Here is a 57,671-nt window from a genome sequence, read left to right as displayed (position 1 = left end):
CACCTTCTTCAACTGGTGCCGGGCCATCGCCAGGTTGGCCCGGTTGCGGTCCAGGGCCAGGTAGAGGAACAGGCCCTTGCCGGAGCGCGAGGTCAGCGGGCGGATCAGGTGGTACTGGGAGGACAGGGTGATCAGGATGTCCTCGATCGCCTCGTCCAGGTTGAGCAGCTCCATCGCGCGGAGCTTGGCCCGGACCACGTCGGTGTTGCCGGCGGCGGCGACGTTCAGATCCAGGTCGGGGCCGCCGCCGATCAGGCCCAGGGCCATGCCGCTGTTGTAGTCGACCAGGGCGACACCGATGGTGCCCTCGACCGATCCCATGATCTCCTTGAGCGCGGTTTCCAGACCAGACATGGAGCAACTACCTCTTCTGTTGAGCGAATTGACGGCACGTCAGATCGACGGGCCGGGTGGTGCGGAGTCGAGAAGATCCGTCGGGGGAGTCAGAACTGGCCGCGGTCGAGGTCCGTGTCGGCGAGGGCGGCGATCCGCGCCCCGGCCCGGCGGGCCTCCAGGTGCAGGCGGCCGACGTTGGCCTGCGCCCCCGCCAGCAGGGTGAGCACCGTGTACGCGCCGGCGGCGTAGGTCGCCGTGTAGCCGCGCTCGCCACGCGTGATCAGCTCCAGGAAGGCGCCCTGCCCGGTGGCCTCCGTGAGCCGCGCGCCGACGCCGAGCGCGGCGGCGGTCAGCGCGGCCACGCTCTCCGCCTCCAGGGCGCTGGTGTCGTGCGCCACCACCAGGCCGTCGACGGTGGCGACCAGCGAACCCGTCAGGTGCGGGACACGGGAGCGCAGGCTGCGCAGTTCGGCCTGCACCTCGGCTTCGGGCAGCACGCTCGTCCTCCTCGCGGTCAGTTGACGAAAGGTCCGCTTCATGACTCGGACGGCGGGCAGGTGCGGGCGGGCAGGGCGGTCACAGGGCCTCCAGGGCGGCACGTAGTCGGAGCAGCAGGCCCACCTCCGGGTCCGAGGAGTCGTAGGAGCGCGGGCCTGGCGGCAACAGCCCGTCCGGCGGCGCGGGCAGCGGCCCGGCGGCCGGCGGCGGGTCGGGGAGGACGGCCGGCCTGCCCGTCCCGAGCAGGCCGGCGGCGGCCAGCTGCCGGACGTCCAGCAGAGTGCCGTAGGTGGTGCGGCCCAGCAGCCGGGCCAGCTCGGGCACGGTGCGGGTGCCGTCGGCGGCGGCCAGCAGCGCCTGTCGGCGGCGGCGCGGCACGGCGGTGCGGCGGGTCGGGGCGGCACCGGTGGCGACCGGCGCGGCGGCGTCGAGTTCGGCCGACGGCCAGCAGGCGTCCAGCAGCGCGCGCCGCCGGCCGACCGCGCCGCGCAGCTCCAACACCGAGAGCGGGCGGGCGAGTTCGAAGGCCGGGCGGGCGGCGGAGTCGAACCGCAGCTCGATGCCGTGCTGGGCGAGCGCGTCGTGGGCGCCGTCCAAGGTGGCGGCCAGCCGGGCGAGTTCGAGTTCGCCGGGGCCGACCAGGCCGGCCGCGAGGAGGTGGTCGGCGGGGTGCCCGGCGTCCCGGGCGAGGCTCTCCTCCCAGTCGCGGACGGTGATCCGGCCCGCGCCGGTGAGCAGGTGGCCTACGCCCGCCCCGCGGGCGGACTGCGCGTACACCACCGCTCCGCCCGCCAGGTGCACCGCGCCGTGGGGGCCGTGCAGCACGCCGGTGGCGCCCTGGGCGGCGAGTTCGGTGAGCGCCGCCTCGAAGGTGGTGGCGGGCGCGCAGGCGGTGCGTCGGCGGCGCGGCAGCGGGGCGTCTTTGCGCGGCAACCGGTGCGCGGGCGGCGGGAGTTGGGGCGGCACGGTCGGCATCGGCGGTATCCGGCGCGGCGCGCGGGCGGTCGGGGCCGGGCCGGGTGGGGGGTGGATGCCCGGCGGGGCGTCGGCGTGGATGCCCGGCGGGGCGTCGGCGTGGATGCCCGGCGGGGCGTCGGCGGTCGCGGTCAGGGTGTCGGCGGGCCGCATCAGGCGAGCACCAGCCGGTCGGCGATGGCGGCGAGGCGGAGCCGGGCCATCGCCAGGTTGGCGTGGTCGCGGTCCAGCCGGAGGTAGAGGAAGACGTTCGCGTCGAACGCGGCGGGGACGAACCGGATCAGGTGGTAGTTGCCGGCCGAGGTGACGATGACGTCCTCGGCGGGCGGGGCGCCGGAGTCCGGGTCGGCGAAGGACGGGGTCTGGGTGACGGCCCGGGCGAGTTCGGTGGCGTCGGCGGCCCCGACCTCGTGGTCGCCGTCGGGGCCCAGTCCGGCGGTGCCGATGGCCAGACCGTTGGTCCAGTCGACCAGGCTGACCCCCAGCGCGCCGGTGATCCCCATGGCTTCCGCAAGGCACTCTTCGATCCCGGGCACGAACGGCGTTCCCTCCCCACCGTGCGCGGCACGGTGCGTCGCTGCCACCGCTTTCACCTGCGGTAGTCTGACCGGAACGCAACGCTACCGGCGGGGCCCCCGGAGGGCGAGACTTTCAGCCATATCCATCGGGCATATGCCCGAATACGCTATGGTGCCCCGCCCTTCCGAGGCCGGGTCAGGCCGAATGTTCGACCGGTTCTCCCTGGTCAGCCCGCTCCTCGGAGTCCAACGCCCCGTCCTGGGCGGGCAGTTCGCGCAGGCGCGGGATCGGCGAGAAAACCACCCACAATCCGGACGCCACCGCTCCGATCGCGGCGATCCACAGCGCCGGGCGCAGGCCCAGGGTGGAGCCCAGCAGGCCGCCGAGCAGCGAACCCAGCGGCCGCACCCCGTAGTTGACGGCCTGGTAGGCGCCGAACACCCGGGAGCGCATGGCGTCCGGGATGCACGCGGCGAAGATCGTGCCGGCCGAGATGTCGAGGATCATCACGCCGACGCCGGACAGGAACTCGGCGGCGAACAGCAGCGCGGCGGCGGAGCCGGTCCCGCCGCCCGCCAGCGGAATCAGCAGCAGCGGCGCCGGGAACAGCACCAGGCCGAACAGGAACGCCGGCCCCACGCCGATCCGGGCGGCCAGCCGTCCGGTGACGGCCGCGCCGAGCAGCGTGCCGACCGCCGCGGCCGCCAGCACCGCGCCCAACAGGCCCGCGCTGAACCCGAGTTCACGCGTCGCGTAGAGCACGAACAGCGCGCCGATGACGAAGGTGAACAGGTTGACGGTCGCGGTGCCCAGCAGCGAGGCCCGGATCACGGGGGAGCGGCGGATCCAGCGCAGGCCCTCGCCGGCCGAGCCGCGCCCGGACTCGGCGGCCGGCGGCTCCGCGGGGTCGATCCGGTGCAGGAACAGCGCGGACAGCACGAAGGACAGCGCGTCCACCACCAACGCCAGGGGCGCGGCCAGCAGTTGGACCAGCAGACCGCCCAGGCCCGGCCCCGCCACATAGGTGGCCGCGCGGCTGCCGTTGACCAGCGCGTTGCCGCGCAGGTACTGGTCGGCGGGGACGAGCGCGACGAACAGCGGCGGATTGCAGACGTTGAAGAACACCGACAGCGTGCCGACGGCCAGCACCACCGCGTACAGCTGCACCAGCGTCAGCAGGCCCGCCGCCCAGGCCGCCGGCACCGTCAGCAGCACGGCGGCCCGCCCCAGATCGGTGGCGATCATCACCCGGCGCCGCCTGCCGTACCGGTCGGCCCAGCTGCCCGCGTGCAGCGACAGCAGCAGGTACGGCAGGTAGCCGGCGGCGGCCAGGTAGCCCATCTGCGCGGCGTCGGCGTGCAGCGCGGAGACCGCGATCAGCGGGATCACCAGCAGGGTGATCTGATCGCCCAGCGAGGAGATGGTCTGCCCGCTCCAGTAGCGGCGGAAGGCCGGCTCGCGCAGCAGCCCGGGTATCCGGGGACGCCCGATCACGGCCGCACGTCCGTCGGAACGGCCAGCTGGATCAGCTGGACGGTGCGCACGCCCTCGTGCCCCTCGACCGCGCGCTCCACGTACGGCCGGGTCAACTCCTCGATGCGGGCGTTGAGTTCGGCGAGCTCCTCGACCGTCACCCGGACCGCCGTGTCGCCGAACCCGGCCGTCTCGCGCCACTCGGGCGACTCCTCGGCGCGGTGCGCCAGCCAGGCCGTGGCGCGGGCGAAGTAGCCGTCCAGCACGGCCCGTTGCAGGAAGTCGACGGCGGCGGCCTGCTCCGGGTCGGCGGGGGAGGCGTCCCAGCTGGTGAACGCGGCGGTGGCCCGCCAGGGCTTCTCCCGGCCGCGCCCGCCGCCGGCCTCCTCCACCAGCCCGTACTTGGCGAGTTGGCGCAGGTGGAAGGAGCAGCTGGCGACGGACTCGGTGCCGAGCAGCTCCGCGGCACGGGTCGCGGTCAGCGGTCCGTGCACGCGGAGCAGGCCCACCAGGGCCATCCGGGTCGGATGGGCGTAGGCGCGCAGGGCGCGGGGGTCGGTCAGCCGGACCGACGGCGGCGGTTCGCTCATGCTTGTAAAGCTATCTTTGGAAAGGATTCTTTACAAGCGCGGACCGCCGCCGTGCGGCCTCAGGACGCCGGACCCACCCGCACGGTGGTCAGCCGGCCGCCCTGGGTCTCGCGGACCACCTCGATCCGGGTGTTGCTGTCCGGCACCCGCACGCCGAGCTGCGGGATCGCCGGGTCGCTGTACACCCCGCGGTGGTCGTCGAACGCCGGCACCGCCGGCTTCGAGGGCACCTCGGTCGCCACGCCCGCCTTGTGCAGCGTGAACGCGTCCGTCTTCTTCAGCGAGAACGTCGCGTCGTAGGGCTGCGAACGCCCGTTGGTGAGCGAGCCGTCCGCGAACCGCTGCGCCTGCGGGTGCGCGTCCACCGGCAGGATCAGCCCGCCGCCCGGGTGGTCGACGGTGTTGTTGTCGCCGTAGGAGGTGTCCCACAGCCACACCAGCACGCCCTCCTGGTACGGGTAGTTGTCGATCACGTCGGACTTGCCCGGCACGCCCGAGTAGCCGAAGTTGTACGGCCCGGTCTTCAGGAACGCCCCGTAGCCGGCGTAGCGGCGGTTCTCCACCAGGTACGCGCGCGGGTGCTGCTTGACGGCGTCCTTGCCGTGCAGGACGGAGAACCCGACGGCCGCCCAGTCGCCCGGGCCGCCCTCCGCGCCGTCGGACAGCACGACCTGGCCGTCCGCCGTCAGCTTCACCGCGTCCACCAGGGCGCCCCGGCCGTGGGTGTTGGTGTCGGAGGTGACGTGGAAGCGCACCTGCACCTGCTTGCCGAGGAAGCCGTCCAGCGGGATGTGCAGCTGCTTCCAGCCGCCCGAACTGCCGCTCAGGCCGGGGGTGTTCGCGGTGGTGTCGCCGATCGGCTGCCCGTCGACGGTGCCGTGCAGCGGCTTCCAGGTGCGGCCGCCGTCGGCGGAGGCCTCGACGGTGAAGAAGTCGTAGTCCTGCTCGGTGTCCCACCAGGCGGCGGCGTCCAGAGCGGCCCCGGACGTCGTCCCGGTCAGGTCCACGGTGCGCGCCAGCGAGGCGTCCATGTTGTCACCGGTGTCGCTCCACCACTGCGCGCCGCCCTCGAACGGCTCCGCCAGCGTGGTCGTGGTCGACCCCGGCGGCAGGTGCACCAGCACCGCCTGCGCCTGGTCGGTGTTGTACCCGGACACGCCCAGCGTGTGGCTGGACCGGGTGGCGGCCTGCGCCTCGTCGTAGCTCAGCCAGCCCATCTGGAGCTTGCTCCAGGCGTCCAGGTCGCCCGGGTACGCGCCGGTGGTGTTGCGTCCCTTGCCCAGGTACGAGCCCGAGGACATCAGCGACCAGAAGCTGACGGAGTTGTCGCCGCCGGCGGTCGAGTACAGGTCCGGCAGGCCCAGGTTGTGCCCGAACTCGTGCGAGAACAGGCCCACTCCGCTGTTCTCGCCTGCCTGAACGTAGTCGTACACGTACAGGCCGGTGTCGCCGACCGGCGCGCCGCCGATCCGGTTGCCCTCCGGTCCGTTCTGGCCCGACGGGTCGGGGAAGGTCCAACTCCGGTGCGCCCACAGCGCGTCGGCGCCCTGCGCGCCGCCGCCCCAGGTCTCGTCCACGCCGGCGTGCACCACGATCACGTTGTCGAGGTAGCCGTCCGGCTCGTCGAAGTCGCCGTCCTTGTCGAAGTCGTAGCGGTCCTGGACGTCGTAGCGCGCCAGCTCCGCCCTGACGTCCGCCGCCGTGCGGCCCTTGGCGAGCTCGCCGTCGTACCAGGCCTTGGTGGCGTCCCGGACGAACTCGCTCGCCTGGGTCCAGCCGCCGCTGCCCTGCGGGCCCTTGTTGGAGCCGTACCGGGCCTCGTTCCAGGGCAGGGTCACCCAGTCGGTGACGGTGCCCTCGATGTCGTACCGGCCCGAGGACTGGGTGCGGTAGAAGTTGCGCATCGAGTTGGCGCCCGGCGCGTCGTCGAAGAACATCTTCCGGTAGTAGTCGCGGCTGAAGTCGCGCTGCCAGTAGGTGTGGGTGTCGCTCGCGCCCGGCTGCGGGATCCTGTTGTGCTGCGGGCCGGGGGTGCCGCCGTAGCGCGGTTTGCCGTCGTACAGCGTGGTGTTGTCGACCTGGTCGCCGAACTGGGCGAGGATCACGAACACCTTGTCGGTGCGCTCGTGGGCGAGCTGGACGTAGTCGTTGCCGATCTTGATCTTGGCCGGGGTGGTGCCCTTGCCGCTCTTGGCGACCTGGCCCTGGTTGACCTGCGCCATGGCCTGCGCCTTGAGCGCCTGCCGGGCCCGCTCCTGCGGGGGCAGCGGCGAGGCCGGCGCCTCCCGGCCGTCGCCGGCCGCGAACTGCGGGGCGGGGGAGGACGGTTGGGCGTGCGCGGGGGCGACGGTCAGGGCTATCGCGCCGGTGGTCAGGGCAGCCAGGAGGGCTGTGGGGAGTCTGCGCAAGAGACCCGCTCCTTGCTGGGAGAGAGGTAAAGGAATGGCCGGTAATATTTCACATGTCATGCTTCAGGCGGAAGGGGTAGCCCCCAATTCCTGCCGCAGGAAGGCGAGTTCCACCGCCGCCACCCGCTCCAGCTCGCCGTCCGGCAGCATGTGGCTCACCCCCGGCAGCGGCAGCACGGCGTGCGGGCGGCCCGCCCGGGTCAGCGCCTGCGACAGCAGCAGCGTGTGCGAGGGGTGCACGTTGTCGTCCGCCAGTCCGTGGATCAGCAGCAGCGGACGGCTCAGCGACGGCGCGTCGGCCAGCAGGCAGTCCGCCCGGTAGCCCTCCGGGTTGTCCTGCGGCAGCCCCAAGTACCGCTCCGTGTACGCCGTGTCGTACAGCCGGAAGTCGGTCGGCGGCGCGCCCGCGCTCGCCGCGTGGAACACGTCCGGACGCCGCAGCACCGCCATCGCCGCGAAGTACCCGCCGTACGACCAGCCGCGCACACCCACCCGGGACAGGTCCAGGTCCGGGTGCGCCGCGCCCAGCGCGTGCAGCGCCGCGACCTGGTCGTCGATCGCCACCTGCGAGAAGCGGCGGAAGATCGCCCGGGTGAACTCCGGTGACACGTACGGCGTTCCGCGGTTGTCGACGGTCACCACCGCGAAGCCCTGGTCGGCCCACCACTGCTTCAGCTGCCAGCGGCGCGGCTCGTGGGCGACGGCCTGGTAGCCCGGGCCGCCGTAGACGTCCAGCAGCACCGGGAGCCGGCGGCCGGCCACGTGCCCGCGCGGGTACAGCACTGCCGCGGGCAGCCCGTGCTCGGTCACCCGGGACAGCAACGGCCGCGGCCGGTAGGGGAGTTCGGCCGACAGGTCGGGGAACTCGGTGCGGGCGCCGTCGCGCCGCAGCTCGCGCCGGACGCCGTCGAGCGAGGCGTGGGTGAGCAGCAGGACGTCCCCGCCGTACGCGGCCACCGTGTGCACGCCCGCGCCCCCGGTGAGGCGCTCCGGGGCGCCGCCGTCCAGGTCCAGCCGGAAGACGTGCTGGTCGGCCGGGTCGCCGTCGCCCGCCTCGACGAGCAGGCCGCCCTGCCACGGGCCGAGCACCCGGCGCACCTGGAGGCGCTCGTCGGTCAGCGGCTTGCCGTCCAGCGCCAGCCCGCGCGCGGCCGGGGTGTCCGCCGAGGTCAGCACCCGCCCGTCGGGCAGCCGCTGCGGGGTGCCCGGCAGCGGGTCCACCCAGAACTCGTCCTCGGTGCACGACAGTTCACGGGTGTCGCCGGTGGCCGGGTCGGCGCTCAGCAGCAGCACCCGCTGCTGGAGGCGGTCGGCGACGGTCAGCAGGATCTCGTCGCCGCCGTCCCACTCGGCCGCCAGCAGGTAGGGGAACTCGGCGTCGTCCCAGCGCAGTCGGGTGCGCGGGCCGTCCGGGCGCAGCACCCACAGCTGGACGTCCGCGTTCGGGCCGCCCGCCTGCGGGTAGGCGAACGACTCCGGCTCCCGCTCCGGGTGCGCCGGATCCGCGAAGTGCCGCAGCGGCAGCGCCGATTCGTCCACCCGGGCGGCCAGCAGCGCGGCTCCGTCGGGCGACCACCAGTGGCCCCGGGAGCGGCCCAGCTCCTCCGCCGCCGCGAACTCCGCCACGCCCCAGCGCGCGCCGTCGTCCGGGCTGATCCGGCCGCCCGGCACCAGATGCAGCGCGTCGTCCGCGACGTAGGCGACGACGGTGCCGTCCGGGTTCGGGCGCGGGTCGAACGCGGGACCGGCGACGGGGAGTTCGGCGCACTCGCCGGTCGCCGTGTCGCAGCGGAAGAGCCGTCCGTCGAGGGGGAAGACCGCCGTGGCGAGATCGGCCGTGGCGGCGAACGAGCCGATGCCGGGCGCCCAGATCCTGATCCGCTCGCGCAGACGGCGCTCCGGCGCGGGCAGGCTCCCGCCGCCGTCCGTGAGCTTCAACGGATCGGCCAGCAACCGTTCTTGACGGTCCGTCACGTCGTAGCTCCACAGGCGCTCGACCGGGTCGGTCGGGCCGGTGGAGCGCAGGAACAGGGCGCGGCTCGCGTCGGCGGCGAGGGTGACCGCGCGGGGTGAGCCGTAGCCGAAGCGGCCGGTGGCGGCGCTCAGCGCGAGGAAGGGGTCGGTGTGGGTCACCTGCCGATGGTGGCGGTGCGAGGGGCGGTTCGGCTAGAAGTGTGACCTGTGAAATGTCACACAGCATCGTAGTATCGGCCATCGGCGTCGACATCGGCAGGAGCGAGGGAGCCGATTGGAACCCGGGCCGGGCCGCCCGCAGCGGGGGCGGCCCGGCCCGTCGGGCGCGGTCAGTGGGAGGCGCGGAGCTCCTCCAGCAGCATCCCCTGGTCGGCGAGCAGCTCGGTGAGTATCCGGCGGGCGGTGCGCAGCAGTTCGGCGACGTCGGCGCCGGCCAGGGCGTAGACCACGGTGGAGCCCTCGCGGGTGGCGGTCACCAGGCCCGAGCGGCGCAGGATGGCCAACTGCTGGGAGAGGCTGGACGGTTCGACCTCCAGCGCGGGCAGCAGGTCGCGGACGGGCGTCGGCCCGGCCTGGAGCAGTTCGAGCACTCGGATCCGGACCGGATGGCCGAGCATCCGGAAGAACTCGGCCTTGGCCTGGTACAGCGGTACGGGCATGCTTCCTCCCCATTTCTCCGGCGTCGCCCGGGGGCGTCGCCGCCCGCGCTCAGACCTCCAGGGACGACTCGATCCGCTTCAACTGGTGCCGGGCCATCGCCAGGTTGGACCGGCTGCGGTTGAGCGCGAGGTAGAGGAACAGGCCGCGCCCGCCGGCCGTGGTCAGCGGACGGATCAGGTGGTACTGGCCGGTCAGGGTGACCAGGATGTCCTCGATGCCGTCGTCGTGGAGGTTGAGCAGCTCCATCGCCCGCATCTTGGCACGCACCAGGTCGGTGTTGGCGGCCGCGGCGACATTCAGGTCGATCTCCCCGCCGTCGCCCAGCGTCCCCAGGGCCATTCCGCTGCCGTAGTCCACCAGCGCCACCCCGATGGCGCCTTCGATGGTCATGGCTTCCTTGAGCGAGGTTTCGAGATTCGCCATCGCCTGTCCTCCTGCTGCTGTCGCGGCCTGGTCGGTCGGCACGACTGTAGGAACCGGATCGCACTTCGGCCGAGTGTTGATCGAAATCTTTCGAAGCCGATCGACATCCGATCGCGAGCTGCCGAACTCGTGACCACTTGAAGACATTTGCAACTCAGGATGTGAACACTTCACACAATCGGTCGCCCCGGAACGTGACGGGGCCCGGGAGCGGTATCCAGCTCCCGGGCCCCTGAGGTGCCACCCAATTGCTCTGCGCCGGCACGTTTAAGGCCGAGGGTCACTCTCACGACGTCGTGCTTTGCCATTGAAGCTACCGCGCCACGGAGAGGCGCAGGCGGGAGTCGAACCCGCATCCGACGTCACCGGCCCTCGGCCGGTCGATCCGGCGCTCGGCGGCGAATGCTGAGACTTGAGCGAGAGTCTGAGATTGACGGGGCTGCCTCTGCCGTGTTGGGCCACCCCGGCGCGTGGTGCCGGGGGGAGGACTCGAACCTCCACCTGTACCCCGAAGTCAGCTTCAACTTCAGTGTCAGCTTGCGCTCTTCGCGCCACCCCCGGTCTCACCCGGGGGGGCTCTTGGGGCTACCCGAACAGGTAGCCGAACACGGCGTCGCCGACCCGGCGGTCGGTGACCTCCGCGGCGTTCGCCTCCTCACGGGCGAACTGCACCGCCTGCTGGAGCTTCTCCACCCGCTCCAGCAACTCGTTCACCCGCCGCGCCGGCAGCGCGCCGGAGAACTTCACGGTCGTCCAGTACCCGATCGCGACGTCCTCGTAGTACACCTCGACCTGCGCCGGGTGCTTCTCCGTCGCCTCCGCCTTCACGTGGTTGCGCGGCACCTTCTTGGTGCGGATCGTGCGCACCGCCTCGGTCTTCCACGCGTCCGTGGACGGGTCGTGCGACCAGGACTCGGCGGCGTCCAGCACCGGAAGCTTGCGGACGAACGTCCGCAGATCGGTCAACTGCTTCTCCAGGAACAGCAGGTACGTCACCGGCGCACCGGCCACCAGCGTCCGCCCGTCCACCACCACGTCCGCCCGGGCCTCGGTGTTGGCCCAGTCCTTCGTCGCGGTGACGTCGAACAGCCGGGTGAGCGTGGCGGCCGTCGCCCGCAGCACGTCCTCCGCCTTGACCTGCACCCGCGTCGACTCGGGCGGCAACTGCTCGCCCTCCTCGTCCTTCGGCTGGTACGACCGGGAGATGCCGGCCAGCAGGGCGGGCTTCTGCAGATCCTGATGAGCCTGCGTCAGCTCCTGGAACGACTTCGACTTGACGCCCTTTTCCACGGCGATGATCTGGTTCAACTTGGCCACGGCGAGGACGCTAGCGGAACGCCTGTTCGACCTGCACCCGATTTATCCGCCGCCCCGCCGCGCCCCTCCTACCTGCCGTGTCGCACCCTCCCGACCTGCTACGTCGAGCCCTTTTGCCCCGCCCTCGGCGATCACCCCGAGCAGCTGTCCGATCACCCTTCGCACCGTCGCCCGCCCGCCGTTTCAGCTACCGGAAAAGTCGGCTGTTGATGTCACTCCAGGCGGGTAATCTCAGGCTGAGATGCTCGATCACCACACCCCAAGCACCCGCTGCGCCCCGTCGCCCGCCCCGGCCACGGCCCCGCAGCCGCAGGCGTCGCCGTCTGCGCCCCCGTCCAGCCACACCCACGGGAAGAAAAGGTGACGCCAGTGCACGGCAACCCCACGCCCGAAGAGCAGCTCAGCCCCGCCGAGCGCTACGCGGCCTCCCGCGAACGCGCCAAGGAGCAGGCCACGGCGTTCTACGGCTTCCAGCAGCTGTACGACTTCCCGCTCGACGACTTCCAGGTCCGCGCCTGCGAGACGCTGGAGAGCGGCAAGGGCGTCCTGGTCGCCGCCCCCACCGGCAGCGGCAAGACCATCGTCGGCGAGTTCGCCGTCCACCTGGCGCTGGCCGCCGGGCGCAAGTGCTTCTACACCACGCCGATCAAGGCGCTGTCCAACCAGAAGTACGGCGACCTGGTCAAGCGCTACGGCCAGGCCAAGGTCGGCCTGCTCACCGGCGACAACTCCGTCAACGGCGACGCCCCGGTGGTCGTGATGACCACCGAGGTGCTGCGGAACATGCTGTACGCGGGCTCCAGCGCCCTCGACGGCCTCGGCTACGTGGTGATGGACGAGGTCCACTACCTCGCCGACCGCTTCCGCGGCGCCGTCTGGGAGGAGGTCATCATCCACCTCCCCGAATCCGTCACGCTGGTGTCGCTGTCCGCGACCGTCTCCAACGCCGAGGAGTTCGGCGACTGGCTGGACACCGTGCGCGGCGGCACCGAGGTGATCGTCTCCGAGCACCGCCCCGTCCCGCTCTGGCAGCACGTGATGGCCGGCAACCGGATGTACGACCTGTTCGCCAGCCCCGACCGGGACGGCCGCCCCAAGGGCAGCCTGAAGAACCCCGCCAAGGCCGTCAACCCCGAACTGGTGCGCCTCGCCCGCTCCGAGAGCGACCGCGGCCGCGACCGCTTCGCCCGGGGCCGCGGCCGCTCCATGCCCGCCGGCCGCCCCGGCCGGATCTGGACGCCCGGCCGGGTCGACGTCATCGACCGGCTCGACGCCGAAGGCCTGCTCCCCGCGATCACCTTCATCTTCAGCCGGGCCGGCTGCGAGGCCGCCGTCCAGCAGTGCCTCAACTCCGGCCTGCGCCTGAACCGGGACGCCGACCGCCTCAAGGTCCGCCAGTTCGTCGAGGAGCGCTGCCGCGACATCCCCGACGAGGACCTCAACGTGCTCGGCTACTTCGAGTGGCTCGACGGCCTGGAGCGCGGCATCGCCGCCCACCACGCCGGCATGCTGCCCAGGTTCAAGGAAGTCGTCGAGGAACTCTTCGTCCAGGGCCTGGTCAAGGCGGTCTTCGCCACCGAGACGCTCGCCCTCGGCATCAACATGCCCGCCCGCTCGGTGGTCATGGAGAAGCTCGTCAAGTGGAACGGCGAGACCCACGCCGACATCACCCCCGGCGAATACACCCAGCTCACCGGCCGGGCCGGCCGCCGCGGCATCGACATCGAGGGCCACGCCGTGGTCCTGTGGCAGCGCGGCCTCGACCCGGAGGCGCTGGCCGGCCTGGCCGGCACTCGCACCTACCCGCTGAAGTCGTCCTTCCGGCCGTCCTACAACATGGCCGTCAACCTGGTCGGCCAGTTCGGGCGCCACCGCTCCCGCGAACTGCTGGAGACCTCCTTCGCGCAGTTCCAGGCCGACCGCTCGGTCGTCGGCATCGCCCGCCAGGTCCAGCGCAACGAAGAGGGTCTGGACGGCTACCGCGAGTCGATGACCTGCCACCTCGGCGACTTCGACGAGTACATGTCGCTGCGCCGGCAGCTCAAGGACCGCGAGAACGAACTCGCCCGCGAAGGCAGCACCCAGCGCCGCGCCGCCGCCGTCGAGTCGATCGAGCAGCTCAAGCCCGGCGACATCATCCACGTCCCCACCGGCAAGTTCGCCGGCCTCGCCCTCGTCCTCGACCCCGGCCTGCCGCCGGATGTCCGGGGCCGCCACGGCCGCACCGGCCCGCGCCACCCCGACTACCAGGACGGGCCGCGGCCCGTCGTGCTCACCGCGGAACGCCAGGTCAAGCGCCTCGCGATGATCGACTTCCCGCACCCGGTCGCCGCCATGGACCGGATGCGCATCCCCAAGTCCTTCAACCCGCGCAGCCCGCAGTCCCGCCGCGACCTCGCCTCCGCGCTGCGCACCAAGGCCGGCCACCTCGAACCGGAGCGCTACCGCAAGGGCCGCGCCGCCGCCGCCGACGACCCCGAGATCGCCCGGCTGCGCAGCGCGCTGCGCCAGCACCCCTGCCACGGCTGCGACGAGCGCGAGGACCACGCCCGCTGGTCCGAGCGCTACCACCGCCTCCATCGGGACACCGAACTCCTCGAACGCCGGATGCGCTCGCGCACCCACACCATCGCCCGCACCTTCGACCGGGTCTGCGGCCTGCTCACCGAGCTCGGCTACCTCAGCGGCGACACCGTCACCGCGGACGGCAAGCGCCTCGCCCGGCTCTACGGCGAACTCGACCTGCTCGCCTCCGAGTGCATCCGCGAAGGCGTCTGGGACGGTCTCGCCGCCGCCGAACTCGCCGCCTGCGCCTCCGCGTTGGTCTACGAGGCCCGGCAGTCCGACGACGCCACCGCCCCGCGCGTCCCCGAGGGCGGCGCCAAGGACGCGCTCGGCCGGATGGTCCGCATCTGGGGCAAGCTCGACGCCCTGGAGGAGCAGCACAAGATCTCCACCGCCGAGGGCGTCGGCCAGCGCGAACCCGACCTCGGCTTCGCCTGGGCCGCCTACCGCTGGGCCCTCGGCCACGACCTCGACGCCGTCCTCCGCGACGCCGACATGCCCGCCGGCGACTTCGTCCGCTGGACCAAGCAGCTCATCGACGTCCTCGGCCAGATCCAGGACGCCGCCGGCGAGAACCTCGACCTCCGCCGCACCGCCCGCAAGGCCGTCGACGGCATGCGCCGCGGCATCATTGCCTACTCCTCCGTCGGGTAACCACTCTCCCGCACACGATGGGCCCGGCCACTCCTCGCCCGAGCGGCCGGGCCCCGTCATTGCGTCCGGTCCGGGCGCTGCCGCAGCAGCAGGTCGCCGAGCGCGGTCCGGCGGTGCAGGACGGCCCGGCCGGCCCGCGAGGTCGAGATCAGCCCGGCGCCGCGCAGAGCCGCGGTGTGCGCCGAGACGGTGGCCGCGCTGACCCCCAGCCGACGTGCCAGCTCGGTCGTCGTACGCTCCTCGGCCAGGAGGCGCAGCAGCTCGACGCGGGTCCCTCCGATCAGCAGCAGCTCGCCGTCGTCGCCGCCTACCGCGACCAGTACCGTGTCACCGACGACACCGCTGCCCAGCCCGCCGGCCCGTACATCGAGGAAGGCCGCACCGGCCACCACGCCTACTGGACGGCCACCGAAGCCGCCATCACCGCCCGCCGAATCGCCACCGCCCCGAACACCCCGGCGGCAGCCACCGCGGACAGCGACCACCAGGCCCTCCGCCGACTCGCCGCCGGTGTCTACCGCACCCTGCCCGGACGCAGACCAGACCGAGATCCTGCGCACTGTCGCGGCCCGGACCGGCGCCACCTGGCTCACCGGCCGCCCCCGCCTGGACGACGCCGCCCTGGCCCAGCAACACATCGCCGAACACGTCAGCACCGTGCTTGCCGAACGCCGCCAGCTCCCCACCTAGGCCACCCAGCCCGAGCAGCAGCAGGCGGAGGACCGGCTCCAGCCGACCCTCGCCGAGCCGGCCGCCAGGCCGAGCGCCAGGCCCACCGCGACGAACTCGAGCAGCGCGGCGGACAGCCCGTCCGCGCCACCCGGCCCAGGCCGAACCACCGAGTCGAGCCCGCCGACCAGCGACAGGCCCCGGCCCAGCGCCGGGCTGGTCAGTCACAGCCAGTCCAGCCGCGCCCGCAGCAGGCCCGGCAGGAACAGCAGGGCCCACGCCTGCGTTGAACGGCAGCTGCCCTGCAGGGCAACGGCCTGCCCGGTTTGGCGTAGGCCGTGGACTTCGTGCTCCCCTCGGGAACCGGGTGCGGCGCAGCACGAACGCTGGCGGCTTTCAGCCACCCCACTCGATGCGCACCGGTTCCCGGGCTGCGGCCAGGGCGCCATCAAGGTCGGCCAGGCGCTCCGCGAGCGTCGCTGTGGCAAGGCGTTCGGGGAGCGCGGTGGAGAACTTCAGGCCGCGGACCGCGCGCGGGTCGACCGAGGGCAGGGTGAGGGAGTCGGGCAGTTCCGCGCGAGCCGCCTTCCAGTCGGCGGGCGAGAGGTCCTGGCGGAGGCGTACGTGGGTGTCGGTGGGGCGTTGGACGGGGTCGGCCAGGTTGCCGAGGGACGCGGTGAGGGTCGCGTTGGCCCGGTAGCCGGCCCAGGTCCACCAGCGGGCCGCGTCGGCGTCGCGTGCCAGGAGAGTTCCGGCAGGATGGACTTCGCGCGGTGCACGATCGGTGCGTAGCACCGCGAGGGCGGTCTCCGCGCGACGGGTGAGGCGGACGCCGGGGTCTTCGCCGAGGAGCACGTCGCGCATCGCACGCGTGAGGGCGAAGGACAGGCCGCGGAACTCGCTGCCCTGCCACTTGGCCACGCCGCCGTCCTGGACCGGTTCGACGAAAACTCGCCGCCGCGCCCAGTCGGTGAAGGTGACTTGCCAGCTGCGTCCGGCGAGCAACAGGCGCCGTGGCCCTGGCCGTTCCTCGGTGAGTACGGAGGGGTCGGTGGTGCCGATCTCCGCGCGCCCGGCGAGCACGGTGAACTCGGGAGGGGCCGTGAAGGAAGCGGTGAGCTCCATGAAGTGCCGTCGCCCGAAGGCCTTCTCGGCCTCGGGCCCGATGAACAGCATCCCGCCGTCCCGGTCCAGGAAGCCCTGTGCAGCGAGATGGTCGACGAGGGGCTGCGCGGAGGCGTCGAATGGCGCGAGGCCGTTCCACTGCTCGGCCCACACCTGGTCGCCGAGCTGATGCTGCTGCAGGATCACCGCGAGGAGCTGCTGGGCGACCAGGTGGCGGGGCGAGGGCGGCGGGGTGATGGGCTCGACCCAGCCGCGCGACCACAGCGTGAGTAGGCCGGCGGCCTGGAGCAGGGTGTCCTCGCGGGTTGCCAGGAACAGGCAGTTGCGCGACGAGCCGGCCCGCCGCCCGGTACGGCCGATGCGCTGCAAGAACGAGGCGACGGTGGACGGTGAGTCGATCTGGATGACACGGTCCAGGTCGCCGACGTCGATGCCGAGTTCCAGCGTGGACGTGGACACGATCACGCAGTCGCGGGCCTCGGCGAAGGCAGCCTCGGACCGGGCGCGCTCCTGGACCGACAAGGACGCGTGCGAGAGGAAGACCGTGACCTCGCGCTCCCGCAGCGCGGCACCCAACTCCTCGACCTGCTTGCGCGAGTCGCAGAACACGAGCCGTTTCTCGCCCCGGTGCAGGGCCTCGATCACCTTGGCGGCATTGGCGAGCGAGCCGACGTAGTCTAGTTCCACGTCGCCTGACGGACGCGCAACTGCGGTGTCGGATACATCGGATACGTTGGATGCGGGGGGCAGGTCCGGTGCGACGACTCGCCCCGCCCGCTCCTTCGGCAGGGCCCCCTGCAGCCAGGTGAGCAGTGTGTCGGGGTTGCCGACCGTCGCGGACAGGCCGATCCGCTGGATCGGCCTGCCGGTCAGGCGCTCCAGGCGTTCCAGTACGGCGAGAAGATGCCAGCCTCGGTCGTCGGCGGCAAAGGCGTGCACCTCGTCGATGACGACGGCCCGCACCTGACCGAGCATCAGCGCATGGTCCGTCTTGACGCTGATCAGCATGGCCTCGAGCGACTCGGGTGTGGTCAACAGCACGTCAGGGGCATCGACCCGGATCCGGCGCCGCACGGCCTCCGAGGTGTCGCCGTGCCATAGCGCGGCGCGCCGCCCGAGCCACTGCGCGTAGCCGTCGACGCGGTGAACGAGGTTGTTCAACAGGGCTTTCAGCGGGGCCAGATACAGCACTGACGTTCCCGTCCAGCCGTGCTGGGCCATGGCCGAGAGCATGGGGAAGACGGCCGCTTCCGTCTTGCCGCCCGCCGTCGGGGCGAGCAGCACCGCATCCTCGCCGTCGAGAAGCGGCCCGACGGCCGCCTTCTGAAGTGGGCGTAGGTCGGGCCAGCCCAAGGTATTGACGATGTGGTGCACGATCACCGGATCGAGCCGCTCCACCGGGTCCGAACTCACCACTCCCGAGCCCACGGCTACAGCTCCAGTTCGATCTCGTCCGCCGACCCGGTGAGGGCAGCCGCGTTGCGCTCCACGTCGGTCAGGTCACCACCGCGCAGGGTGAGGCGGTAGTGGACGCGCGGATCGAAGTCGGGGAACTGGTCGATACGGTCCAGGACATCGCCGACGAGCTTCTTGAGGAACACCCGCGGCGCCACCCCCACCTTCCCGCCCAGCGCCCCGCCGACCGCGCCCGCCAAGTCGGCGATGTACGCGTCGTCGGCGAGTTTGCCGATCCGCTCCGGGGAGTCGGCTCCTTGCGCGTACAGGTCGCGGATGGTGGCTCCGAGGCTGGTGAGCGAGTTGGCCGTGAAGCCGGGTAGCCGCACCTGCACGGCACGCGGGTTGTCGAAGCGCGGGTCGGTGGTGAAATCGGTGGCCAGGCGCTGCGCGAGCGGTGCGAGGCGCTGCACGCCCTGCTGGCCGTCGTAGAACGCCGGGGTGCCTGTGATGATGAGGTACAGGCCGGGGAAGCGGCCGGAGTGCACCTCGTCGATCAACTGCCGCAACGCGTTGAGGGCCTTGTCACGGGCGTCGGACCGTACCCGTTGCAGTGTCTCGACCTCGTCGAGCACCAGGACCAGGCCTGCGTGCCCGCTGTCGCGCAGTACCGTGAGCAGTCCCTGCAGGAAACCGAACGCGCCGAAGTGGTCCAGGTCGCCGCGCACCCCTGCGGCCCGCCGGGCGGAGGCGGCGACGTGGGGCTGTCCGCCGAGCCAGGACAGGACGGCGGCGGCCGTCGCCTCGTCACCGGCTTGGAGCGCCTGCCGGTACCCGCGCAGTGCGGCCGCGAAGGCGGGTGCGTGCCGGGATACCTCGGCGAGCCGCGCGGTGAGCAACCGCTCGACGGCGGCAGGCAGTTCGTCCTCAGCCACCCCGTCGTCCAGCGCGTCTTCCTCCAGCGCGTAGAACCATGCGTCGATGACCGGCCGCAGTGCGCTGGGCGGGAAACTCGCCGTGGTCAGCCGCTCGGTGAGCCGCCGGTACACCGTTTCCAACTTGTGCAACGGCGTCTCCGTCTCGGAGATCTGCACTTCGGCGACGGCGAACGTGCGGCGCTTGGCGCGTTCGGCGAGCCACCGGGTGAAGAACGTCTTGCCGGAGCCGTACTCACCGCGTACCGCTTTGAACACCGAGCCGCCGGACGCCGCCGTCTGCAGCTCCTCGTCCACGGCCTGCTCGAACCGGCCCAGACCGGTGGCCAGGAGGTCCAGGCCGCTGTCGGGGACGGCGCCGCGGCGCAGCGCGTCGAGGACGGCCCGCCGCCGTACCGCGCCGACAGCGCCGCTTGCCGCTTCAGGGTTGTTCACGTGCTTACGTTGCCTTTTCAGTCAGGATGTATGGGGCTTACAGCTCGAACTGGGTACGCAGGAGCGCCCGGTTGAGCCGCAGCGTGCGGTTGTCGGGGAGGATCTCCAGGATCGGTGCGCCGTCGTGGTTGAGGAGCTGCGCGAGGGTCGCCGCGAAGCCTGCCGCACGCGTGGCGGGCTGCCCGGCGCGCTCGGCGAGCGCGGTCATCGACAGCGTGCCCGCTTCGACCAATGCGGTCAGTGCGCGCGGTACGGCGTCGCCGCGTGGCTTGCGGGCGAGCAGATCGAGCTGCGCCTGGTAGAGCTCGCTCGCGGTCAGCCGTCGTACGAGGTCGGCAGCAGGTCCTGCGGACGGTGCGGGCTGCTCCGGCTGCGGTGCTGTCTGAGGTTCTGGCTGCGGCTCGGGGATGGCGACCTGGTCGATGTCGAACAGACCGAGGGTCGCTTCTGCCGGCTGCTGCGTACGTCGGCGACTCGGCTTCTTCGCGCTGTTCGCAGAAACGGACGGGGCCGCTGGTGCAGCGGGTTCGCGGATCTCGGCCTCGGCGTCGAGGAACCACCATGCCGGTGTCGGATCGCTCACCTCCCGCCACCCCTTGGGCGGTTCGGCACCGAACGGCAGGAGCGCGAGGACCGGGATGGCGACCTCGGCAAGGGTGGCGCCGCCGTGGTAGCCGGCCTTGCGGGCGGTGTAGCGGCTGTCATGGTCGCGAAGGGCGACGATCGCCCCGTCGGGCTCGGGCCACACCACCCGCGGCCCGGACAGCTCGACTTCGCACTCGGCCACCGGACCGCCCGGCGTACGGTGCCGCGCGGAGCCGATGACCCCGCTGCCGGCTTCCACCCGCTCGCCGTGACGGTCGACGACGTGCCCGTGGTCGGAGGTGATCAGTACGGTCATGCCGGACGCACGCGCGGCGCGGAGCAGCGGGGCGAGCCCGCCGACCTCGCTGACCGTCCAGGCGCCGTTGCCGAGCTTCTGTTCCTTGGCGAGCCGGTCGTCAACGGTGTTGAGGACGACCGCGACATGCCCGCGCTCGGCTGCGAGGGCCGTGCTCAGGGCGTCCGAGAACGGCGATCCGGTCTCCTCGGACCGCAGGTCGTCCTTGTGGAATACAGCGGCGGATGCGTTCTTCCAGAATCGGTGCTGGGGGAAGAGCCGTTTCTCGTCGCCCTGGTCGCCCTTCATCAGCGCGCCCGCGAACAAGCTGGTGCGGCTGACGGCAGTCAGCGTCGGCAGCGCCGCCGCCATCGCCCGTCGTACCGGCCCGGACTCGCGCGAGGTCCCTGCCAGGGGATCGAACTCGGCCCAGCCGCGCCGCAGTTCCTCGCCGAGTTCTGCGGCGATCGCCGCGCTCATGCCGTCGATGACGAGCAGCAGGATGCGCCGCCCGACGGCGGTCGACGTGATCGGCGCGACGACCCGCTCAAGGAACGTCTCCACCGTCAACAGCGACTTCGGCGGTGTTCCCCCTGCGGTCCACACGGCGAGCCGTTCGGAGAACTCGCGGTCCAGGTGTCGGCGTCGGGTACGCACCTCGCGGGCGACGGTGTCGTACGCGGCCGCGAGGACGGCGTCCTCGTCGCCGCCGGCCTCCAGATGCTCCAGCGCCCGGTCGGCCCAGCCGAACTCGGCCAGCTGCCGCTCTATGCCCGCCGCCACGGTGGGGATCTCCGCGGAGGGGTCGGAGTCGAGCCACCGCCGCAGCCGCGCGGCCATCCGCACCCGCTCGACACGGGCCAGAGTCTGCGTCTCCCCGGCGAGCGCATGCTCGGACAACTCGCCCAGGACCTCAATGAGTTGTGCGCGATCCTGCGCGGTCAGGGCGTGGCCGGCCGCCGTGAACCGGGCATCGAGCCCGCTCTGAAGCACCAGGCTCGCCCCGGCCACTGACTCGGCGCCGAACTGCGCGGTGAGCTGCGCCGCCCGAGCGAGCACTGGGTCTGCGAGCCGACGCTCGCCGCGCTCGAGCAGGGAGCGCACATACCCCTCGCCGGTCCGGCCGAACACGGCGAAGAGATCGTCCAGTTCCTCGCCCTTGCCGGGCAGCCGCTCGCCGAAGAACCGCTCGGCGCGCCCGCGCGCCCGGAACACCGCCTCGCCACCGCTCCCGCGCGCCCACAGCGCGGCGCACACCACGGCGAAGGCGAGTGCGTCCGCGCCGTTGCCCGCCTCGCACAGCGCGGCGACGCAACGCCCCGTCGAACCCGCCTGGTCGGGCTCGCCGAGAAAGCGTCCGATGCCCCGCCGCTCGGCGGCCCGTGCCCCGGCGAGGCGCTGCGGACCGCCGGGCAGCAGCGTCCAGCGCAGCAGCTGTACCGCGTCGATCCGCTCCCCGGCCGCGGACGGCTCCACCAGGCCCGCCTCGGCTGCCTCGTCGAGGCCGAGGACGCGCCGGGCGAGCAGCCCGAGGGCCTCGTCACGCGAGAGCACCCGACGGCCCAACCCGGCTCGGTCGAGCCGTCCGGCCGAGCCCAGTAGGGCCTCGGCCGCCCACTTCTCGGCGCGCAGCCGTGTGTCGATGTCCTGAGCACCGAAAGCGGTCCGAACGACCTCCCAGTTGTCGACCTCGCGGATCCGCCGCCCGTAGGTACGCGCCAGGAGCGCGGGGTCGAGCTCGGTGTCCTCACGGTCCGTCAGGATGACGAGGACGAGAGGCTCGGTGGGGCCTCCTCTGTCGGCGTCACCCAGATGACGCAGGATCTGCTCGTGCACGCCGAGGACTGAAGGCATGGCCGTCACCCGGGCCCGCGCCCCGTTCGGGGCTCGCAACGCGGCAGGCCCGTCCCACACCGGGGCAGCCCGCAGTAGAAGGACATGGCGCCCTCCGTCGTTCAGGGCGCTGCGCGAGGCGACGTACTGAGCGACAGTGGCCGCCGGAAGCCGCGGTGGTCCTGCTGGGGCAACGGCCATGTCGGACGTGGCGGACTCGGACATCAGTCGACGACCTTCCAGATGATCTCGACGGTGGCGTTCGGGTCCAGCTCGGCCAGCCCGGCGATCTCCGCACGCAGCGAGGCGACGGCCTGCGCGGCGGTAGTGCGGCTGCTGCCGGAACGGCGCGCACCGGGCTTGGGTTGGGTGCCCGCCCCTCTCCCTTCGGCCGCTTCTCCGTTGCTGATCGGTGGGTGTGCGGAACCGCCGTTGAGGTCGATGTCGTCAGGCTTCGCGACGACGGCCGGCTCCGACTTGTCGGCCTCCCGTTCAGCCTGTTGCTTGGCCGCCCGCTCGCGTTGCACCAGAGCGATGACCTTGCTCCCGGCGGTGCTCAACAGCACGGGAAAGTCCGGGAATTCGACGGGATCGCCCGAAGCGGCTTCCTGCAGGCGGGCGACGATCGCCAGGCCCTCGACGCCGTAACCGTCCGCCAGCTTCAGCTCCTCCCAGCCCGCCCGGTGCAGCGCGTCCACTACCTTCCCGGCCGTCTTCAGCGAGGTACCGAATCGCTGAGCCGTGAACCCGCCGAGGTCGAACCGAGCGAGTGCCTCCACGACACCCTTCGCCCCACCCGAAGCGGCAGCGGTCCCCGCCACCGTGCCGTCCCCGGCCAGTGTCCGCACCAGGGCAGTGGCCCGCCGCGCGAGATCCAGGCGCGGTGAGGCGTCGTCCAGCCCGAGCTGCGACCGGTGCCGCTCGAGGGCAGTCACCAGCCGGTCGGCGTCGTCGACGAAGCCGCGTGCCTGCTGCCGGATCTGTCCGGCGAACTGGTTGACGATCCGTCCGCGCCGCAACTGCGGCGGCTTCGCGCCGAACACCGCCTGGAAGCGGGCCTGAGCCTCCATCCAGTCCGCCTCGTCGGGCAGTGGCTGCTCACGCAGTCCGTACGTGAACCTGAGGTCTGCAGGTGTGGCAGGGGCGGGGTCGATCAGCGATCCACCGAGCACCCACACCCGGTCGGTCATCTCCGCATACGCCGAGGCCACCAGCTTCTGCAGCGACTCGGGCAGGCCGCGCGGTGCGGGCTTGTTCATCCAGTCGCCGAGCTGTACAAGGGTCGGCTCGGTCACTCCGTCCGGGCGGGCGAGCCGTTGGAAGTGGTCGGGCCAGTACGAGGCCTGCTTGTAGTACGCCTCCTGCTGGGTGCCCAGCTGCAGGCCGCCCGCGATCCGCGCCACTACCTTGCGGTCCTTGGCGGCGACCTCGGCCCGCCCGTCCGAGCTCTCCGCCGCCGCCCGTACGTACCCGAAGACGGTACGCAGGTCAGCCGTGGTCACCGCAAACCCGCGATTCTCCGGGTCGAGGTTGGGGTGGGCCGGGAACTGCTCGCCGAGCAGTTTGCCGGCAAGGTCGCAGGCGGCGCCGTGCAGGGTGGCGCCGAACGACAGCTTCAGCTTGTCCTCGGGCAGGTCGCTCCGAAGGGAGACGAGGTGCTGGTCGAAGTCGAGGGCGACCTTGCCCTCCTTCTTCTTCTCCAGCCCGTACGCCTGCTTCAGTACCTTGCCGAGTTCATCGTTGAGGGTCTCACGCTGTGAGGCGAACATGGCCTTGGCGCGGATCTTGTCGTCGGGCTTGAGGCGGCGTGCGTACTCGTTGTCGAAGCGGTCGTCGTTGGCGAGGAGCTTGTCGATGACGACGAGCAGCTCGAAGTCGTCGCGCGCGGTGCGGGTCAGATGGCTGGGAAGCCAGGCCAGGGTGCGCACCGTACCGCCGGTCTTCTCGCGTACCTTGCGCAGCCGCTGGACGTCGTCGACCGGCGTGAACTCGCCCTCGTCGTACGGTAGATCGATCACAAGACGCCAGGCCTCGTCACCTGCAGGACCGAGGTCGAGCTCGCCGAGCGAGTCGGGATCGGCGACATTGCCGAACACCACCTCGACCTGCCGCTGAGTGCCCTTCCACACCAGGTTGAGCAGGTCGTAGCCGCCCAGTCCGTCCGGCCCCGGGGTGATGGCCAGGGCCTCCTTCAGGAGGGCCTCCATCTTGGTCTTGCGGGCGTGCTGGTTGTTGTGGACCCGGGCATTGGCAAGGACTGCCTCGAGGTCGATGCCAGTGAGCTCGAGGCGGACAGCGGGGTTGCTCTGCGTACCTGTCCGCTTGATCTCCGGAATCGCGGCTGCCCACTCACCGACCTTCGTGTACAGCCGCGACTCTTCCGTGCCCGGGATCATGGTGATGATCGATCCGTAATTGAGCGCGTCGAGTCGCTTCAGCGTCAGATCGGCGAGAGCCGGCACGGTCGGCGCGAGAGCGGACAGCAGCACGGTGTGCATTAGCCGCAGATCGCCGGTGAAGTCGCGGCAGCGGGGCACCAGCTGGGGGTCGGTGACGGACTCAGGGTCGCGTTGGTATGCGGCGACGGTGTCCTCGTCGAGGTTGTGCGTGCGCAGCAGGAACGGCCTCAGCTTCTCCTGGTACAGCCTGTCCGCCGCTTTGAAGTGCACCTCCTCCTCACCCGTGAACGCCTGGTCACCGCCGCCCACAAGCGCTGGGTACAGGTCGCCGAGCGGGACGAGCTGCCCGAGTCGCCAGTCGTCGCGGTGGTCGGAGAGCAGTTGCCCCATCAGCTTGAGCCCGGTACGGGAGCGTTGCAGCGCACCCGAGATGTGGACGAGGGTGTCCATGAAGGCAGGAGAGAAGGGGTATGTCCGCCGGAACGACTCCTCATCGGCGCCGGTCGTGGACTTGTCGTCCCCGAGCAGTGTCTGCCACACATCGGGCCTGAGCCGCTTCGCTTCGTCGAAGGCGGCGTCGATCTGCGCCTCAGCCTGGGGAGTGAGGGGCTGCAGAAGCCGTGCCTGAGCGATCTGCGGGAGGTTCCGGTCTTCCAACGTGATCTTGTCGAAGCGGCCGATGCTCAGCTTCAGCCCCTCCTGCACGGCTACCTCGGCAGCGCCTGACAGCTCTTCGCCCACGAGTTCACGCAGGTCACGCTGGCGGGCGATGAAGGACACGATCGGGATGGCGCGTCGCTCGTCGGCGCCCTCCACCAGGTTCGTGATCTTGTCGGCCTCGCGGGACATCGCCTTCTGATCGGAGATCAGACCGGCCAGCCACAGGATCAGCTCGTCCATGAAGAGGATCAGGCCGTCGTACCCGAGCGACTTGGCGTGCTCGGCGATGATTCCGAGACCCTTGTCGAGGGAGACGAACGCGTTCGCGTCCTCGGAGGAGTTGCGGGCGAAAGCCGGGAAGAGCGTCTGCGAGAGGTCCTGCACCAGCCGGGCGCGCAGCTCCTGCGGGGTGGTGGGGTTCTTGAGGTCGAGCTGCTTGGTGTTCTCGTGCTCCTCGGGTGCGGACACCGCGGTGTCGAGCAGCTCGGACGTCCACCGGAACGAGGAGTCCCCGGCGGGTACGAGGTCGCCCCAGCCGCCGTTGTCGGCGACGGCGGGCGCGCTGGCGGGTGAAGGGCCGGGCAAGGTGGCCTGGGACAGCTGCTCGATGACCTTGGCATCGCCGTTGAGCCGACGCTGCTGCGCGAAGTCCTCGAAGAGACCGTCGGTGCGGTAGACCTGCGGGAGCGGAGCGGTGGGGTGCAGCTTGCGCACATGGTCGACGTAGCGGCCGAGCACGCGCTGTTCGAGAGACTTCGCCGACAGCATGTGGTAGGGCACGAGCAGGAACTTGCGGCCGTCCTCGTCCAGCCACGCGTGCTTGGCGCGCACGTCGTCGAACTCGTCGCGGGAGCGGACGGCCTGATGCCCGGACAGCAGCGCATACAGCACCGCCATGAAGTGCGACTTACCGGAACCGAATGAACCGTGCAGATAGACGGCCTTGGACGAGTGACTGTCCAACGACGCTTTGATGTAGCCCAGTGCCTCCTCGAAGTTCTTCTTCAGCCGGTCCGTGACGACGTAGTCGCGCAGCGCCGCCACCGCGCCCTCGGGGGTGACGGCCTCACTCAGCCGCAGTACATAGTCGGACGTCGACACCGTTTCCTTGATGTCGATCAGCTCGCGCAGCAGCGGCCGGTCCTCGGCGCGGGGCTTGCCCTTGCTCATGAATGCCATGGTGTGACTCTCTCGCCTCTCCGGTCCCGGCTCAGCTGTCCGACTTCACGGGTGCCTTACGCCCGCCGCGTGTGGCTGCGGCCGGGCTCCAGCTCTTCAAGTCCTCGTCCGTGAGACCGAGTTCACCCTGCTTGAGATGCCGAAACCCGAGGATCTCGGTGGCGGGAGCGGCTCCGTAGCTCGGGTCGTACTCGCCGTACCACTGGTCGAGCCACGGCTGCAGTTCGAGCAACCCGGCCAGGTAGGGGACGAGGTCCGAGTCCTCGATACCGGCCCCGGCGTCCTGGAGGTACGAGGCGAGCGCAAGGGCCTGCTCAAGTTCGTTCCAGCCCGCCCAACCGTAGAGGGCGGGCTGCTGGACATTGGCCGACCCGTACGAGACGAACCGCTCCTTGGGTACGTCGAGCTTGCCGCGGGCCCGCCAGTACGAGGGCTTGAGGAAGTCGGCGGAGGTGTACTTCGGCGGCACTGGCGTGCGCTCGCGGACCTTGCGCTTGGCCGGCTCGTCTTCGGCGGCGTCCTCCTCACGCTGGAGATCCCAGACGTGCTCCCAGTCAGCGCGTTTCTTCAGCCCGGACGGCTTGTAGCGCAGGGCGGAGATGAACGGTACGTGCTCGTCGCCGAGCAGCTCGCGCACCGTCTTCGCGAAGTCCTGGCGCGGCGCGTAGATCTCGGCAACGGACACGAACTCGGCGTCCGTGCTGAGGTCTTCGGTGAGGCGGGCGAGAGAGACCAAGGTCGGGTTCCCCTCCTGGTCGAACCAGTGTCGGCGATCCTCTACCCGGTCGAGCAGCCACGCCTTGAGCGCCTTGTTCTGCATGGCGTCCCAACCGTCGGTGGCCCAGCGGCGCTTGTACTCGGGGCGCTCGATCATGTTCAGGGCACGGTTGGCCTCAATGGCGTCGATGCGCTTCTGGACGAGAGCGCGGTAGGGGGCGGGCCAGTGGTCGGGGACGTCGGTGATGGGCGTCGACCCGTGCCGCTTGAACCATTCGTCACTGGCTTCACCGGCCGCGACGCGGCGGGCGAGCACGATTTCGAACGCGCGCTCACCGAGGGCGAGGGACGGCACGGCGACGGTCTCGGGGTCGGCGTCGGCCTCTGGGATGCGGAGCTCGTCGACGTGCAGCTGATACAGCCCGTACACCTGCCAGTCCAACTCCTCCTGCAACGCGATCATCCGTGCACGGATCGTGTCGTGTCCGGCGCGGGCCTCACGGAGGGCAGCGGGGGTCGGTGTCTCGAGGGCGGCGAGGGCGGAGGGGGAGGCGGCGGACAGCTCCTGGGCGAGGGCGTCGAGGGCGGTGGCGAGGGGAGTGGGGTAGGAAGCGGGGAGGGGGAACTCCTGGAGCTTGGTGCCGGTGAACTCGTAGAATTGCTCCCAGTGTTCCTCGGCAATCCCACCGCCGATCCCGCCGCCTCCCTTGTTGTGGCTCACCATCTTGAGCCAGAATCCAGCAGTGGAACTGTTGAGCACTCCAAGCAGTGAAAGATACTCTACTCTTGTTGCGCCCTCTCGTAGCTGAATTACTTGGGTTGAATGATTAGGGATAACACCTTGGGGGATGAGTGAAAAATGGTTATGGGTGGTGGCGATTGACGAGAAGCATAGGAGGCGGGGCGCGTTTAGGCGCTCAGTCTTATGGAAGGCGTAACTTGTCCAGCCGAGGCCTCGCTGCTCTTTAGTCTTAGAAAACATTAGCCCCGAGCGCAGCGCCTGTCGGAGAGGCCAGAGCGTACGTCTCCGGAGTGAGGCGTCCTGTTCGGCGGTGAGATCAATCGGAAATAGCACCCCTTCGTCGGGAATGGCGCACCAGTCACGCACCTGGTCCCCGATGAGGAAGGGGCGTAGCATCGGATATTTTTGTGCTGCCCATCGAGTGAGAGGGTGAGGATATGCATAGGCTTCGTCTTCGCCAGTGATCACCGAGTAGCCAATAGGCTCTGCTTTAGCCCGCAGGTGGAATGGTGAAACGGATCGCAGTCCGTCAATAATTTCCAGTCCGCCGCTGGTCAGTACCCATGGGTGTTTTGAAAAATTCTGGTCTCGGTCCAGATCGTCGGTGGACACCCACCGACCGGCGCTGCCGGGTTGGTCAATCTGTTCGATGATTGCGCGCCAGACAAGCCCGCTTTCCGGGTTTTCCGGAGTTTTTGGCTCTCCCTGTACGCTACGCACAGTGCGAATCGTGGTCTGCCTGTTGGATCCCTCTCGCGGGCGGCCAACAAGAATGACCGTAGGTGTGCCATGGTTTGGGATATGGGCCCCGGAGGTGTCGATGACCTCGGTAAGCTCGACCTGGTCTCGGAAGAAACTCTCGATAAGTTTGCCTCCGAACTCTCGCTTCATGAATGAATTTGCTGTGATCTGGCCGACAATGCCATATCCGCGCCCGCTGCTGGCGTCGCCGCGCTTGGCCAACTCGAAGAAGCGCTGGGCAAAGGGTACGGACAACGCATATTTGCCCGAACAGGCGTCGTACAGCTTCCGGTACCGTTGGTTCAGCGTCTTGTCCTTGACCGTGGGGTACGGCGGGTTCCCCGCCACCACGTGGTAGCGGCCCTTCCGAAGGATCTCCGGGTGCTCGAAGATGTCCTCCGTGCTCAGCGCGTAGTACGGGTCCTCAGCCTCTGCGTCCGCCGCCCCCGGAACGTCGAACAGCCCCTCCTGCCGAAACTCCGTCGGCAGCAGCGAGTCGCCCACCGCGAGCCCCATCGGCCACTCGTACGCCGCTGCCTCCGCGAACGTTCGCATCTCGCCCGCCGCCATCGCCGCGAGCAGCAGCCGGAACCGGGCGATGGCGACCGCGAACGGATTGAGGTCCACGCCGTGCACCGATTCCAGCGCCGCCCGCACCCGCTCGTACGGGCCCACCGCCGGCCGCTCCTCCGCCCACAGCCGCACCAGCCGCCGGAACGCGCCGAGCACGAAGTGCCCTGACCCGCACGTGGGGTCGATCATCTTCAGGCCCTCGAACCCGAACTCCCTCACCGCCGGATTCATGGTCCGGTCGAGGATGAACTCCTCGACGAACTCCGGAGTCTGGAAGAGTGCATATGTGTCCCGCGCGTCCTTACTCAGTTCCTGGTACAGGTCACCCAGGAACCGGGTGTCCCGCCCCTTCGTGCCGTCGCCGCCCTCCTCCAGCGGGTCGGTGAAGTCGTGGACTAGCGTCCCGTCCTCGCCGTTCTCCCGCCGCCAGAACTCCAGCAGCGCACCCGCGCCCTCGTGCGAGAGCGGAATCTGGAACAGCGGGTTGTGGCGTCGGTCGAACAGAAGCCGTCCCGCCGGACCCGCGCCCAGCTCTGCGAAGGCCGTCTCTAGCCAACCGCGGTACGTCGGGTCGTCGTCCTTGTCGACGTACTCCTCGTACCGCGCCTGCGCGACGTCGCGCCCCGCGACCGTCGGCGCAGTGATGTACGGCTCGGCGATCAGCTCGTTGTCCTCGCTGAAGCGCACGAAGACCGTGCCGAGCACCCACGCGACGGCGACCTGCGTGACCCGCTCCCCGAGCCATGCGCTCCACGTGGCGGCTGTCCGGTCCGCTTTGCGAGCCTGGTCATACTCCCCGCGCAGCCGTGCGCTCACCTCGGGTACGGCCTTGACCTGGGCGTCCAGGTCAGTTTCGGCCGCCTTGACCTGCTGCTGCAGGTCAGCGAGGAGGCTTTTGCGCTCGATCACGGATGGCTCCTGTTCGGGTGATGCATGCGGTAGGTGGTCGTACGGGAGTTAGGACGAGGTGACACTTCGCCAGGCACTCAGTGATCAATTGTCAGGCATCGGTACGCGCGTTCACCCACGCTTCCGGCACGTGGATCCACTCACCGCGCGCGGCCTGAAATGGCACGGCCTTCCCCGCGAGGCGTGGCGTGTCCGACGGGTCGGACTGGGCGACGAGCAGCCACAGCGGACGCCGCCCTTCCCGTGCCAGTTCGGCGAGCCGGTCCAGGACGTCCAGCGCGTCGTAACGGGCCAGCACCGCGGCCTCGGTGAGCAACAGCGGCCCCCCGCCGGCCCCCGGGACCCGCTCGAGCCGGGCCGCGAGCTTCGGCTCCAACTGGTGCCACGCCCGCCCGGCGACCACGCCGAGGTTCTGCCGGCCCCGCGAACCGGGTGCGGCTGCATCTGCCTCGAGGACCGTCTGCCAGGTCGGCTGGGGCCGCCCGTCGACCATCGCGTGCAGCTCGTCGAGGAACAGCCCGGTCAGTGACACCGCCTCTGCCTCGTACGGCTCCTGCGTCAGGAGCCGTGCTGCCGTGTGCGCACCGCGTGACGGCACGGTGAGCACGCGCAGGCCGTCCTTGCCCGCGTCGTGCGTCAGCCGTTGCTCGGCGGTAGCCGCGGCCCGTACCGCCTGGTCGGCGTCGTACCGGGCAGCGCCCTGCCGGCTCGCGGACGACGTAGCCCCGGACCGGATGGTCCCCGTCCGCGAACTCCCGTACGTCGTCACCTGGCTGCCGTCGGCGCCGGCGCCCGCAGGGCGGTTGGGCAGCAGCCGCAGCACGCGGTCGTAGCGGGTCTCCAGCTTCAGGTCGAAACCGGCCTTGCGCAGTGCCGTCACCAACTCTGCCCCGGTGGGGAGTTCGGCCGTGGCGAGGGGGTCGGAGCCGAGGCCGGGGAAGCGGGTGTGGACCAGTTTGTGTACGTCCTCCACGCGCAGGCCCGGCTGCCGCGCCTCCTCCAGCTCCGGCTGGACGGCGACCATGCCGGCCTGGGTGATGCGCAGGGCGCGGACCAGATCCAGATCCCGCGGGTAGATCTCCAGACGCGGTGTGAGCGCGGCCCGGGTGGACGCGGCGACGGCGATCTCCGCGATCCGCTGCTCGTTCCAGCCGAGCACACCCGGCGGCGGTGCGACGGAGCCCAGCTCGGTCAGCACGGTCGCGGCGGTCGGCAATGTCTCCAGGCCAGCGAGCCGGTCCGCCTTCGCGCCGAGCTTCACCGCGTACTCCTGCAGTGCGGGCTTGGTCGGTGTGTCCGGGCTGTCCGTGCCCTCCCGCACGTCGATGACGAGCAGACCGAGCACGGGCTCCGTGCCGCGCGGCGCCGGTGCGTGGAAGTAGTGCAGCAGCGGCGGCTGCTGGTGCTTCTCGGCGTCGTAGAACTGCTCCCGCTCCACCAGCGCCCGCAGCACCGCCAGCGCGAGCGCCCGACGGCCGCGCCGGTCGGCGACCTCGGTGCCGCGACGGGCGATGAGCGCGTCGGCGATCTCGACGACGGACGCCACCCGGCCGCGCTCGGCGAGGATCTCCACCACCTGCTCGCGCAGGACCCCCAGGGCCGCGTCCTCGTGCCAGCGTTCCCGGGCCTTCTTCACGATCTGCGGGATTCGGCCCGCGGTGACCTCAAGGGCCTTCGCCACGTCCGCCTGCCGCGCCCACACCGGACCCGAGGGGTACCGGCCTTGCTCGTCAGGCATGCCGAGCAGCAGTCGGATGCCCTCGCGGGTCGTCTCGTTGGAACCCCCGCGCCCCGTCGCGGGCTTGGGCACCAACCGGGCCGCGAGCGCGTCCAGGCTCAGCCGCGCGTACACCTCTGCGGCCGTCTCGCCTCCGGCCGCCTGCGCGAGAGACTCCTCGAGGTCGGTGAGCTCCCGCTCCGCCTCCCTGCGCGCCTCGGTGCTGGTCGGCGCGACCGACTGCCGCAGCCGCGCGTTCCACTCCTTCTGACGGTCCTGGATCTCCTCACGCGTACGCGAACCCATGCCGGGGGCGGTGAGGAACTTGCGTGCCTTGTAGGTGATGACATCGCCGACCGTGCTCAGGCCCATCGCATACAACTGGGAGAGCGCGGCCGGGCTCAGGCCCGCCACCGACAGATGCGTGCTCAGCGTCGCCCGCGCGGCCTGCTCCTCACGGATCCGGAGCGCGGCCTCGCTCTCGTCACCTGGCGGAGTCTCATCCCCGGCGCCGGCGCCTGCATTCCGCTCCGCACCGGAACCGTGCCCCGTGGACGGCGCTGTCGCCTTCTGCGCCTCGATGAAGATCTGCTTCCAGGCCCGCTCCATCGGGACCAGATCCGGGAAACGGTCCTTGACCTCCCGCGCGAGCGCCTTGCGGAAGAATGCCACCAGGCCGTCGCGCACCGGCGTCTCGAACGCATCCGCCGCGATCTTCGGGTACGGCCACTCCTCCGCGACCGTCTGTCGCGCGGTGACCGAGCCGTCGCCCCACTGTGGCAGTTCGCGCGAGGCCATCTCGTGCAGGGTCACGGCGAGCGCGTACCGCTCGGCGTGCGCGTCGTACGCGCCGCGCTGGAGCGTGCCGAGAAACGGGTCGAGGTAGCCCTCCGTTCCTGCCTCGATCTCCTTCGCCGGATAGCCGACCAGGGAGAAGTCGATCAGGACGAGCTGACGGGTGCCGTTCGGCCGGATACGGATCGCGATGTTGTCCGGCTTCAGGTCACGGTGCCAGATCCCCTCGGCCTCCAAGTGCTCGACAGCACCGAAGAGGTACTGCCCGTACGCCTCCAGCTGGTCCATGCCGAGGCGGCCGACCTCCCGCAGCTGTCGTGCGACGGTGTCCTCACGGCGCTGCGGCCGCTCCGAGCGCCCTTGCTCCTCACCGCGCTGCTCGCGTGCATCACCCACGTACTCAAGGGCGAGGACCCGGCGGCCGCCGATCGTCAGTGGCTCGGGGATGGCGAGCCCGATGATCCGCGAGTCCTGGTGGATCCGGCCGAGAACCTCCGCCTCCCGCTCCAGGACCGGATGCTTGGCCTCGCTCAGCGCCACCTTCAGCACGACCGGTGGCCGCGAGCCGTTACGGCGCGGCTCGGCGGCCAGGTCACGTACGAGGAAGGCCCGCGCGGTCGATCCGGTGCCGAGCCGCCGCTCGACCTCCCAGCGCCCCGCGAGCACATCACCCGCGACGCACTCCAGGGGATCGCTCTCCGGCTCGGGCTCCGGAGCAGGGCCGGCCTCGTCACCGTCACCCACACCGCCATCCGCGTTCGTCCCCGTGGACGCCACGGCCGCGAACGACGACTCGACGAACTCCAGCATCTCCATGAAGTCGTCGAGCGCGGCAAGCCGACGGACCGGATCGAATGCGGTCGCCGCCTCCACCAGGTCGTCAATGTCCGGGTCCAGACCGTCGACCAGCGCACTGGGCCGCAGCGTCTCCCCGCTTTCCAGCCGGCGCAGCACCTCTGCCTGGCTCGCCCCCGGAGCCTTCCCCGTGACCAGTAGATAGGTGAGTACACCCAGGCCATAAACGTCCAGGCGCACTGGATCGGCCTTCGCCGCCGTCAGCTCCGGCGCGAGGTACGGGTCCGCCTGGTCGGCGATGTGCAGCGCGGACAGCGAGGTCGGCGACATCAGCTGCGACAGACGACGCCCGCCACCCGAAGCACTGCCACGGGAAGCACCGGCCCCGGGCCCGCCGGCCGCGATCTGCCAGTCCGCAATCTCCAGGCGGGGCCTGGCCCACTGCTCGGCCTCGCTGAGCTCATGCCCACGCGCGCCACGGTTGCGCGGAATGACGTGCACGCAGTGGGCGGACAGGGCGCGGTGGTAGATGCGGCGCGAGTGCGCGGAGCGGATCGTCTCCGCGAGCTGCCGGACCAGGGCCAGACGGGCCTGCAGATCGAGCTCCTGGCCGTAGCTCACCAGGTAGTCGTCCAGGCGCATCGTGTGCGGGTGGTAGTCGAAGATGATCGCCGGGCCGGCCGGGTGCCCGGCAGGCAGGTAGTTCTTCACCGACACCGCGCCGGGGTGGCGGAACCGGCTCAGCACCGCGGCTTCACGCGCGGCGGCCTTCTCCACCGAGGCACGCTCGGCGTTCGAGGCGCCGCGCTCGCTGAGGAACACCCGCACCCGGGCGATGTCGTGGAGCTGGGTGTGCTCACCCCTGTAGTCGGCCCAGGTCGGGCCGGAGTCGAAGGAGGTGGAGTCGAGCAGGTACCCCCCGACCTCTTCCTGCCGCCGGATCGGCGCGATCCCCAGGCTCTGCAGTCCTTGCGCGACCTTCCGGGAAATCTCGGCGGTGACCGCGTAGCGGGCATCACCGGGCGGCGTGGCCAGCATCTCGGCCAACTGCCTGACTGTGAACAGGCCGTTCAGGTCTGCGGCTGGCAGATTCAGACGGAGCCTGTCGTCGGTGAAACAGACCGCTTCGCCGACCCAGATGCGCGGGCGCGCACCGACGGTCGACTGGACGAGACCGGCCAGCTCCTTGGCCTTCTGGTTGGACAGGTGTAGCGGATTGGAGTGACGTCGGCTCGTACCGCCCGGGGTGGTCTGGATCCAGTCGCGACCACCGCCCGCGACCGAGCCGTGCCAGTCCTTCAACTCGATCAGGAAGACGCCGGCAGGGGCGACCATGAAGAGGTCGACCTCGCGGACATGGCCGCTGTTCGCGGTGAAGGTGAAGTTCGACCAGGCACGCCAGGGCTGCCCGTCCTGATCCCGCAGGGCACGCCGGATCGCCTCCAGGCCGCGCCGCTCATGCTCGAACTGCGACTCGGTGACGGTTGTCCACCGCTCGTCTTTCACACCACTCCCCGTCCTGCCCCCTGCGTCCCCGTGATTCTAGGCCGCATCACAGACGAACAGTGTTCGCGTTGGAACTTGGGTGGACGGTTGGCGGACTGTTCCGCGTCGCCGAACACGTCAGCACGGTGCTTGCGAAACGTTGCCAGCTCACGGCCGAGGCCACCCGGCCCGAGCAGCAAACAGCGGAACGCCGCCAGCCGACGCTCGCCCGATCCGGCCGCCAAGCCGAGCGCCAGGCCCACCGCGAACAGCTCCAGCAACACGGCGGACAGCCCACCCGCACCGCCAGACCCGCGCCAAACCGACGCATCGAGCCCGTCGACCAGCGCAATGTCCAAACCCGGTCCAGCGCCCGGTCGAGCAGCGGCAGCCGCTCCAACCGCGCCCACAGCAAGTCCAGCAGGACCAGCAGGGACCGCGCCTCCGCTAAGCCGGAGCGCCCCGACCGTTGAGAGGGACTTCCTCTCCAAGGAGCCGTGCCCACTGCTTCGAGCAGGCTGGTAGCGCTGCCGCTTGCTCGCACAGAGCGCGGCGTTGCTGCGGACCTGACCGAGATGGCTCAGATCGTGTGCGAGACTGCGCGCCGCGTTGATCTGGTGGGTCAGGACGCCAGCTTGTCGCTGGAGAGCCGAGGCATCGAACTTCTCCTCTGCGTAGGCCTGCTCCCGGTGCACAACGGGTGCACATGAGGACGAGGACGGACGAGAATCGCCTAAAGCCCTTGAGAGGCGTTTTCGCAGTTCAGGGGCTTTGCAGTGCTAGTTTTCCGCGTGGGGTCAACAACGCCCGATTTAGAGATCGTAGTACAGCTCGAACCCGTTGTGCCCAATTGCTTCAGTCGTCTGTGGAAGGGGTGGGCGCCCTCAGCTCGCAAAGGGCGCTGTCGGGCTTCGTCGTCAGCGGGTGGCCGTGAGGGTGTCGAGGAGGCGGGTGAGAGAGGTGCCGAGGCCCCAGCGGGCGGAGAGCTCTTCCAGCGCCATGGGGTCGAGGGGTTCGAAGGGAAGGACGGGGTCGAACTCCGGGAGGGGGCGTCGGTGGCGACGCGGACGATGGTGGGGGCGACGTCGAGGTAGGCGGCGCCTTCGAGGATGTTCTTGCGGCGGGCCGGGGTGAGCTTGGAGAGGGGGTCGGCGGCGGCGCGGATGCCGGCCAGGTCGCCGTACTCGCGGATGAGTTGGGTGGCGGTCTTCTCGCCGATGCCCTTGACACCGGGGAGGCCGTCGCTCGGGTCGCCGCGCAGGGCGGCCATGTCGGCGTACTCGGCGCCGGTGACGCCGTACTTCTCGCGCAGGAAGGCCTCGTTGATGACTTCGGCGTTGCCGACACCCTTGATCGGGTAGATGACCTGGATGCCGCGGGCGTCGTCCACCAGCTGGAAGAGGTCTCTGTCACCTGTCACGATCAGGACGCGCGTGGGTTGGTAATCTGCAGTCTCCCGGTCGCCGATTATAGACCTACTGCCGGCTCTTCCAGGCAGGCGACTCGCCTTGCCCGCGAGGGAGCCGGCGGTGCAGAACGGAAGCGACGTGACCGAGGGGCTGCCATGGCTGTGGTTCCTGCTCGTCAGCCTGCTGCAGGCCGACAGCCCCGTCGCCGCCAGCGCTGGCGGGACAGTTCACATCCTTCCGGGGCCGAAGCCCCTGATCAAGGGTGCCCGTCAGATCGAATCGAGCTCTTACCACCCCTGAAACCTCATCTCGCCTTTTCTGCCAGTCTCCTGACGTCCCGCCAGGCTTCGGAAAGGTGCCGACGCAGGTGGCGAGGCCGGCTGCTGCTCGGTGCTGTGGGGCAGGGGGTGGCTTGTCGGTCCGGTGCCTCATAATGGTCGGTTGGGCACGCAATCGCCCGTGTCCCCCGCGGCCGTGCCACAGGTGTCCCACGATCCTGCCCGCCTGGGGTGGACGGCGAAGCGACTACCGGAAACGAGGTCGGGCATGCCCGCTCCCCTGGACCTCCCGCCGGGTTGGTCCCACCTGCGGATCGGCCAAATCGCCCAGGTGCAGGCCGGCAGTGGCACTGTCCGTTCCCCCGGTCCCGGCATCGCACTCCATGCCCAGCTGACGTCGGCGAACGTCAGCTGGGCTGGTTTGGATCTGCGGATGCTCGCGGAGACGGGGTTGACGCGTCATCAGGCGACCCGGCACCGGTTGGCGCCAGGTGACATCGTGGTGGCCGGGAAGTCGGGGAGTCCCCATCTGGTGGGGCGTCCCGCGTTGTGGAGCGGCGAGGTGGAGGACTGCTGCCTGAACGGCAGTCTCATCCGCGTGCGTCCAGGCCGGGGTGTGCATCCCGGTTACCTTCACCGAGTCCTATACTACGACGCGCTCCGCGGTGCGTTCGCGGGGCGGTTGAAGGGGACCACGAGTCTCAAGCATCTCGACACTGGAACAGTGCGAGCGTGGAGCGTGCCCGTTCCGCCGCTGCCGGTGCAGCAGCGCATCAGCGCCGTCGTTGAAGGCATGCTGGCGGACATCAACGCAGGTGAGGCGGCACAAGCAGCCGCCCGGAGCGACCTGCGCGTGTTGTGGGACAGCGTCCTTGACGCCGTGGCTGACGGGACTCTCGACAACCGGCCACCGAAAAGGGCTTCGCACTACCGCATCCACGAGGTCGCCTCCGTCATCGGCGGAGTCCAGGCGCCCCGAACAGCAGAGGATGGTGTCCGCCACACCTACCTGCGTGTCGCCAACATCGCGCCCGAAACCATCGACCTCGACAAGGTCAAGCACCTCACCATCCCCAAGGAAAGAGTGTCCTTCCTCCAGCACCACCTTCTGCAGAAGGACGACCTCCTGGTCGTACGCCAGAACGGCAGCCCGGACCGTCTGGGCCAGGCCGCCCTCTGGCACGGACAGCTGCCCGACATCCTCATCCAGAACCACCTGGCCCGCATCAGGCCCCACGGCATCGACCCGAGATACCTCGAGCTGGTCTGGAACGCCCCCAGCACCTTGCGTCCGCTCCGTCCGCTTGCTACGTCGACCACGGGTAGCCGGACACTGAGGTTGGACGACATCCGGGCCGTGCGTGTGCGCGTCCCAGGTGCTGCTGCCCAGGCGGAACTGGTCCTGGCTGCCGACCGCTGGAAGGACCATGTGGATGCGGTCGGTGCGCTGCTCGATGACGCGAGCCGGGCAGCTGCCGCGCTTCGTCTGTCCGTTCTCGCCCGGGCGTTCTCGGGTCGCCTCGCCCCGGGCGGGACGGCAGCAGACGGCGACGGGCAGCTCTGCACCATGAGCATGCCGGGTGTTCCCCAGCCCAGGCCAGTGGTCGGCCACGCGCTCGGCGTGTCAGTCGATGCCGGATACGAGCAGCAGGAGTTCGACTTCTGATGGGAGACCGTCCTGTGCCCGAGAACCTGCCCCTGGATGCGGTGGACGCGGCGCCCTCGCTGGCGGACCGCTTGTGGGGTCGCTGGCAGCAGGTCAACGATGGGGACTTCCGTCTCGACAGTGCCCACCTGCAGACCGTGGCGCACCTGTTGTTGTTCCGGCAGGCCCACCGCCGACTCACCAGGAGAGCGGCAGAGGCGACTGCTGCGGGTCCGATCGCGTTGGCTGCGCTAGCTGGGGCATGGACTGATCTCACTACCAGCGCCGACACCTACGGCACCTACCGGCGGTTGCTCCACGATCTGGGCGCAGCCCCTGAGACGGCGCTGGGTGCCGTGTTCGTCGATGCACACCAGAGTATCGACGACCCGGTCGTGCTGCGGGAGCTCATCGCTGTCCTGGACGAGGGCCTCGCCCAGGACGTTGGCAGCGTGTCAGCCGACGACGAGGGCGAAGTCCTGTCCGACCTCCTGGAACGCGCCCTTCAGCACCTGCGAGGCAGCAACCCCGACTACTACACGCCGCGTGCCCTCGTCGACCTCGTGGTCGCCACGGTGCGACCGGGCCCGGACGACATCATCACCGACCCGGCGTGCAAGGCTGGCAGCTTCCTCACTGCGGCATACCGGTACATCCTTGAGCACAATCCCGGCACCGAACCCCCGTCCGCAGGCGGGCGCATCAGCATCAGAGGGAACGAGTCCGCCCTCACCAACCTTGCCGGCGCCAACCTGTTGCTGCACGGCATCACCAAGCATGCCGACTGCCCGGGCGTCACGAATGAGAGCCCCTTCGGCCTCCCAGCGATGCCACGGGCGACGGTCGTGATCGCCAACCCGCCCTTCGGTACGATGAAGGGTGAGGAGAAGTCCGCGGTCGAGTCGCGCGTCGACCTTCCGGTCCGGACGAGCAGCAAAGCACTCAACTACCTCCAGCACATCATGTCGATCCTCGTGCCAGGAGGGCGGGCAGGAGTGATCGTGCCGGACGGCGTGCTGTTCGCTACGGGAGCCGCACGGGACGTACGACGCCTGCTCCTGCAGACCTTTGACGTCCACACCTTGATCCGGCTCCCTGCCGGTGTCTTCCCCACCGCCCGCGGCGTCCGCACCAGCATCCTCTTCTTCGACAGGCATCCCACCGGGCGGAGGGGACCGGGAGGCACGCTGTGGGTCTACGACCTGCGCACGGGGTCCTCACCGACTGGTGGTGAGAGCCACCTGGACGCTGAAGGCTCTGCCGAGATCGTTCGGGCACTTTGCATGGGCGACCGCAGCTCGCGGCAGGAAAGTGCCGACCACCGGTTCAGGCCGTTCACCTACGACGAACTCATGAAGCGTGAGGACACCAACCTCGACCTCGTGTGCCCGCCGTTGGAACCGCCCGTCCCGGACGACCGGTCACCAGGAGTCATTGCTGCCGAGATCACGGAGAAGCTGAAGACTGCTCTGAGTCACTTCGAAGCTGTCACCGAGGCGCTGTGAAACCGGCCGGCCCTGGCACTACCGCCAGGGCCGTGTGACATCCATTCGAGCAAGGGGCGGCTGATCCCTCTGCCATCGATATGCGGTAGCCCTGGGAAGCCTGGGAGCTGAGTCTCAAGTCAAGTGGCGGGATGCGGACCGGGCCATGGTCACGCCGAACCCTTCGGACTGCCGCGCTCCGTAGCGCGCGGCAGTCCTGATGGTGCGCGATGGTAGGGCGATCCATGAGGCGGGGCCGGAATGCCCCAGATGCAAGAGCGGAGTGTCCTTCGTACAAGAGGGAGATGGCCTTGCGGCGAACTCGTCGGAAGGTTTTCCGCTTCTATGCTTCACGGAACACCTTCGGATCATACCTTAGGCACGCCGAGATCCGCTAGGAGTTTCCTGGTGGCTGGATCGACGGAGTAGATCACGGTGCCGCGTATGGAGCGCGACAGTAGCACTCCATAAGCATTGCGGACCGAGCGCAGAAGATCGGCGTCCTGCTTGATCTGCCGAGCCTTGCTGCGTACGTGCGCGCGGTGGACTTCCCACTTTCCGTTGTCCCAGGAAAGGTCTGGGCCAATGATGACGCCACCCCACTCGTACTCCAGGCCTTGGGCTGTGTGTATGCAGCCAACCTGATTGAAGCCGCCTTCGCCGGTAGCCCAGAACTTTCGCTTCGGCACGCCTGGCGGAACGCGGCCATCCCCAGCGTTCCAAGGGCGGGCCCAGGTCTCGTCTGGCGCCACCTCTGGCACGGTTCCGGATCGGTCGTCCCACTTCCAGCACATTCCGGCGCTGATGCGGGCGCTTGCTCCGGACGCATTCTTCTCCCTGAGGAAGTCCTCCATGGCGGTCGCATTCTCGGCGTAGGAGAGCTTGAACGGCTCTGGGTCTTGGTCGTCTCCAGCATCCCAAGGGATTGGTGCGCCCGCGAGGAACTGTTGGATCCACCTGTCGTAGGTGGCACTGCCAACTGCGCGCAAGACCCGGTCTAGAGTGATGGGGACGACTTCGGCGCCCAGCGACTGGATCTCGGTCCGGAGAACGTCAGGTGACCACACCTCCTTCGGGAAAATTCGTTGATCCCCGTCGATGAAGAAGACGGGCACCTTGGCGCGGTTGACGATTGCCGCCACGGTGGTCTCTCCGGGCCGTTCCTTGCGCGAGCCTTGCATGGGGCGATGGGTGAGTCGATGCGCTTCGTCGCAGACGATGAGATCGAGTTCGTCTGCCGTGACGGAGTCTGCGATCTGGTTGATCGTCGGGAACATGCGACCGTGCCCTCTGGTTGCCCGCTTGAAATTGTCGCGCGATGCGATTCCTCCAGACACAAATCGCGCTTGGTGGCCACCCCGTAGTGCGCGGCCGAGTACATCGAGGGCCACCAGAGATTTCCCGGTTCCAGCGCGGCCGCTGATGACGAAGACGCGTTTCGCACCAGCCGAGGGGCCGCCCCGCACGGCGCCCATGATGTCATTGACAGCGCGCAACTGGTTCTCCAACAGACTGAACTGCGAGTAGCCGTTGATGATGGAGCCCGCATCATCGGTCAGTAGCGCCGTCGAGCGACGTCCCTTGAGGAGAGCCTGGGCGGCCTCGGTGCCGAGACCCGGTGCGAAATTGGCGGCCAGGAACTTTTGGAGATCATCGGGCTGCCGGGCGGTAAAGGTAGGGATCTCCGGATGCGGAGCCACCTGGCTAATCCACTGGGAATCCTCATCCTTGAGGTTGTGGAGGTATGATGCACCGACGATGTTTATATACCGATCGTCGAACATGCTGTGATGCCTCCGCAGCGCGATCAGGCTGTCGTGGACCTGTACTGCGGGATGCTTTTTGTGCTTTCCATAGAACGGTGCGAACACCATTCCCGTAGCGCAGTCCCCGCAGAGGCGGTTGGCCTCCGGGTCCTGGCAGACGCCGCAGAGACCTTTAGGGGTCGCCAGGTTCGGCCGATGGATCGAGCCCCACTGCTTCAGCTCAATGGCTGCGAAGCTGAGGTTTCCGCTGGGATGCCGTCCTGCGATAACGACATCGATCGGATTCATTCCGGGGTCCACGCGGTACTCGACGAAGAGTGACGTCTGTCCGAGTCCGGCGTCGACCAGAAACGTCGCCAACTCGAAGAGGCTCTCCTGCCATGATTCGAGGTCCGAACTCGAGGGTGCTGCCCCTTGGGGGTGGGCACACCGGTAACTCTCAGTTATCTTCTTGACCGACCGCTCGATGTTCCGCACCAGGGCGTTGGCGGAACTGTACTCCTCCAGTGCCCCCCAGGGCTTCTTCGTGGTCATCCTTGCTGCGCTCCCGCCTTGCCACAGTCTCGACTTCCCGGTCGTCGGCGAATCTTGGCGACGACCGGCTTCCGAATTATCACTGCGTGGTCGAGGGGCGTCAGACAGCGGCCGGTCTCACCTCCTGGCAAGGCCGGTCGCGCACAGCCTCAGTGAGTGGCCAGGACCTCCAACAGTCTGGTGAGGGAGGTGCCGAGGTTCCAGCGGGTGGCGAGGTGTTCGAGGGCCATGGGGTCGCGGGGTTCGCGGGGGAGGGTGGGGTCGAAGGGCGGGAGGGGGATGTCGGTGGCGACGCGGACGACGGTGGGGGCGACGTCGAGGTAGGGGGCCGCTTCGAGGAGGTTCTTGCGGCGGGCCGGGGTGAGCTTGGAGGCCGGGTCGGCGGCGGCGGCGCGGACGGCCGCCAAGTCGCCGTAGGTCTGGATCAGTTGGGTGGCGGTCTTCTCGCCGATGCCCTTGACGCCCGGCAGGCCGTCGCTGCTGTCGCCGCGCAGGGCGGCGAGGTCGGCGTAGGACGAGCCGGGGACGCCGTACTTCTCCAGCAGCGCCGCGTCGTCCATCCGCTGCGCGGCGCCGATGCCTTTCGCGGGGTACAGCACCGTCACCGCGCGGGTGTCGTCGACGAGTTGGAAGAGGTCCCGGTCGCCGGTGACGATCTCGACCGGGCCGGTGGCGCGGGTGGCGAGGGTGCCGATCACGTCGTCGGCCTCGTAGCCGGGCGCGCCGATCCGGGCGATGCCGATCGCGTCCAGCACCTGCTCGATCACCGGGACCTGCGGGGCGAGGGTGTCGGGCACCTCCTCCTCGCCGTCGGTCGCGCCCTCCGCCACCCGGTGCGTCTTGTAGGTGGGGATCAGGTCGACCCGCCACTGCGGGCGCCAGTCCGCGTCCATGCAGGCCACCAGCTGGTCCGGGCCGTGGTCCTGGACCAGGCGGGCGATGAAGTCCAGCAGCCCGCGCACCGCGTTCACCGGCTCGCCCTGCGGGGAGCGGAGCGAATCCGGCACGCCGAAGTAGGCGCGGAAGTAGAGGCTGGCGGTGTCGAGCAGCATCAGGCGCGGTGCGTTCGGTGGGGTCACCCCCCGATCATGCCGCATGCCGCCGACAGCGCGGTCGACGCGAGGTCAGTGCGGGTGCGGCCCCGAGCGGTGCACCGGTCCGTGGGCGTCCTCGCAGTGCTCGCGGGCCTCCTGCTCGGCGGCCGCCGCCGCGCCGCTGGAGGAGATCTGCAGCAGCCCGTCCGCGCCGCCCTCGCCGACGTGGTCGACCTGGAGGGTGGCGTGCGTGATCCGGTACTCCTCGCGCAGCCGGCGCTGCAACTCGCGCTGCACCGCGTGGCAGTCGCCGCCCGGGGCGACCAGGATGTGCGCCGACAGCGCGGGCTCGTTGGAGGTGATCTCCCAGATGTGCAGGTCGTGGATCTCCTCCACCTGCTCGGTGGCCACCAGCCGGTCCGCGACCTGGTCCGGGTCGATGCCGGCGGGCGCGGCCTCCAGGAAGATCCGCGCGGAGTCCCGCACCAGCCCGATCCCGGCCCGCAGCATCAGCGCCACCACCACGAGCGAGGCGATCGCGTCGGCCCGGACGAACCCGGTGAACAGCACCACCGCACCCGCCACCGCCGTCGCGATGAACGCGTACAGGTCGGTCAGGACGTGCTGGAAAGCGCCTTCCACGTTCAGCGAGGACCGGTTCGCCTTCGACATGCACCAGGTCGCCGCGATGTTCACCACCACGCCCACCAGCGCCGTCACCAGCACCAGCGACCCCGTCACCTCCGGCGGCGCGATCAGCCGGGCCACCGCCTCGTAGCCCAGCCACGCCGACAGCACCAGCAGCGTCACCCCGTTGGCCTGCGCCGACAGGATCTCCGCCCGCTTCAGCCCGTACGTGTAGCCGCCGCGCGCCGGACGCGCCGCCAGCCGCATCGCCACCAGGGCCAGCGCGATCGACGCCGCGTCGGTCAGCATGTGCGCCGCGTCCGAGATCAGCGCCAGCGACTGCGCCGCGAAACCGACCACCACCTCGCCGGCCATGAACACCACCAGCAGGATCAGCGCGCTCCACAGCCAGCGGCGGTCCGCGTCCGCCGAGACGGTGTGGCTGTGGCCGGCGTGAGCCCCACCGCCGTGGCCGTCGTCGTGGCCGCCGTGCTCGTGCTCGTGGTCGTGTGCGTGGTCGTGCTCGTGGTCCGCCATCGAGGGTCCCTCCGCTCCGGTCTCCGACCCCGAAGTGAACCCCAATTCGGAGGAAGATCCAAAGGCTGCACTGGTGACCGTTGTCGTTCTCCTGTAGGCCATTCGGGTCAGGTAGGGTGCGGCCCGCATCAGCGCAGGTCGCGCGGGCCCTCGACGGGCTTCGAAGGGCCTCGACGGGCCTCGACGGGAAAAGGGGGCGGAATGCCGGAGCAGGTGCCGCTGACGGTGATCGCCAAGGAGTGGGGCCGGATCGGCGTGCTCGGATTCGGCGGGCCGCCCGCGCACATCCTGCTGCTGCGCCGGCTGTGCGTGGAGCAGCGCGGCTGGCTCGCGGCGAACGAGTTCGAGGACGGCATCGCCGCCACCAACCTGCTGCCCGGCCCCGCCTCCACCCAGCTGGCGATCTTCACCGCCTGGCGGGTGCGCGGCACGGCCGGCGCGCTGGTGGGCGGGGCGGCGTTCATCCTGCCCGGGCTGGTGCTGATCCTGCTGCTGTCCGCGCTGTTCCTGGCCGGCGACCCGCCGCGCTGGGTGCTCGGCGCGGCCGCCGGGGCGGGTGCGGCGGTCGCCGCCGTCGCCGTGCAGGCCGCGGGTGCACTCGTCCCGGCCAGCCTGCAGCGCTCCGGCCCGGGGGCCGCCCGGGTCCGCTGGGCCTGCTACCTGCTGCTCGGCGCGGCGGCCGCGGTCCTCACCGGGCCGTGGCTGGTGCTCGTCCTGCTCGCCACCGGCGCCGCCGAGATCGCCTTCCGGCGCGGCGCCCGTCGAATCAGCCGAACGGGTGATGTCGAACGGCCCGGGCCGAAGGGTGACGGCCCCCGTGCCGCGCTGCCGCTGCTCGTCCCGGGCCTCGCCGCGACCGGCGGGTTCGGGGCGCTGGCCTGGGTCGCGTTCAAGGTGGGCGCGCTGTCGTACGGCGGCGGCTTCGTGATCATCCCGCTGATGCAGCAGGACGCCGTGCACCGCTACCACTGGATGACGGACGGCCAGTTCCTGAACGCCGTCGCCCTCGGCCAGATCACCCCCGGACCGGTCGTGCAGACCGTCGCCGTGGTCGGCTACGCGGCGGCGGGCGTCCTCGGCGGACTGTTCGCCTCGGCGGTGGCGTTCGGCCCGTCCTTCCTGCTGGTCCTGCTCGGCGCGGCGCACTTCGACCGCCTGCGGGCCAACACCGCCGTCCAGGACTTCCTCACCGGCGCGGGCCCCGCCGTGATCGGCGCCATCGCCGGCTCCGCGCTGCCGCTGGCGCTGGCCCTCGACCAGGCCTGGCAGTACGCGATCCTGGCCCTCGCCGCCGGCTGGCTGCTCGCCCTGCGCCGAGGCGTCGTCCCCTGCCTGCTGGCCGCCGGCCTCCTCGGCACGGCCGCCGCCCTGTCCGGCCTCCCGCTCCCGTAGCGGACGGGACGGCGGGGGCGCGGACGGCCGGGCGGGGCGCGCGGCGGGAGCGACGAGCCGGGCCCGGCGGCGTGGTGCCGCGGCCCGGCCCCGGCGGGCTCGTATCGCCTGGTCAGGCGGCCGGGACGGGAACCGGGGCCGGGCGGGTGGCGTGGACGAGGGCGCGGGCGACCCGGAGGTCCTCGCCCTGTTCGGGGTGCCACTGGACGCCGAGGGTGAAGCCGGGGCCCTCGATGGCCTCGATGGTGCCGTCGGGGGCGTGGGCGGAGACGGTGAGGCCCTTGCCGAGGCGGGCGACGGCCTGGTGGTGGTTGGTGGGGACGCTGACCGACGGCTCGGGGAAGAGGTCGGCGAGCAGGGTGCCGGGGATCGGGTGGACCGGGTGGCGGCCGTAGTCGGCCCGGGGGCCGCGGTGGTCGAGCCGGTCGCCGATGACGTCGGGCAGGTGCTGGATGAGCGAGCCGCCGCACACCACGTTGAGCAGTTGCATGCCGCGGCAGATGCCCAGCAGCGGGGTGCCGGCGGCGAGCGCGGCGCGGATCAGTGCGGCCTCCCAGCGGTCGCGCTCGGGGGCGTTGGCCACCGTCCGGGGATGGACGGGCTCGCCGTACAGCGCGGGGGCGACGTCCTCGCCGCCGGCGATGACCAGGCCGTCGAGGCGGGCGACCGCGTCCGCGGCGTGTTCGGGGGCGTCGGGCGGCAGCATGACGGCGATGCCGCCGACCTGTTGGAAGAGGGCCGGGTAGCGCTCGGGGAGCAGCACCGAGCGGATGGAGTCCCACCGGCCCCAGCCGGCGTCGAGGAGGAACGTGCTGATGCCGATGACGGGGCGTGAGGTCATGGCGCGCATTCAAGCGCCCGGGCGCGCCCCCACCGGCGCGACCCACCACCCCCGTGCGCCCCATCAGGCGCGTGGAGCACAGAACACGCCCCGGTCGGCGTATCGGGTTCACCCGAACGGCGGTTGTGCGCGATTCTCACCCGAATCTCATCGTCGAACCCCGGATTCCGGGTGCACGCTGATTTCCCGTTTACCCGGGGCCGCTTAGGGTCGTGGATGTGAGTGAGCAGCAGATTCCGGCCGGGTGGTACCCGGACCCCGTCGACACCGACAGCGACCCCCGCCCCGAGCGCTGGTGGGACGGCAAGGGCTGGACCGCCAGCACCCGACCGGCCTCGGCCGCCCCCGATGCCGCACCCGGCGGCCCGTCCGCCGCCCCCGCCGACGCCGCGCCCGGCACCCCGGCCGACGCACCCGGCACCCCTGCCGACGCCGCCCCCGGCGCCGAGCACGCCACCGTCCTGGAAGGCACCGTGCTGGACGCCGCCGGGCACACCGTCCACTACCCGCCGCCGCCCCCGTACGCGGGGCTGCCGCCGGCCAAGCCGCGCCGCCGCCCGTCGAAGCCGGTGGTGATCGCGGCCTCGGTGGCCGCCCTGCTCGGCCTGGGCCTCGGCTCCGGCGTCACCTACCTGGCGATGGACGGGCACTCCGGCAAGCACGCCGCCGCTAAGTCGTCCCCGGAGAACCGCCCGGGCCACAAGGGCGAGGGCTTCGACGGCGAGAACGGCGAGAACGGCGAGAACGGCGGGAGCGGCGGAAGCGGCAAGAACGGCAAGAACGGCCCCGGCGACGGCATCCCGGGCCTCCCCGGCCAGGGCGAGGGGAAGAACGGCAAGGGCGACAGCGACGGCGTCAACGCCGACCTCGCCGTCGACCTGGTCAACGGCATCTCGCTGCCGATCCCCAGCGGCTGGCAGGGCGGCACCACCAAGGCCGGCTTCGCCGCCCTGAGCATCGGCGAGTACACCTGCGCGGGCAGCAGCTCCGACACCTGCTCGCTGGGCGGCGCCGACAGCAGCCGGATCAACGGCACCGACGCCAAGCAGGCCGCCCAGCAGGACATCGAGGCCGCCGCGAAGGCCGCCTACGGCGACATCACCGGCCACCAGGAGCTGAAGAACGAGGCCGTCACGGTGGCCGGCCGCGCCGGCCACCTGGTGCGCTGGAAGGTCGACGCGCCCAAGGGCAACAACGGCTACGTGGAGACCGTGGTCTTCCCCACCGCCGACGGCAAGGCGCTGACCGCCGTGCACCTGGGCTTCGACATCGCCGACAAGGCCCCGGGCCTCGACCAGATGGACGCCATCGTCAAGGGCATCGCCACCTTCAAGGGCGGCCCCCTCGGCACCGGCACCACCACCTGAGGCCGCCGCGAGCGCGGCTCAACCCCCTTCGCGCAGAAGGGTGTTGAGCCGCGCCGCCTGCCGCACCAGATGGTCCCGCTCGGCCACCGCCCCGGCCTTCGCCGCGGCCTGCGCGTACAGCCGGGCCGCCGCCCGCAGGTCGCCGGCCCGCTCGTGCAGGTACGCGGACGCGGCGGTGTGCCGGGGCAGCGCGGCGTCCAGCTCCGCGAGCGCGGCCAGGCCCGCCCGCGGCCCGTCCGCCTCGCCGACGGCGACCGCCCGGTTCAGCCGCACCACCGGACTGTCCGTCAGCGCGGCCAGCTCGTCGTACCACTCGACGATCTGCACCCAGTCGGTCTCCTCGGCGCGCGGCGCGTCCGCGTGCAGCGCGGCGATCGCCGCCTGCGCCTGGAACTCGCCGAGCCGGTCGCGGGCCAGCGCGGCCTGCAGAATCGTCACGCCCTCGGCGATCAGTGCGGTGTCCCAGCGGGAACGGTCCTGCTCGGCCAGCGGGACGAGGCTGCCGTCCGGCGCGGTGCGCCCGGGCCGGCGGGCGTGGTGCAGCAGCATCAGCGCCAGCAGCCCGGACACCTCCGGGTGGTCGATCCGGGCGGCCAGCTGCCGGGTCAGCCGGATCGCCTCGGCCGCCAGGTCGACGTCCCCCGAGTAGCCCTCGTTGAACACCAGGTACAGCACCCGCAGCACCGTCGCCAGGTCGCCCGGCCGGTCCAGCCGGGCCCCGCTCACCGTCCGCTTCGCCCGGCTGATCCGCTGCGCCATGGTCGCCTCCGGCACCAGGTACGCCTGCGCGATCTGCCGGGTGGTCAGCCCGCCGACGGCGCGCAGCGTCAGCGCCACCGCCGACGCCGGCGTCAACGACGGGTGCGCGCACAGGAAGTACAGCCGCAGCGAGTCGTCGACGTCCGGCACCGGCCCGGGCCCGGGCTGCTCCTCCACCAGGTCCTCGCGGCGGCGGCGCGAGGCCTCCGAGCGGGCCGCGTCCAGGAAGCGCCGCCAGCCGACGGTGATCAGCCAGCCCTTCGGATCGCGCGGCGGATCGGCCGGCCAGGTCCGCACCGCCTCCAGCAGCGCCTCCTGGACGGCGTCCTCCGCCGCCGCGAAATCCGCGCCGCGCCGCACCAGGACGCCCAGCACCTCGGGCGTCAGCACGCGCAGCGCCGCCTCGTCGAGCCCGTGGTCGTTCACTCGGTGACGGTGTCCGGGTACTCGGTCAGGAACGGGCGCAGCTCCAGCCACTCGTGGATCGGCTCGCCGTTCGCGCCCGGCGCCGCGGACAGTTCGGCGGCGACCTCCAGCGCCCGCTCGTAGCTGTCCACGTCGATCGCCATCCAGCCGGCGATCAGGTCCTTGGTCTCCGCGAACGGCCCGTCGGTGACGGGCGGACGGCCCTCGCCGTCGGAGCGCACCCAGGTGCCGCGCGGGGCGAGCGCCTGGGCGTCCACGAACTCGCCGCTGTCCCGCAGCCGGTCCGCGAGGTCGTTCATGTACTGGATGTGCGCGGTGACCTCGGCGGGCGTCCACTCGTCCATCGGCACGCAGTTCACCGCCTGCGGATTGCCCCGGTAGTGCTTGAGCAGCAGGTACTTCGCCATCGTTCTCACTCCTCGGTGGTGACGCGACCCATTGTGGCCGCCTTCGACCCTGGGACGGAGCCCCGCCGGGGTTCTCGACATGCCCGCCGAAGAATTTCTTCCCGCCCTACAGGAACGTCCGGCCCTCGCCGCGATAGGTCGGCACCGTCTCCACCACGGCGTCGCCCTCGACCAGGTGCAACTGCGCGAAGCGCTCGCACAGCTCACCGGCCTTCGCGTGCCGGAACCACACCCGGTCGCCGATCAGCAGATCGTCCGCCGCCGAGCCCAGCAGCGGCGTCTGCACCTCGCCCGCGCCCTCCTGCGGGTCGTAGCGCAGACCGGCCGGCAGATAGGGGACGGGGGAGCGGTCCGCCCCCGCCGGGCCGGACGCCGGGTAGCCGCCGCCGAGCACCGTCACCACGCCCACCCCGGGCCGGCGCACCACCGGCTGCGCGAACAGCGCCGCCGGCCGGCCCCGGAACGACCGGTAGTGGTCGAACAGCCGGGGCACGAACAGCCCGGAACCCGCCGCCACCTCCGTCACCGCCCGCTCCGCCACCGTGGACTCCACGCTGCCGGTGCCGCCGCCGTTCACGAACTCCAGGTCGGCGACCTGCCGCACCCGGCGCACCACCTCGGCCCGCCGCTGCGCCAGCTCGGCCCGGGCCCGGCCCTGCATCAGCCGGATCGCCGCCGACCGCACCGGCCGGCCCGGCAGCGCGTCGCCGACGCCCGCCACATGGCCCTCGTACGCCATCAGGCCGACCACCTCGAACCCGCGCCGCGCGTTCACCGACTCGGCGAACCGGCCCAGCTGTTCGGGGGTGCGCAGCGGCGAGCGGCGGGCCCCGACGCGGACCCGGCCGCCCAGCAGGTGCAGCGAGGTGTCCAGCTCCAGGCAGACCCGCACCGTCGCCGAACCCTCCCGGGCCGCGTCGATCAGCTCCAGCTGCGCGAGGTCGTCCACCAGCACGGTGACCTGCCGCGCCAGCTCCGGATCCGCCGTCAGCCGCCCGAACCCGGCCCGGTCCGCCGACGGGTACGCCAGCAGCACGTCCGTGAACCCGGCCCCCGCCAGCCACAGCGACTCCGCGAGGGTGAAGCTCATCACGCCCGCGAAGCCGTCCCGCGCCAGCACCCGCTCCAGCAGCGCCCGGCAGCGCACCGACTTGGAGGCCACCCGGATCGGCTTCCCGCCCGCCCGCCGCACCAGGTCCGCCGCGTTGGCGTCGAACGCGGCCAGATCGACGATCGCCAGCGGCGCGTCCAGGTGGGCCGTCGCCCGGTCGTACCTGGCGCGGTCGGACACGGTGCCGCTGGTCGCGGCGGTTTCAGCGAGAGCCATGGCCCGCAGACTGCCACATCGCCCTACCGGGCGGTAGGCCCTCGTTCCAGGTAGTTCATCGGACTGATTTCGGGGGCCGTCGGTGGTGCCCTTCCGGGCGGACGCGCGCCGACGGGCGAGCGTGGGGCCGTTGTGTGCCCACCGCCCGATCGACGTTCCTGGGGCCGCCCGGTCCGATCGGCTGACACTGAGGGTGGTTCGAGATGGTCGAGGCCCGGTCGGCGATTCGACGGAGGCGGTGCGCGCCCTTCCTGGCCGCACTGCTCACCTGGGGGACGGTGGCGCTGTCCGCGCCGCCGGTGGCCGCCGTGCCGGCGGCGGCCGGGCCCGTGACCCGCGCGCCCGCCGCGGTCGGCGACGTCGTGGACGTGACGACCAACATCGCCGGGCCGGTCAGCGGGTACGCCGGCCAGGAGTTCACCTACACGGTGACCATGAGCAACAACGAGCTGACCGCGGCCGACGGGGCGCCGTTCACCGTCACGCTGCCCGCCGCCGCGACCCACGTGACGGCGACCTGCGCCGCGGCCGCCGGCGCCGCCTGCCCCGCCTCGCTGACCGTGACGAACAGCCAGGTCTCGGGCACCGCCGTCAGCCTGCCGCACATCGGCGTGCTGACCCTGACCGTCACCGGCCGCTTCGGCGCCCCCTCCCCGTCGTCGGTCACGGCCTCCTCGCACATCGACCCGCCACCGGGCGCGACCGACTCCGACCCGAGCTCCGACGACAGCTCGATCAGCACCGCCATCAACAACCGGATGAGCCTGCGGGTCACCAAGTCCCAGTCCGCGACCACGATCCTGCCGGGCCAGCCGAACACCTACACCGTCACGTACAGCAACGAGGGCCAGGGCTGGGCGGACGGCGCGACGATCCGCGACTACCTGGACTCCTCGCAGCGGCTCTACACCTCGTACGCCGTGCACATCGTGTCCTGCGACGGCACCGGCGGCGCCAGCTGCCCCTCGTTCATCACGGACACCACGGCCAACAACAGCACCGCGATCTTCTACGGGGAGATCGGGGACTTCCCCCCGGGCGCCAAGCTCACGGTCGTGATGACGGTCGACCCGACCGGCCCGGAGCCGGCCTGCTCCTCGTCGCCGACCGCCGACATCGTCTCCAACACCGCCAACTTCTTCACCCCGACCAACGTGACCAACACCCTGTCCAGTTCGGCGTCGGTCTCGGCCACCGGGCTCACCCCGAGCCCGTGCCCCCGGACGAACCTCTCCGTCACCAAGACGCAGGCCAACCCCCAGATCCTGCCGGGGCAGCCCAACACCTACACGGTCACCTACCGCAACAACGGCCCGCTCGCGGCCGACGGCGCGACCATCCGCGACTTCCTGGAGTCCGAGCAGCGGATCTACACCTCGTACGCCGTGCACATCGTGTCCTGCAACGGCACCGGCGGTGTCACCTGCCCCTCGTTCATCACGGACACCACGGCCAACAACAGCACCATGGTCTACTACGGGCAGCTCGGGGACTTCCCCGCGGGCGCCGAGCTGACGGTGGTGATGACCGTCGACCCGACCGGCGCGCCCACCGCGTGCAGCGCCGCTCCCCGGGCCGACCGGATCACCAACACCGCGCAGCTGTTCCCCGTCGCGCCGCTGGTCAACACCGGCAACAGCAGCGCGGTGGTCGTCGCGACCGGGCTGACGCCCGACAAGTGCCCGGAGACCTCGATCGCCGTCACCAAGACGCAGAGCAGCACCCTGCTGCTGCCGGGCCTGCCCAACACGTACACCATGACGTACGAGAACAAGGGCCCCAACGCCGCCGACGGCGCCACGATCCGCGACTACCTGTCGATGGCTACCTCCTTCTACCGCGAGTTCCGCATCCACATCGTGTCGTGCACCGGCGAGGGCGGCGTGACCTGCCCGTCGTTCCTCACCGACACCACGATCGACGCCAACGCGATGGCGTACTACGGGGACCTCGGGGCGTTCCCGGTCGGCGCCAAACTGACCATCGTGCTGACCGTCGACCCCGTCGACCCGAGCCCGCTGGCGTCCTGCCCCAGCACGCCCACCCAGGTCAGCAACAACACGAACTTCTTCGTCCGGCAGCCGCTGGTCAACACCGGCAGCAGCGCCGCCTACGCCACGGCGAGCGCCCCGTGCGCGGACATCGCCGTCAACAAGGCCGTGGTGCCGGCCGCGGTGCGGTCCGGAGAGGCCGTCAGCTACACGATCAAGGTCTCCAACGGATCGCCGCAGACCGCCAGGTCGGTGGAGTTCTCCGACCCGCTGCCGCCCGCCACCGCCTTCGAGTACGGCTCGGCGACCTGCACCGCCAACTCCGCCGCCTCGACCTGCGGCGCGGTGGTCTTCGACCCGGCGACCCGCACCGTCACCTCCACCGTCCCGCAGATCGGCGGCAACCAGGACTACGTCACCATCACCGTCACCGGCACCGCCGGACCGATCCCCGGCACCTACCCCAACACCGCCACCGCCAAGTCCTCCACCGGCCCCGACGCGTTCCTCGACGCCATCCCGTCGTCGAACAGCAGCAGCGTCTCGCTCCAGGTCTTCAACACCGCCTCGGCCATCACCGTCACCAAGCAGCTCACCGGCCTCCCCGCCGGCGGCCTGCCCGCCCCGCTCACCTTCACCGGCACCGTCACCTGCGGCACCCAGCCGCCGCAGACCTGGTCGGCGACCGTCCCCGCCGGGGCGAGCAGCGCCACCGCCGCGCCGCTCACCTTCTACGACGGCCAGCAGTGCACCATCACCGAGAACCCGCCGCCGACCCCGCCGCCCGGCCTGCACTACACCGGCCCCGCGGTGATCAACCCCGCCGTGATCGCCAGCCTCGGGACGCAGGCCGACGTCCAGGTGATCAGCTCCACCCCGCTGGGCGACAACGCCGAACTGAGCCTCAGCAAGCTGGTCGACCGGGTCCTCGCCACCGCCGGGGACACCGTCACCTACACCTACGAGGTCGCCAACACCGGCACCGTCGCCGTCTCCGGCGTGAGCATCGACGAGAGCGTCTTCACCGGCAGCGGCGCCAAGCCCGTCCCGGTCTGCCGGGCCGCCGACCTCGCGCCCGGGGAGACCACCACCTGCACGGCCCTCTACACCGTCACCGCGCAGGACGTCGCCGGCGGGTCGATCGCCAACACGGCCACCGCCAAGGGCACCGCCGCCTCCGGCCCCGACCCGGTCAGCAACCCGGCCTCCGCCACCGTGCGGACCGTCGCCGCGCCCGGCGTCTCGCTCGCCAAGAGCGTCACGCCGACCACCGTCGGCCGGGCCGGCGCCGTCCTCGCCTACTCCTTCACCGTCACCAACACCGGCGGCGTCCCGCTCACCGACGTGCGCGTCGACGAGACCTCCTTCACCGGCTCCGGCGGCGCGCCGCTGGTCGAATGCCCGCCCGACGCGCTCACCCTGGCACCGCAGGACTCGGTGGTCTGCACCGCCGCCTACACCACCACCCAGGCCGACATCGACGCCGGCACGATCACCAACACCGCGACCGCCACCGGCCACGCGCCGGCCGGCTTCGCCGACCCCGTCTCGGCCGAGGCCCGCGCCACCGTCACCGCGGCGGCCGCGCCCGCGCTCACCCTCGCCAAGACCGCCGGGCCCGCCGACACGCCGCTGACCGAGGGCACCACGGTCACCTACCAGTTCCTCGTCACCAACACCGGCAACGTCACGCTCACCGGACTCGACGTCCAGGAGACCGCGTTCGACGGCCACGGCACCGCGCCCACCCCGTCCTGCCCGCCCGAGGCCGCCTCGCTCGCCCCCGGCGTCGCCATCGCCTGCACCGCGACCTACGTCGTCACCGCGGCCGACGTCGACGCCGGGCGGATCAGCAACACCGCCACCGCCACCGCCACCGACCCCGGCGGCCGGACCGTGCGCTCCGAGGCCGGCACCGCCGTCTACCCGTCCCGGGCCAACCCGGCGCTGACCCTGGTCAAGAGCGCCACCCCGGCCGTCGTCCACGAGGCCGGCGACACCGTCCACTACACCTTCACCGTCACCAACACCGGCAACGTCGCCCAGACCGACGTGAGCGTCACCGACACCGCCTTCAACGGCCACGGCACCCCGCCCGTGCCCGACTGCCCGCCGGCCGACACCGCCCGGCTGTTCCCCGGCGGGCAGCTCACCTGCACCGCCGACTACACCGTCACCGAGGAGGACCTGAGCGAGAACCTGCTCACGAACACCGCGACCGCCACCGGCCACGCGCCCGACGGTGCGAGCGTCACCTCGCCCGAATCCACCGCGCAGGTGGCGGTCGAACCGACCGGTCCCGTCCCGACCCCGACGCCGACCCCGACGCCGAGCCCGTCCCGGCCCGGCCACGAGCTCGCGCACTCCGGCACCGCGACCACGCGGGTGCTCGGGTACGCGGCGCTGGTCCTGCTGGCCGGCACGGTCCTGGTGCTGTCGGTGCGCAGGCGCCGCGGCTGACCGCGCCCCCCGACGGTGCCCGCCTCCCGCCCGGGAGGCGGGCACCGCCGCGTCCGCCCGCCGCTCAGCCGGTGTGCAGCACCCGCCACCGCCCGGGGGCGGCCGGGTCGCGGTCGGCGACCTGGACGGGCGCCCATGCCCACTGGAGCACACCGATGCCCGGCACCCGTGCGAAGCGGATCGGCCCGCGGCTGCCCGTCACCCGCACGCGTGAGAAGTCGGCCGCCCCCGTCTGCGCCAGCGCGGCCAGGACGGAGATGGTGTCCCAGCCCTCGAAGGCCACGAACGACGGCTGCTCGCCCAGGTGTTGACGCAGCACGTCGGCGATCCGCGCGCCCGCCGCATCGAGCCGCTCCGGCAGGTAGCGCAGGAACGGCACCCCGGCACCGTCCGCGCCCAGCAGCGACGCCCACTCGGTGAACTCGGGCTGCCCGGCCGGGGCGCCGATCAGCACGTCGGCGAGCCGGTCGTCCCGGCGCACGGCCCGGACGATCGGGACCGCCGGGTCCGGGAAGCCCGTCAGCAGCAGGACGGCGCTCGCCCCGGATGCGGCCAGCGCGTCGGGCACGCCGACCGGGTCGAGCTCGACCACGTCGCCGCCGTGCGCGCCGAGGCGCTCGCGCAGGACGCGGGTGCCGGACTCCCAGTACGCGCCGCCCTGGGTGACCACCGCGACGCGGCGGTGGCCGGCGCCGAGCAGGAAGTCCGCGTACACCCGCCAACCGTGCGACTGGGCGGGGGCCAGCCGCGCCACCACGTCCGTCGGCTGCTCGGTCAGCGCGTCCAGCACCGCCGACGAGCAGAGGAACGGCACCCCGGCCTCGGCCGCGCGGGCGGCCGCCGCCCGGGCCGCCACGCTGTGGAACTCGCCTGCCAGGGCGGCCACTTGGAGCCCGGCCAGCTCGTCGACGGCCGCCGCCGCGCGCTGCGGGTCCGCCGCCGTGTCCCGCACCAGCAGCTCCACCGGCCGCCCGGCCGCGCCGCCCGCCGCGTTCAGCTCGCCCACGGCCGCCGCCATGCCGCCCAGCAGCTGCCGGCCGGCCTCGACCCAGCCCGGCCGGCTCAACGGCGCCAGCACACCGATGCGTATCGCGTCCATCCCCGCACCACTCCCGCCCCATGAGTCACCTGACCCACCATGATGCCGCTCAGCGCACCGCGCGGGTGGTGACGGCGGCCTTGCGGAGCTGCTCGGCCAGCTGGGCGGCGGTGGTGGCGGCCTCGGAGACCAGCTTGGCGGCCTGCGTCGCCTGCGGGTCCCGGGTGAGCTGCGGCAGTGCCATCGCCTGCTGGCGCAGCAGGTCGGACAGGGCGGTGGCCAGGTGGTCCATCCGCTCCAGCGAGTTGCCGGCGTCCGCCGGGCGGTGCCATCCGGCGCGCCCGCCGGCCACGTCCTTCGCCGCCACGGTCACCGCGTCCGCCGCGCCGCGCACTGCGAACATCGGGTCGTACGTTCCCACGATGGTCTTCCTTTCCGTCGGTACCACCGGCACCCGTCCGCCCAGCGTGCCGCACCCCCGCCGCACCCGCAGCGGGGAACGGGCCCGGCCCACCCGTCCGGCCCCCGACCCCCGCCCGGCCCGCGCCCCCGCACCGCCGACCGGCCCGGCGTAAACGTGGCATACGCTCGACGGGTGGAGCGCAAGAACATCCCCAATCCCGGGTTCGCCGAGGACGACGGCACCGCCGACCCCGTCCTCGCCGCCGCCCTCGCCGCCTGGCAGCAGGACCCGTCCGCCGAGGGCGAGTTGCTGGCCGCACTGACGCCGAGCCGGCTCATGGTGCCGATCGTGGCCGTGCTGGGGGAGGTGGAGTACGACGAGAACGGGCACAAGCGCGAGAAGACCAGCGACATGGCGGTGCCGGTCATGGAGGCCGCCGACGGACGCCGCGCGCTGCCCGCCTTCACCTCGATGGCGACCATGGCGAGCTGGCGGGCGGACGCCCGGCCCGCGCCGGTGGCCGCCCCGCAGGCCGCGATGGTCGCGTTCTCCGAGCGCGCCGACACCCTGCTGATCGACCCGGCCGGCCCGGTCACCTACCTGCTCACCGGCGCCCGCCTGCGCGCCGTCGCCGAGAACCGGCCCTACCTGCCGCCGCACACCGACCCCGAGGTGCACCGGGCGCTGCGCGAGCTGCTGGCCGCCGAACCCGAGATCGCCGCCGCCCACCTCGCCCCGGCCACCGACGCGGACGCCACCCTCGCCCTCGTCCTCGCCGACCCCACCGCCGACCCCCGCCCCCTCGCCACCCGCCTCGGCCAGGCCCTCGCCTCCGCCGACGCCCTGCGCCTGCGCCTGGACCACGGCCTCCAACTCGCCTTCCTGGCCCAGCCCCTGGAGCAGGAACCGTTCTTCACCCGCGCCTGAGGCCCGTGCCTGAGGCTCGCTCCCGAGTCCGGCGCGGGAGAACGGTTTCGACACGGACGGGTGAACTCCCGTGAGGGCGGTTCGCATTCGGAGTGTTGCGGCCGAACGGGGGACCGCCCTCGCTAGGTTGAGGGTTCCCGGAGCGCGCGGCGGCCCGCCGCGGGCCGGTCGGGTTCGTGCGAAGGGGAGTCCCGTGTTCTCCAGGACCAAGAGGGTCGTGCTCTCGCTGGCCACCGCGTTCGCCGCGGCGCTGGCGTTCACCGTCAGCGTGCCGAGCGGCCACGCCTGGGCGATCGACCACGTGCAGTGCGTCGGCGGCGAGAACTTCCTGAAGATCTGGTCCCATCTGGACGGGCGGGAGAGCGTCGACTGCTACGCCAACGGCGGCACCACGGACTTCGGCGGCTGGTGGGTGGACCGCATCTCCACCGGCAACAACGACCTCATCTACTACGACGTCAACGGCGATTCGGTCCGCATCGACCGCTGGACGGACATCACCTTCCCCAACCGCCCGCCCCGGGTCCGGGCCATCCAGATCGTCTGAACGGCCGTGGGGGGGGCGGCGGGGGGGGGGGGCCGCCGCGCGGCGGGGGGTCCGCGGGTGGGGGGGGGGGGGAGGGGGAGGAGGGGGGGGGGCGC

At 71.3% G+C, this 57,671-nt stretch carries 39 protein-coding genes and 1 pseudogene (1 of these 40 running past the window's edge); 10 read left to right on the top strand and 30 right to left on the bottom strand.

The genetic code is table 11. The features are described from left to right. The 11 genes from ACWEMJ_RS08235 to ACWEMJ_RS08185 all read right to left on the bottom strand — a co-directional run. Window positions 1-354, bottom strand: partial view of a hypothetical protein gene (locus ACWEMJ_RS08235; protein WP_452136156.1) — the 5' portion only. 21 nt of this gene lie to the left of the window's left edge; 354 of the gene's 375 nt are visible here — the first part of the coding sequence; the start codon lies at window positions 352-354; its stop codon lies off the left edge, out of view. An 89-nt stretch (window positions 355-443) separates the two neighbouring features. Beyond that, window positions 444-875, bottom strand: a complete 432-nt coding sequence (locus tag ACWEMJ_RS08230) for a roadblock/LC7 domain-containing protein (protein WP_452136155.1) — start codon at window positions 873-875, stop codon at window positions 444-446. A 37-nt stretch (window positions 876-912) separates the two neighbouring features. Beyond that, window positions 913-1,962, bottom strand: a complete 1,050-nt coding sequence (locus tag ACWEMJ_RS08225; RefSeq protein ID WP_452136154.1) for a transcriptional regulator — start codon at window positions 1,960-1,962, stop codon at window positions 913-915. Further along, complete coding sequence (locus tag ACWEMJ_RS08220) at window positions 1,962-2,345, bottom strand: hypothetical protein (protein ID WP_452136153.1); 384 nt, start codon at window positions 2,343-2,345, stop codon at window positions 1,962-1,964. Before ACWEMJ_RS08220 ends, ACWEMJ_RS08225 begins: the two co-directional genes overlap by 1 nt. Window positions 2,346-2,523: 178 nt before the next feature. Further along, a complete protein-coding gene (locus ACWEMJ_RS08215; protein ID WP_452136152.1) occupies window positions 2,524-3,822 on the bottom strand; it encodes an MFS transporter in 1,299 nt (432 codons plus the stop codon). Further along, window positions 3,819-4,391: a winged helix-turn-helix domain-containing protein gene (locus tag ACWEMJ_RS08210; protein WP_452136151.1), complete on the bottom strand. Its 573-nt coding sequence runs from the start codon at window positions 4,389-4,391 to the stop codon at window positions 3,819-3,821. Before ACWEMJ_RS08210 ends, ACWEMJ_RS08215 begins: the two co-directional genes overlap by 4 nt. Window positions 4,392-4,450: 59 nt before the next feature. After that, a complete protein-coding gene (locus ACWEMJ_RS08205) occupies window positions 4,451-6,799 on the bottom strand; it encodes an immune inhibitor A domain-containing protein (RefSeq protein ID WP_452136150.1) in 2,349 nt (782 codons plus the stop codon). A gap of 63 nt (window positions 6,800-6,862) precedes the next feature. Further along, window positions 6,863-8,932, bottom strand: a complete 2,070-nt coding sequence (locus ACWEMJ_RS08200; RefSeq protein ID WP_452136149.1) for a prolyl oligopeptidase family serine peptidase — start codon at window positions 8,930-8,932, stop codon at window positions 6,863-6,865. A gap of 170 nt (window positions 8,933-9,102) precedes the next feature. Beyond that, window positions 9,103-9,432: an ArsR/SmtB family transcription factor gene (locus ACWEMJ_RS08195; RefSeq protein WP_452136148.1), complete on the bottom strand. Its 330-nt coding sequence runs from the start codon at window positions 9,430-9,432 to the stop codon at window positions 9,103-9,105. Window positions 9,433-9,481: 49 nt separating this feature from the next. Then, complete coding sequence (locus ACWEMJ_RS08190; protein ID WP_452136147.1) at window positions 9,482-9,856, bottom strand: hypothetical protein; 375 nt, start codon at window positions 9,854-9,856, stop codon at window positions 9,482-9,484. A 585-nt stretch (window positions 9,857-10,441) separates the two neighbouring features. Beyond that, window positions 10,442-11,173, bottom strand: coding sequence for a DUF7873 family protein (locus ACWEMJ_RS08185; RefSeq protein WP_452136146.1), 732 nt, complete (start codon window positions 11,171-11,173; stop codon window positions 10,442-10,444). 369 nt (window positions 11,174-11,542) lie between these two features. Here ACWEMJ_RS08185 and ACWEMJ_RS08180 point away from each other — a divergent pair, with 369 nt between their 5' ends. After that, a complete protein-coding gene (locus ACWEMJ_RS08180) occupies window positions 11,543-14,392 on the top strand; it encodes a DEAD/DEAH box helicase (protein WP_452136145.1) in 2,850 nt (949 codons plus the stop codon). 56 nt (window positions 14,393-14,448) lie between these two features. On the opposite strand, the gene ACWEMJ_RS08175 is transcribed toward ACWEMJ_RS08180, so the two are convergent. Further along, entirely contained in the window at window positions 14,449-14,781 is a 333-nt protein-coding gene (locus ACWEMJ_RS08175) for an ArsR/SmtB family transcription factor (RefSeq protein WP_452136144.1), read from the bottom strand. 121 nt (window positions 14,782-14,902) lie between these two features. Here ACWEMJ_RS08175 and ACWEMJ_RS08170 point away from each other — a divergent pair, with 121 nt between their 5' ends. Then, entirely contained in the window at window positions 14,903-15,082 is a 180-nt protein-coding gene (locus ACWEMJ_RS08170) for a hypothetical protein (protein ID WP_452136143.1), read from the top strand. Here ACWEMJ_RS08170 and ACWEMJ_RS08165 read toward each other — a convergent pair. The 9 genes and pseudogenes from ACWEMJ_RS08165 to ACWEMJ_RS08125 form a co-directional block, all read right to left on the bottom strand. After that, on the bottom strand, window positions 15,079-15,231 hold the full coding sequence (locus ACWEMJ_RS08165; protein WP_452136142.1) for a hypothetical protein: 153 nt from the start codon (window positions 15,229-15,231) through the stop codon (window positions 15,079-15,081). The genes ACWEMJ_RS08170 and ACWEMJ_RS08165 overlap by 4 nt on opposite strands. A gap of 226 nt (window positions 15,232-15,457) precedes the next feature. Then, window positions 15,458-17,599, bottom strand: coding sequence for a DEAD/DEAH box helicase (locus tag ACWEMJ_RS08160; protein ID WP_452136141.1), 2,142 nt, complete (start codon window positions 17,597-17,599; stop codon window positions 15,458-15,460). Window positions 17,600-17,616: 17 nt separating this feature from the next. Then, window positions 17,617-18,951, bottom strand: coding sequence for a BREX system ATP-binding protein BrxD (gene brxD / locus ACWEMJ_RS08155; RefSeq protein ID WP_452136140.1), 1,335 nt, complete (start codon window positions 18,949-18,951; stop codon window positions 17,617-17,619). A 37-nt stretch (window positions 18,952-18,988) separates the two neighbouring features. Further along, a complete protein-coding gene (pglZ, locus tag ACWEMJ_RS08150) occupies window positions 18,989-21,865 on the bottom strand; it encodes a BREX-2 system phosphatase PglZ (protein ID WP_452136206.1) in 2,877 nt (958 codons plus the stop codon). A gap of 23 nt (window positions 21,866-21,888) precedes the next feature. Continuing rightward, window positions 21,889-25,893, bottom strand: coding sequence for a BREX-2 system ATPase PglY (gene pglY / locus ACWEMJ_RS08145; RefSeq protein ID WP_452136139.1), 4,005 nt, complete (start codon window positions 25,891-25,893; stop codon window positions 21,889-21,891). Between the two features lie 40 nt (window positions 25,894-25,933). Then, entirely contained in the window at window positions 25,934-29,584 is a 3,651-nt protein-coding gene (gene pglX, locus ACWEMJ_RS08140; RefSeq protein WP_452136138.1) for a BREX-2 system adenine-specific DNA-methyltransferase PglX, read from the bottom strand. 91 nt (window positions 29,585-29,675) lie between these two features. Next, window positions 29,676-34,397, bottom strand: coding sequence for a BREX system serine/threonine kinase PglW (gene pglW, locus ACWEMJ_RS08135; RefSeq protein WP_452136137.1), 4,722 nt, complete (start codon window positions 34,395-34,397; stop codon window positions 29,676-29,678). Continuing rightward, window positions 34,394-34,735, bottom strand: coding sequence for a hypothetical protein (locus ACWEMJ_RS08130; protein WP_452136136.1), 342 nt, complete (start codon window positions 34,733-34,735; stop codon window positions 34,394-34,396). The genes pglW and ACWEMJ_RS08130 overlap by 4 nt, the downstream gene beginning before the upstream one ends. A 558-nt stretch (window positions 34,736-35,293) precedes the next feature. Then, window positions 35,294-35,799 (bottom strand): annotated as a pseudogene (locus tag ACWEMJ_RS08125) (5'-3' exonuclease); the annotation flags it as partial. A gap of 106 nt (window positions 35,800-35,905) precedes the next feature. Here ACWEMJ_RS08125 and ACWEMJ_RS08120 point away from each other — a divergent pair. From ACWEMJ_RS08120 to ACWEMJ_RS08110, 3 genes are all read left to right on the top strand, one after another. Then, on the top strand, window positions 35,906-36,085 hold the full coding sequence (locus ACWEMJ_RS08120; protein ID WP_452136135.1) for a hypothetical protein: 180 nt from the start codon (window positions 35,906-35,908) through the stop codon (window positions 36,083-36,085). A gap of 246 nt (window positions 36,086-36,331) precedes the next feature. After that, entirely contained in the window at window positions 36,332-37,729 is a 1,398-nt protein-coding gene (locus ACWEMJ_RS08115) for a hypothetical protein (RefSeq protein WP_452136134.1), read from the top strand. A 14-nt stretch (window positions 37,730-37,743) separates the two neighbouring features. Continuing rightward, the gene (locus ACWEMJ_RS08110; RefSeq protein WP_452136133.1) at window positions 37,744-39,213 is read left to right on the top strand and encodes an HsdM family class I SAM-dependent methyltransferase; all 1,470 of its coding nucleotides are present in this window, start codon (window positions 37,744-37,746) and stop codon (window positions 39,211-39,213) included. Between the two features lie 347 nt (window positions 39,214-39,560). Here the strand turns inward: ACWEMJ_RS08110 and ACWEMJ_RS08105 are convergent, their stop codons facing one another. The 3 genes from ACWEMJ_RS08105 to ACWEMJ_RS08095 all read right to left on the bottom strand — a co-directional run bounded on the left by ACWEMJ_RS08105 (window position 39,561) and on the right by ACWEMJ_RS08095 (window position 43,690). Continuing rightward, entirely contained in the window at window positions 39,561-41,492 is a 1,932-nt protein-coding gene (locus ACWEMJ_RS08105; protein WP_452136132.1) for a DNA/RNA helicase domain-containing protein, read from the bottom strand. 149 nt (window positions 41,493-41,641) lie between these two features. After that, window positions 41,642-42,544: a 5'-3' exonuclease gene (locus ACWEMJ_RS08100; RefSeq protein WP_452136205.1), complete on the bottom strand. Its 903-nt coding sequence runs from the start codon at window positions 42,542-42,544 to the stop codon at window positions 41,642-41,644. A gap of 72 nt (window positions 42,545-42,616) precedes the next feature. Then, a complete protein-coding gene (locus ACWEMJ_RS08095) occupies window positions 42,617-43,690 on the bottom strand; it encodes a cation diffusion facilitator family transporter (RefSeq protein WP_452136131.1) in 1,074 nt (357 codons plus the stop codon). A gap of 201 nt (window positions 43,691-43,891) precedes the next feature. On the opposite strand from ACWEMJ_RS08095, the gene chrA reads away from it, so the two are divergent. Then, the gene (gene chrA, locus ACWEMJ_RS08090) at window positions 43,892-45,082 is read left to right on the top strand and encodes a chromate efflux transporter (RefSeq protein WP_452136130.1); all 1,191 of its coding nucleotides are present in this window, start codon (window positions 43,892-43,894) and stop codon (window positions 45,080-45,082) included. Window positions 45,083-45,194: 112 nt separating this feature from the next. Here chrA and ACWEMJ_RS08085 read toward each other — a convergent pair whose 3' ends face one another. Then, window positions 45,195-45,923, bottom strand: coding sequence for a gamma-glutamyl-gamma-aminobutyrate hydrolase family protein (locus ACWEMJ_RS08085; protein WP_452136129.1), 729 nt, complete (start codon window positions 45,921-45,923; stop codon window positions 45,195-45,197). A 218-nt stretch (window positions 45,924-46,141) separates the two neighbouring features. Between ACWEMJ_RS08085 and ACWEMJ_RS08080 the strand changes: the two genes are divergently transcribed. Further along, on the top strand, window positions 46,142-47,290 hold the full coding sequence (locus ACWEMJ_RS08080; protein ID WP_452136128.1) for a DUF2510 domain-containing protein: 1,149 nt from the start codon (window positions 46,142-46,144) through the stop codon (window positions 47,288-47,290). An 18-nt stretch (window positions 47,291-47,308) separates the two neighbouring features. Here the strand turns inward: ACWEMJ_RS08080 and ACWEMJ_RS08075 are convergent, their stop codons facing one another. The 3 genes from ACWEMJ_RS08075 to ACWEMJ_RS08065 form a co-directional block, all read right to left on the bottom strand. Beyond that, window positions 47,309-48,475: an RNA polymerase sigma factor gene (locus ACWEMJ_RS08075; RefSeq protein ID WP_452136127.1), complete on the bottom strand. Its 1,167-nt coding sequence runs from the start codon at window positions 48,473-48,475 to the stop codon at window positions 47,309-47,311. Further along, entirely contained in the window at window positions 48,472-48,882 is a 411-nt protein-coding gene (locus tag ACWEMJ_RS08070) for a YciI family protein (RefSeq protein WP_452136126.1), read from the bottom strand. The genes ACWEMJ_RS08075 and ACWEMJ_RS08070 overlap by 4 nt, the downstream gene beginning before the upstream one ends. Before the next feature lie 106 nt (window positions 48,883-48,988). After that, window positions 48,989-50,209 carry an alanine racemase gene (locus ACWEMJ_RS08065; protein WP_452136125.1) on the bottom strand — a complete coding sequence of 407 codons (1,221 nt, stop codon included), beginning with the start codon at window positions 50,207-50,209 and terminating at the stop codon, window positions 48,989-48,991. Window positions 50,210-50,412: 203 nt separating this feature from the next. Here ACWEMJ_RS08065 and ACWEMJ_RS08060 point away from each other — a divergent pair, with 203 nt between their 5' ends. Beyond that, window positions 50,413-54,660, top strand: coding sequence for a DUF7507 domain-containing protein (locus tag ACWEMJ_RS08060; RefSeq protein ID WP_452136124.1), 4,248 nt, complete (start codon window positions 50,413-50,415; stop codon window positions 54,658-54,660). A gap of 64 nt (window positions 54,661-54,724) precedes the next feature. Here ACWEMJ_RS08060 and ACWEMJ_RS08055 read toward each other — a convergent pair whose 3' ends face one another. Together ACWEMJ_RS08055 and ACWEMJ_RS08050 are read right to left on the bottom strand one after the other, a co-directional pair. Further along, window positions 54,725-55,759 (bottom strand): ABC transporter substrate-binding protein, encoded by a 1,035-nt coding sequence (locus ACWEMJ_RS08055; protein ID WP_452136123.1) that lies wholly within the window; start codon window positions 55,757-55,759, stop codon window positions 54,725-54,727. 49 nt (window positions 55,760-55,808) lie between these two features. Continuing rightward, window positions 55,809-56,120: a hypothetical protein gene (locus ACWEMJ_RS08050; protein WP_452136122.1), complete on the bottom strand. Its 312-nt coding sequence runs from the start codon at window positions 56,118-56,120 to the stop codon at window positions 55,809-55,811. A gap of 174 nt (window positions 56,121-56,294) precedes the next feature. Between ACWEMJ_RS08050 and ACWEMJ_RS08045 the strand changes: the two genes are divergently transcribed. After that, entirely contained in the window at window positions 56,295-57,029 is a 735-nt protein-coding gene (locus tag ACWEMJ_RS08045) for an SseB family protein (RefSeq protein WP_452136121.1), read from the top strand. 193 nt (window positions 57,030-57,222) lie between these two features. Beyond that, window positions 57,223-57,576 (top strand): beta/gamma crystallin domain-containing protein, encoded by a 354-nt coding sequence (locus ACWEMJ_RS08040; protein ID WP_452136120.1) that lies wholly within the window; start codon window positions 57,223-57,225, stop codon window positions 57,574-57,576. Window positions 57,577-57,671 lie beyond the last annotated feature (95 nt).

It is taken from the genome of Kitasatospora sp. NPDC004531, from assembly GCF_053602195.1.
Note: the sequence above shows the minus strand (reverse complement) of the source record. Positions and strands in the feature narration are given on the sequence as shown.

Coding starts and splice junctions, on each gene's coding strand:
- ACWEMJ_RS08230 (WP_452136155.1), bottom strand. CDS start 875: ATGAAGCGGACCTTTCGTCAACTGACCGCGAGGAGGACGAGCGTGCTG.
- ACWEMJ_RS08095 (WP_452136131.1), bottom strand. CDS start 43,690: ATGGCGGACCACGAGCACGACCACGCACACGACCACGAGCACGAGCAC.
- ACWEMJ_RS08070 (WP_452136126.1), bottom strand. CDS start 48,882: ATGGCGAAGTACCTGCTGCTCAAGCACTACCGGGGCAATCCGCAGGCG.
- ACWEMJ_RS08100 (WP_452136205.1), bottom strand. CDS start 42,544: ATGCTGCTCGACACCGCCAGCCTCTACTTCCGCGCCTACTTCGGCGTG.
- ACWEMJ_RS08210 (WP_452136151.1), bottom strand. CDS start 4,391: ATGAGCGAACCGCCGCCGTCGGTCCGGCTGACCGACCCCCGCGCCCTG.
- ACWEMJ_RS08195 (WP_452136148.1), bottom strand. CDS start 9,432: ATGCCCGTACCGCTGTACCAGGCCAAGGCCGAGTTCTTCCGGATGCTC.
- ACWEMJ_RS08060 (WP_452136124.1), top strand. CDS start 50,413: ATGGTCGAGGCCCGGTCGGCGATTCGACGGAGGCGGTGCGCGCCCTTC.
- pglZ (WP_452136206.1), bottom strand. CDS start 21,865: ATGGCCGTTGCCCCAGCAGGACCACCGCGGCTTCCGGCGGCCACTGTC.
- chrA (WP_452136130.1), top strand. CDS start 43,892: ATGCCGGAGCAGGTGCCGCTGACGGTGATCGCCAAGGAGTGGGGCCGG.
- ACWEMJ_RS08085 (WP_452136129.1), bottom strand. CDS start 45,923: ATGACCTCACGCCCCGTCATCGGCATCAGCACGTTCCTCCTCGACGCC.
- ACWEMJ_RS08225 (WP_452136154.1), bottom strand. CDS start 1,962: ATGCGGCCCGCCGACACCCTGACCGCGACCGCCGACGCCCCGCCGGGC.
- ACWEMJ_RS08115 (WP_452136134.1), top strand. CDS start 36,332: ATGCCCGCTCCCCTGGACCTCCCGCCGGGTTGGTCCCACCTGCGGATC.
- ACWEMJ_RS08105 (WP_452136132.1), bottom strand. CDS start 41,492: ATGACCACGAAGAAGCCCTGGGGGGCACTGGAGGAGTACAGTTCCGCC.
- ACWEMJ_RS08065 (WP_452136125.1), bottom strand. CDS start 50,209: ATGGCTCTCGCTGAAACCGCCGCGACCAGCGGCACCGTGTCCGACCGC.
- ACWEMJ_RS08190 (WP_452136147.1), bottom strand. CDS start 9,856: ATGGCGAATCTCGAAACCTCGCTCAAGGAAGCCATGACCATCGAAGGC.
- pglY (WP_452136139.1), bottom strand. CDS start 25,893: ATGAGCAAGGGCAAGCCCCGCGCCGAGGACCGGCCGCTGCTGCGCGAG.
- ACWEMJ_RS08055 (WP_452136123.1), bottom strand. CDS start 55,759: ATGGACGCGATACGCATCGGTGTGCTGGCGCCGTTGAGCCGGCCGGGC.